General features: G+C 33.8%; 58 protein-coding genes and 1 rRNA gene. 24 read left to right on the top strand and 35 right to left on the bottom strand.

Annotation, left to right across the window (positions count from 1 at the left end):
• Nucleotides 1-288: 288 nt before the first annotated feature.
• Nucleotides 289-1167, bottom strand: coding sequence for a cation diffusion facilitator family transporter (locus tag H611_RS0104865; protein ID WP_027137297.1), 879 nt, complete (start codon nt 1165-1167; stop codon nt 289-291).
• Between the two features lie 210 nt (nt 1168-1377).
• Between H611_RS0104865 and H611_RS0104860 the strand changes: the two genes are divergently transcribed.
• Nucleotides 1378-1653: a hypothetical protein gene (locus tag H611_RS0104860; RefSeq protein ID WP_027137296.1), complete on the top strand. Its 276-nt coding sequence runs from the start codon at nt 1378-1380 to the stop codon at nt 1651-1653.
• Between the two features lie 146 nt (nt 1654-1799).
• Here H611_RS0104860 and H611_RS0104855 read toward each other — a convergent pair whose 3' ends face one another.
• The 7 genes from H611_RS0104855 to H611_RS0104825 form a co-directional block, all read right to left on the bottom strand.
• Nucleotides 1800-2192, bottom strand: a complete 393-nt coding sequence (locus H611_RS0104855) for a RidA family protein (RefSeq protein WP_035483507.1) — start codon at nt 2190-2192, stop codon at nt 1800-1802.
• A gap of 177 nt (nt 2193-2369) precedes the next feature.
• Nucleotides 2370-3197, bottom strand: coding sequence for a PAS domain-containing protein (locus tag H611_RS0104850; protein ID WP_027137294.1), 828 nt, complete (start codon nt 3195-3197; stop codon nt 2370-2372).
• 51 nt (nt 3198-3248) lie between these two features.
• A complete protein-coding gene (locus H611_RS0104845) occupies nt 3249-4220 on the bottom strand; it encodes a hypothetical protein (protein WP_027137293.1) in 972 nt (323 codons plus the stop codon).
• Between the two features lie 313 nt (nt 4221-4533).
• Nucleotides 4534-5451 (bottom strand): mechanosensitive ion channel family protein, encoded by a 918-nt coding sequence (locus H611_RS0104840; protein WP_051238739.1) that lies wholly within the window; start codon nt 5449-5451, stop codon nt 4534-4536.
• Nucleotides 5452-5774: 323 nt separating this feature from the next.
• On the bottom strand, nt 5775-6236 hold the full coding sequence (locus H611_RS0104835; RefSeq protein WP_027137291.1) for a hypothetical protein: 462 nt from the start codon (nt 6234-6236) through the stop codon (nt 5775-5777).
• A gap of 167 nt (nt 6237-6403) precedes the next feature.
• Nucleotides 6404-7231, bottom strand: coding sequence for a hypothetical protein (locus tag H611_RS0104830; protein WP_157515048.1), 828 nt, complete (start codon nt 7229-7231; stop codon nt 6404-6406).
• A 575-nt stretch (nt 7232-7806) separates the two neighbouring features.
• A complete protein-coding gene (locus H611_RS0104825) occupies nt 7807-9702 on the bottom strand; it encodes a M61 family metallopeptidase (protein WP_027137289.1) in 1896 nt (631 codons plus the stop codon).
• Between the two features lie 103 nt (nt 9703-9805).
• On the opposite strand from H611_RS0104825, the gene H611_RS0104820 reads away from it, so the two are divergent.
• The 5 genes from H611_RS0104820 (at nt 9806) to H611_RS0104800 (ending at nt 15132) form a co-directional block, all read left to right on the top strand.
• Nucleotides 9806-10813, top strand: a complete 1008-nt coding sequence (locus tag H611_RS0104820) for a glycosyltransferase family 2 protein (RefSeq protein WP_027137288.1) — start codon at nt 9806-9808, stop codon at nt 10811-10813.
• A gap of 146 nt (nt 10814-10959) precedes the next feature.
• A complete protein-coding gene (locus H611_RS0104815; protein WP_027137287.1) occupies nt 10960-12885 on the top strand; it encodes a BatA domain-containing protein in 1926 nt (641 codons plus the stop codon).
• Nucleotides 12882-14138, top strand: coding sequence for a dihydroorotase (locus tag H611_RS0104810; RefSeq protein WP_027137286.1), 1257 nt, complete (start codon nt 12882-12884; stop codon nt 14136-14138). The genes H611_RS0104815 and H611_RS0104810 overlap by 4 nt, the downstream gene beginning before the upstream one ends.
• Before the next feature lie 2 nt (nt 14139-14140).
• Nucleotides 14141-14473 carry a hypothetical protein gene (locus tag H611_RS0104805; protein WP_027137285.1) on the top strand — a complete coding sequence of 111 codons (333 nt, stop codon included), beginning with the start codon at nt 14141-14143 and terminating at the stop codon, nt 14471-14473.
• A gap of 2 nt (nt 14474-14475) precedes the next feature.
• Complete coding sequence (locus H611_RS0104800; RefSeq protein ID WP_027137284.1) at nt 14476-15132, top strand: alpha/beta hydrolase; 657 nt, start codon at nt 14476-14478, stop codon at nt 15130-15132.
• A 65-nt stretch (nt 15133-15197) separates the two neighbouring features.
• Here H611_RS0104800 and H611_RS0104795 read toward each other — a convergent pair whose 3' ends face one another.
• The 13 genes from H611_RS0104795 to H611_RS0104735 form a co-directional block, all read right to left on the bottom strand.
• Nucleotides 15198-15902, bottom strand: coding sequence for a response regulator transcription factor (locus H611_RS0104795; protein WP_027137283.1), 705 nt, complete (start codon nt 15900-15902; stop codon nt 15198-15200).
• A gap of 4 nt (nt 15903-15906) precedes the next feature.
• A complete protein-coding gene (locus H611_RS0104790; RefSeq protein ID WP_027137282.1) occupies nt 15907-17481 on the bottom strand; it encodes a sensor histidine kinase in 1575 nt (524 codons plus the stop codon).
• A gap of 77 nt (nt 17482-17558) precedes the next feature.
• A complete protein-coding gene (coaE, locus tag H611_RS0104785) occupies nt 17559-18146 on the bottom strand; it encodes a dephospho-CoA kinase (protein WP_027137281.1) in 588 nt (195 codons plus the stop codon).
• Nucleotides 18143-19102, bottom strand: a complete 960-nt coding sequence (locus H611_RS0104780) for a YbbR-like domain-containing protein (protein ID WP_245574768.1) — start codon at nt 19100-19102, stop codon at nt 18143-18145. Before H611_RS0104780 ends, coaE begins: the two co-directional genes overlap by 4 nt.
• The gene (locus tag H611_RS0104775) at nt 19099-20106 is read right to left on the bottom strand and encodes a glycosyltransferase (protein ID WP_027137279.1); all 1008 of its coding nucleotides are present in this window, start codon (nt 20104-20106) and stop codon (nt 19099-19101) included. The genes H611_RS0104780 and H611_RS0104775 overlap by 4 nt, the downstream gene beginning before the upstream one ends.
• Nucleotides 20107-20179: 73 nt before the next feature.
• Complete coding sequence (locus H611_RS0104770; RefSeq protein WP_027137278.1) at nt 20180-21001, bottom strand: enoyl-ACP reductase FabI; 822 nt, start codon at nt 20999-21001, stop codon at nt 20180-20182.
• Nucleotides 21002-21055: 54 nt separating this feature from the next.
• Nucleotides 21056-22708 (bottom strand): DNA repair protein RecN, encoded by a 1653-nt coding sequence (gene recN, locus H611_RS0104765; protein WP_027137277.1) that lies wholly within the window; start codon nt 22706-22708, stop codon nt 21056-21058.
• A gap of 63 nt (nt 22709-22771) precedes the next feature.
• Entirely contained in the window at nt 22772-23659 is an 888-nt protein-coding gene (porD, locus tag H611_RS0104760) for a type IX secretion system protein PorD (protein WP_027137276.1), read from the bottom strand.
• Nucleotides 23652-24863, bottom strand: coding sequence for a bifunctional phosphopantothenoylcysteine decarboxylase/phosphopantothenate--cysteine ligase CoaBC (gene coaBC, locus H611_RS0104755; protein WP_027137275.1), 1212 nt, complete (start codon nt 24861-24863; stop codon nt 23652-23654). Before coaBC ends, porD begins: the two co-directional genes overlap by 8 nt.
• A 12-nt stretch (nt 24864-24875) precedes the next feature.
• The gene (locus H611_RS0104750) at nt 24876-25202 is read right to left on the bottom strand and encodes a DNA-directed RNA polymerase subunit omega (RefSeq protein WP_027137274.1); all 327 of its coding nucleotides are present in this window, start codon (nt 25200-25202) and stop codon (nt 24876-24878) included.
• An 18-nt stretch (nt 25203-25220) separates the two neighbouring features.
• A complete protein-coding gene (locus H611_RS0104745; protein WP_027137273.1) occupies nt 25221-26015 on the bottom strand; it encodes an outer membrane protein assembly factor BamD in 795 nt (264 codons plus the stop codon).
• 116 nt (nt 26016-26131) lie between these two features.
• Nucleotides 26132-27010 (bottom strand): 4-hydroxy-tetrahydrodipicolinate synthase, encoded by an 879-nt coding sequence (gene dapA, locus H611_RS0104740; RefSeq protein WP_027137272.1) that lies wholly within the window; start codon nt 27008-27010, stop codon nt 26132-26134.
• Nucleotides 27010-27531, bottom strand: coding sequence for a DUF6913 domain-containing protein (locus tag H611_RS0104735; protein ID WP_027137271.1), 522 nt, complete (start codon nt 27529-27531; stop codon nt 27010-27012). The genes dapA and H611_RS0104735 overlap by 1 nt, the downstream gene beginning before the upstream one ends.
• 72 nt (nt 27532-27603) lie before the next feature.
• Between H611_RS0104735 and H611_RS0104730 the strand changes: the two genes are divergently transcribed.
• On the top strand, nt 27604-28365 hold the full coding sequence (locus tag H611_RS0104730; RefSeq protein WP_027137270.1) for a 5'-nucleotidase C-terminal domain-containing protein: 762 nt from the start codon (nt 27604-27606) through the stop codon (nt 28363-28365).
• A 4-nt stretch (nt 28366-28369) separates the two neighbouring features.
• Nucleotides 28370-29287: a bifunctional metallophosphatase/5'-nucleotidase gene (locus tag H611_RS0104725; RefSeq protein ID WP_027137269.1), complete on the top strand. Its 918-nt coding sequence runs from the start codon at nt 28370-28372 to the stop codon at nt 29285-29287.
• Here H611_RS0104725 and H611_RS0104720 read toward each other — a convergent pair.
• From H611_RS0104720 to H611_RS0104700, 5 genes are all read right to left on the bottom strand, one after another.
• A complete protein-coding gene (locus H611_RS0104720) occupies nt 29277-30026 on the bottom strand; it encodes a hypothetical protein (RefSeq protein ID WP_027137268.1) in 750 nt (249 codons plus the stop codon). The genes H611_RS0104725 and H611_RS0104720 overlap by 11 nt on opposite strands.
• A 200-nt stretch (nt 30027-30226) precedes the next feature.
• Nucleotides 30227-30943: a hypothetical protein gene (locus H611_RS0104715; RefSeq protein WP_035483460.1), complete on the bottom strand. Its 717-nt coding sequence runs from the start codon at nt 30941-30943 to the stop codon at nt 30227-30229.
• 84 nt (nt 30944-31027) lie between these two features.
• Complete coding sequence (gene ligA / locus H611_RS0104710; protein WP_027137266.1) at nt 31028-33025, bottom strand: NAD-dependent DNA ligase LigA; 1998 nt, start codon at nt 33023-33025, stop codon at nt 31028-31030.
• 9 nt (nt 33026-33034) lie between these two features.
• Entirely contained in the window at nt 33035-33895 is an 861-nt protein-coding gene (gene prmC, locus H611_RS0104705) for a peptide chain release factor N(5)-glutamine methyltransferase (protein ID WP_027137265.1), read from the bottom strand.
• On the bottom strand, nt 33892-34383 hold the full coding sequence (locus tag H611_RS0104700) for a GNAT family N-acetyltransferase (protein ID WP_027137264.1): 492 nt from the start codon (nt 34381-34383) through the stop codon (nt 33892-33894). The genes prmC and H611_RS0104700 overlap by 4 nt, the downstream gene beginning before the upstream one ends.
• A gap of 53 nt (nt 34384-34436) precedes the next feature.
• Between H611_RS0104700 and H611_RS0104695 the strand changes: the two genes are divergently transcribed.
• From H611_RS0104695 to H611_RS0104680, 4 genes are read left to right on the top strand one after another with little or no spacing between them, the layout of a single operon-like run.
• Nucleotides 34437-34889 carry an LEA type 2 family protein gene (locus tag H611_RS0104695; RefSeq protein WP_027137263.1) on the top strand — a complete coding sequence of 151 codons (453 nt, stop codon included), beginning with the start codon at nt 34437-34439 and terminating at the stop codon, nt 34887-34889.
• A gap of 6 nt (nt 34890-34895) precedes the next feature.
• Entirely contained in the window at nt 34896-35900 is a 1005-nt protein-coding gene (ribD, locus tag H611_RS0104690) for a bifunctional diaminohydroxyphosphoribosylaminopyrimidine deaminase/5-amino-6-(5-phosphoribosylamino)uracil reductase RibD (RefSeq protein WP_027137262.1), read from the top strand.
• Nucleotides 35893-36504, top strand: coding sequence for an HAD family hydrolase (locus tag H611_RS0104685; RefSeq protein WP_027137261.1), 612 nt, complete (start codon nt 35893-35895; stop codon nt 36502-36504). The genes ribD and H611_RS0104685 overlap by 8 nt, the downstream gene beginning before the upstream one ends.
• Before the next feature lie 6 nt (nt 36505-36510).
• Nucleotides 36511-37119 carry an IMPACT family protein gene (locus tag H611_RS0104680; protein ID WP_035483457.1) on the top strand — a complete coding sequence of 203 codons (609 nt, stop codon included), beginning with the start codon at nt 36511-36513 and terminating at the stop codon, nt 37117-37119.
• A 1-nt stretch (nt 37120) separates the two neighbouring features.
• Here H611_RS0104680 and H611_RS0104675 read toward each other — a convergent pair whose 3' ends face one another.
• Nucleotides 37121-37519 carry an acyl-CoA thioesterase gene (locus H611_RS0104675; protein ID WP_027137259.1) on the bottom strand — a complete coding sequence of 133 codons (399 nt, stop codon included), beginning with the start codon at nt 37517-37519 and terminating at the stop codon, nt 37121-37123.
• 189 nt (nt 37520-37708) lie between these two features.
• On the opposite strand from H611_RS0104675, the gene dnaA reads away from it, so the two are divergent.
• Genes dnaA through H611_RS0104660 form a run of 3 tightly spaced genes read left to right on the top strand, consistent with a single transcriptional unit; the run spans nt 37709 to nt 40328 of the window.
• The gene (dnaA, locus tag H611_RS0104670; RefSeq protein WP_027137258.1) at nt 37709-39136 is read left to right on the top strand and encodes a chromosomal replication initiator protein DnaA; all 1428 of its coding nucleotides are present in this window, start codon (nt 37709-37711) and stop codon (nt 39134-39136) included.
• Between the two features lie 12 nt (nt 39137-39148).
• Nucleotides 39149-39601, top strand: a complete 453-nt coding sequence (locus tag H611_RS0104665) for a low molecular weight protein-tyrosine-phosphatase (protein ID WP_245574767.1) — start codon at nt 39149-39151, stop codon at nt 39599-39601.
• Between the two features lie 10 nt (nt 39602-39611).
• A complete protein-coding gene (locus tag H611_RS0104660) occupies nt 39612-40328 on the top strand; it encodes an SAM-dependent methyltransferase (protein ID WP_027137256.1) in 717 nt (238 codons plus the stop codon).
• Nucleotides 40329-40338: 10 nt separating this feature from the next.
• On the opposite strand, the gene H611_RS0104655 is transcribed toward H611_RS0104660, so the two are convergent.
• The 5 genes from H611_RS0104655 to dapF form a co-directional block, all read right to left on the bottom strand.
• Nucleotides 40339-40998 (bottom strand): lysozyme family protein, encoded by a 660-nt coding sequence (locus H611_RS0104655; protein ID WP_027137255.1) that lies wholly within the window; start codon nt 40996-40998, stop codon nt 40339-40341.
• Nucleotides 40999-41108: 110 nt separating this feature from the next.
• Nucleotides 41109-42020, bottom strand: coding sequence for a DUF2279 domain-containing protein (locus H611_RS0104650; protein ID WP_035483455.1), 912 nt, complete (start codon nt 42018-42020; stop codon nt 41109-41111).
• Nucleotides 42020-43063: an endolytic transglycosylase MltG gene (mltG, locus tag H611_RS0104645; RefSeq protein WP_027137253.1), complete on the bottom strand. Its 1044-nt coding sequence runs from the start codon at nt 43061-43063 to the stop codon at nt 42020-42022. Before mltG ends, H611_RS0104650 begins: the two co-directional genes overlap by 1 nt.
• Nucleotides 43064-43588 (bottom strand): GNAT family N-acetyltransferase, encoded by a 525-nt coding sequence (locus H611_RS0104640; RefSeq protein ID WP_027137252.1) that lies wholly within the window; start codon nt 43586-43588, stop codon nt 43064-43066.
• Nucleotides 43585-44358, bottom strand: a complete 774-nt coding sequence (dapF, locus tag H611_RS0104635) for a diaminopimelate epimerase (protein ID WP_027137251.1) — start codon at nt 44356-44358, stop codon at nt 43585-43587. The genes H611_RS0104640 and dapF overlap by 4 nt, the downstream gene beginning before the upstream one ends.
• Before the next feature lie 209 nt (nt 44359-44567).
• Here dapF and H611_RS0104630 point away from each other — a divergent pair, with 209 nt between their 5' ends.
• The 9 genes from H611_RS0104630 to H611_RS0104590 all read left to right on the top strand — a co-directional run bounded on the left by H611_RS0104630 (nt 44568) and on the right by H611_RS0104590 (nt 54283).
• Entirely contained in the window at nt 44568-45977 is a 1410-nt protein-coding gene (locus H611_RS0104630; RefSeq protein WP_027137250.1) for a trypsin-like peptidase domain-containing protein, read from the top strand.
• A 144-nt stretch (nt 45978-46121) separates the two neighbouring features.
• On the top strand, nt 46122-47570 hold the full coding sequence (locus tag H611_RS0104625; protein WP_027137249.1) for a glyceraldehyde-3-phosphate dehydrogenase: 1449 nt from the start codon (nt 46122-46124) through the stop codon (nt 47568-47570).
• Between the two features lie 125 nt (nt 47571-47695).
• Complete coding sequence (locus H611_RS0104620; protein WP_245574766.1) at nt 47696-48313, top strand: tRNA (guanine-N1)-methyltransferase; 618 nt, start codon at nt 47696-47698, stop codon at nt 48311-48313.
• 99 nt (nt 48314-48412) lie between these two features.
• Nucleotides 48413-48595, top strand: coding sequence for a hypothetical protein (locus H611_RS0104615; protein WP_027137247.1), 183 nt, complete (start codon nt 48413-48415; stop codon nt 48593-48595).
• Nucleotides 48596-48726: 131 nt separating this feature from the next.
• A complete protein-coding gene (trmD, locus tag H611_RS0104610) occupies nt 48727-49407 on the top strand; it encodes a tRNA (guanosine(37)-N1)-methyltransferase TrmD (RefSeq protein WP_027137246.1) in 681 nt (226 codons plus the stop codon).
• 221 nt (nt 49408-49628) lie between these two features.
• Nucleotides 49629-49979 carry a 50S ribosomal protein L19 gene (gene rplS, locus H611_RS0104605; RefSeq protein WP_027137245.1) on the top strand — a complete coding sequence of 117 codons (351 nt, stop codon included), beginning with the start codon at nt 49629-49631 and terminating at the stop codon, nt 49977-49979.
• 856 nt (nt 49980-50835) lie between these two features.
• Nucleotides 50836-53046, top strand: coding sequence for an NADP-dependent isocitrate dehydrogenase (locus H611_RS0104600; RefSeq protein ID WP_027137244.1), 2211 nt, complete (start codon nt 50836-50838; stop codon nt 53044-53046).
• 198 nt (nt 53047-53244) lie between these two features.
• The gene (murQ, locus tag H611_RS0104595) at nt 53245-54066 is read left to right on the top strand and encodes an N-acetylmuramic acid 6-phosphate etherase (protein ID WP_027137243.1); all 822 of its coding nucleotides are present in this window, start codon (nt 53245-53247) and stop codon (nt 54064-54066) included.
• Nucleotides 54053-54283 carry a DUF6095 family protein gene (locus tag H611_RS0104590; protein WP_027137242.1) on the top strand — a complete coding sequence of 77 codons (231 nt, stop codon included), beginning with the start codon at nt 54053-54055 and terminating at the stop codon, nt 54281-54283. Before murQ ends, H611_RS0104590 begins: the two co-directional genes overlap by 14 nt.
• Here H611_RS0104590 and H611_RS0104585 read toward each other — a convergent pair.
• From H611_RS0104585 to rrf, 3 genes are all read right to left on the bottom strand, one after another.
• On the bottom strand, nt 54280-54780 hold the full coding sequence (locus H611_RS0104585; RefSeq protein WP_027137241.1) for a DinB family protein: 501 nt from the start codon (nt 54778-54780) through the stop codon (nt 54280-54282). The two genes, H611_RS0104590 and H611_RS0104585, sit on opposite strands and share 4 nt — an antisense overlap.
• A 79-nt stretch (nt 54781-54859) precedes the next feature.
• The gene (locus H611_RS0104580) at nt 54860-57295 is read right to left on the bottom strand and encodes a helix-turn-helix domain-containing protein (RefSeq protein WP_027137240.1); all 2436 of its coding nucleotides are present in this window, start codon (nt 57293-57295) and stop codon (nt 54860-54862) included.
• A gap of 195 nt (nt 57296-57490) precedes the next feature.
• Nucleotides 57491-57598 (bottom strand): 5S ribosomal RNA (rrf, locus tag H611_RS0104575).
• Between the last annotated feature and the right edge of the window lie 73 nt (nt 57599-57671).

The raw sequence follows: 57671 nt of genomic DNA, 5'->3' as shown, positions 1-57671 counted from the left end.
TGGTATTATTAACTTCATCAAGCAATTGTCTGCTTAGAATAACCTACGCGCCCCTATTAAAAATACTTTAGAAAATAAATAGTACTTAATAGGCAAAGGCAAAAAACCATCCTAATAACCAATACTTTTTAAGTATAAAAAATTGATTTTTCATTAAATAGTTATCGAACGAATACTTCAAAAAAATACTCTAGGAAATAATCAGTACCTTAAAATTAACAATTCAGGCATCCTTTAAAAAAGCTCTTACCTCTTACTTTCAAATGATACACTTACAGATTAAACTATCTATTTTTCATATTTATCGGGCTCAATATGAATTAATACATGTCCTAGATTTGGTATTTTAGATCTCAAATAGTCCTTAAGATGATGAGAAATATCATGCCCTTCCTTTACCGAAATTTCACCATCTACAATGGCATGTAAATCTACATGATATTTCATTCCCGCTTTGCGAATAAAACATTTTTCTGTTCCCAATACTCCGGGAACCTTCATAGATTCCTCTCTAATTTCAGACAGCAAATCATCATATCTGTGCTCATCCATGATCTCCCCTAAAGCAGGTCTGAATATTAAATAGCTATTGTAAAGAATAAAAAAAGAGGCTAACAAAGCTGCCCAATCATCGGCTGTTTCATAGCCCTTTCCAAATATTAATGCCACCGAAATCCCAATAAAAGCCATAATAGAAGTGATAGCATCGCTTCTGTGATGCCAGGCATCCGCTTTAAGTGAAGAACTATTGGTCTCTTTACTTCTTTTTATAACAATTCTAAATGAAATTTCTTTCCATAAAATAATTCCAAATAGAACAATCAATGTCCAGGGTTCTGGAACTTTATGCGGGGTTTGTATGTTTTCTATACTTTTAAATGCAATTACCGACGCCGATATAACCAAAAAAGCGACAACTAAAAATGTAATTAATGGCTCTATTTTTCCATGTCCGTAAGGATGATTATCGTCTGCCGGTCGTTTCGCATATTTTAAACCAAATAAAACTAAAAGCGAAGCGAAGATATCTGTAATAGACTCAATAGCATCTGCGATTAAAGCATAAGAATGACCTAAGACTCCTGTAAGCCCTTTAATTATTGCCAAACTGGTATTTCCTATGATACTAAAGTAAGTCGCTCTTATAGCTTTTTCTTCGTTCTTCATTGAAAGGTATACATTATACGCGGTGGTTGGAATTACAGTAATAACCGACTTCATAGAAGTATGGGAGCAACTTACAAAATATTTACATTGTAAAAGATATAAGTGATTAAAAACTTACTTAACTTTTAATTGCCTTAAAAATCACTAACTTTATAAAACTTTATAGCTACCCTATCTGTTTACCATATACGTTTAATCTAAAAAAAGTATATGATGAAAAATCCATTTTTAAAAACACCCCTATCTTTCAATATAGCTATTCTTGTACTTTCAGGAATTATAAGTTGGTTTTGCTTATTAATGGGATTCGCGCATTTATTTGAAGGCATCCATCAAATTATTGAAGGTCGCGGTCCCGACATACCACTTATAGAATCCATTCTGGGCTCCATAATTGTATTTTATCTATGCCTTGTAGGTATTGCCGCTTTTATAATGGCCATAGCCTCTATAAAAGGGATCCTAAACAACTTACAGAAACACTAGACCCCAACTTAATCTTTTACAACCAATTCTACTATTCAGAATAACCTTTTACAGAGGCGCATAAGATACCATTCCTTTAATAGTCTCCATACTATTTTGCAGTAATAAGAATATACCTATAGATTATGACTTCAGGCTTGATTTTATTATTCAGACTGAACTATAGCATCTACCTCTATTTCTATCAACCACTCAGGATTGATAAATCGGGTAACTTGCATAACGGTATCTACTGGTTTTATTTTCTTAAAATATTCGGCTCTAACTTTAACAACCTTTTCCCAATCCTCAATTCTGGTAAGCATCATTCGTGTTCTTGTAACATCTTCTAAGCCTGAACCCGCTTTTTCCAATGCCTCCTTAATTATTTCTAAACATCTACGGGTTTGCATGGCTACATCTCCTATACCGATGGTTTTTCCATCGTCACCTACCGGCGCCGTGCCCCCGACAGAAATATATGGACCAACTTGTACGGCTCTACTAAACCCAATAACGTCTTCAAGGGGGTTTCCATTTGATATGAGCTTTCTTTTCATTTTCATAGCTGTTTTTAGTGTCATAAATTCAATTCTATTCTCAAAGACATGGAAAGATTTGAAAATGAATCATGTCTTCAATATAGCCAGAGCCTTTAATACAGATGCAACATCATTCAGCGTTTTAGTCCAATTCTTACGATACTTGTCTAAAAAATAAACTTCTTCCCTCTTATTTTAGAAATCCCGAAAATGACGTTTTCCTTGAAGTGCCAACTCATATTCGCTTTTACTCAAAATATTTTCATCCAACACCATATCGGTTTTGCACAAGGCATCTAAAAATTTATCTATTAATTCCGGATTATTTCTTACTTCTTCATTTAAATAATGGTAATCTACATTTATACATATAGCTCCAACAATACCCATATCGTCTTTATAAATGGGTATCGTGGTACATTTAAATTTTCTGGCACCTATATTCAGTTCGTAATTGAGTTTATCTTCCTTATTAGAGTTTCTTCGTTTTAAATCCATGACCAGATTGGTGGCCGGTGCTTCCACATTTCTTCCGGTAACATTATTTTTTATATGATACAAAGCTTTCGATGGATTGCTAAGATTATGCAATAAAATTTCAATGCCGCAATCCGGAAAACTATCTCCTATAAGTCTGACGATACGCTTATAATTTTCCAGAAACTGCAAAGAATCATCCAGTACTTTGTTGCCATTATAAAGCTTATAAAGTTTTTCATAATTATCTAAAGATGATGCATTTAATATTTGCCGAACATTATTTTGTTCTCCTATTAACACCAACTGCTTCCCCGCCTTATAATCCTTTGACTTAATTAAAAATGATACTGCCATGTTAAACTTATCGAAATCGAACTGAAGCATTTTCTTAGCATCTAAGGAGAAAGGATAAAACGGATAATTTTCCAAGGGGCTCCCCTGATTTTTCTTTCGTTCCTTATACCTACCATATAAAAAACCGATACCCACAAATACGGCCGAAGCAATTAAACCATATATAATATTTAAAAGTCCTTCAATCATAATATGAAATTGCGATAGGTTACCTCATCTCAAAGTCCCACAGAAAACAATCTATTCTGTAATCTCAAATATTTTCAGCATGTTTTTACTTGCAGGCTTTGGCACTTCCGATATAAGCGCATATTTCCCAGGCGTTAAAGTTATTTTAAAATACCCCTTATTACCAGCAGGCATATCGTTAACACCTCCCAGAAATGTAAATCCTTTTGGCGCCGGATCTATGAGTCCTTTAAGCTCTAACCAGTTCATCCAAACCTCAAGACTATCCATATCGGCAGGTTCGTCTATTTTTACAAGATTTACATCGTGCCCCTGAAAGTGTTCATGTTTTATCTGATCGATATAGTTTACCGAAAACACATAAGTGCCTGCCTTTGTTGGCGGATTAAAAACAATCCCCTGCTCACTGGATATATCGACCGCAATATCCCCAACGGGCTCTTTGAGGGTGGATGGCTCTTCTGAAACTATAAGCGGTTTAAACATTCCCATATTGGTATGAAACATACCATTACTCATTTTTACGTAACATTCTATAATATAGTAACCAGGGTCTAGTTTTAAGGTCGTTTCTGCCGTATGCCCGGGTGAAATTAACCCGACACCACCAGGCCATTCGGTACCACCAAACCATTCCGGAATTTTACCAAATGCAGCAAAGGCTTCTTCATTCTTACCTTCGTAAAGTTTAGTGATGCCTTCTCCAAAAGGCGGTAATAATTCTTCTTCAAACTCTTTTACCGTAATACTATCGACAGGATGGTCTATTAATATAAAATGTGGTTGCACCGATTTATTAATGTAGCGCCAGGTATTCCATCCGGAGGGTATGGTATCCGGTGCCTGAAATTCCATATTTTCTGTCACAATTTCAATAACCGGGTTTGGTTCTGCCACAGGGACTTCAGACTGTTTTTCTTTTTTATTTTGCCTACAGGATTGTACAAGCAATAAACTCATAGCTATACCCATATACAGAACTTTTAGTACAGCTTTGCCAAGGCTATTCTTAGAATTTCTCATGATGATTATTTTTGGTTAATGGTTGTTTTTGCCAGCAGTTTGTAAACGGCCATGTTATCTGAAAATCCATTAAGACCCTCAGAATAAGTATACAATATAATGAAAATGAAAGGATTAACCTATATGTATATCAGAAGAAATAGTCCCAAGACACCCCTTTTATGCTCACACCCCAATTTTGAATTACCCCATAAATTCCAACAAAGTGCCTGATTTTAATCAATAACTAAAAATTTAAAACACCTAAACTATTGCTCGGAAGATACTAAAGCGGACTGTTAGTATTTTAATTTGTGGATTAAGGATCATGCGTTTAAGTTTTCTTTTGTCTTGCTTTTTCCTCTTTAAATTTTACTATTGGAATGTTAACAATTTCAAATGTCGCAGATGCCAGTATTACTTTGCCATTGGTTTGCTCTATTCGTTTTCCAATTTCCTCATTTAAAAGATGCTTGGTGATTCTTCTTTTTTTGTAGTCAACGATATATCTTAAGTTAAACTGAATCCAGTTATCTGTCATAGTAATGGCAAGGGCAGGATCAACCTGAGCGTCTTCTATATAGTATTTTTCTACAACATCCTTCCAATCTGAAATGGAAGCTTTAACATATTCCGACAAATATTCCTGAGCCACAGAAATAACAATACTTTTAGCCATTTCGATATCGGAACCATAACGAATAGGCAAATTGAATTCATCCCAAACAAAAGGAAAGTCCTGCGAGTAGTTATACACCGGACCCTTAAAAACGAAGGCATTGCTGAGTTTTACAATGCGTCCGCTATAATTATCACTAGAAACCCATTGACCTATTTCCATCATTGTAGTGTAAATGCTATCCACATCAATCACATCACCTTTAATGCCGTTTATTTCAATTCGATCACCTGGCTTATACACACGAACAAAGAAAATATAAAACGAACCTGCTATACTTAAAATTAACTCCTGCAAGGTTATTGTTATACCAGCTGTTAGCAATCCAATAGCAAGACCAAAATCTTTAATGTTTCCCGTGAAATAAGAGATGGTAATAAGCAGTGCAAAAAAGTAACCGATAATTTCAATACCTTTCTGAGATTTATATCTCAATGAATTGTCTGGAAGACGCCTTTTTAAAATGCGTCTCATCCATGCAATAGCCAGGAATATTAAAATAATCCAGATTAAATATTTGATAATCTTTGTAAGAACCGGATATTCAGTAAACCAATATTTTATTTGCTCTATCAATTTAGTTTATTTTAATGAAGCCCAATACCCTCTCTAAGTTACTGATTTTATATGTATTATTTTTTAAATATCATTTATTTTAAATAGCGCATTACTTTTATAATACTAATAATACTAAAAGAAAAGGTATTCCTATTACTAAATTTAGAAACAGGAAGGTAACAATAGTAAATATGAATACTATATGGTATTATTTATGGAGGTCATAATTCTTTTGAATAGGCTGTAATAGCAGATAAAATTAAAATGAGCTAGTTGAAATATTAACTTTGAGAAACTGGGCTAGTGCTATTCATAGGATTCTTTGTTGGCAAACGTTTTTATTTGTCCGATTCGTTTTGTTCGTCAATTAATTTCTGATTTAATCGTTTCTCCTGAAAAAAAATGGACTGTTCTAACATACTATTTAATTTTATAGTATTCTCTTTTAATAGTCTATTCTGCTCTTTTTGTTCTAAAAACATTTTTTGGTTATAATTTTCACTAAACATGGATATAATATTAGGAACGCCTAAAACAATAGTTATTAAAATTGTTAGTATAGTTAATCGAGAATTTAAACTGCTTAATTTTCCATTTTCAATATGTTGGTTGTTTAATGTATTTAAAAGCTGTTCATTATTTTCTCGAAGTTGGTTGTTTTGTTCTTTTAATTTGTTAAATACATCTTCTAAACCAACATCAGATAAGCTACTGTGTATAGCTTCCCAGTTGGGCTCTGGAGCTTTATACAATGATGTATTTAAAGAGCCAAAGTTTATATTTTTAAAGGGGGTTTTCATTAATTATATCGGTTTTTTTAATGTTTGCCAACGGTTTCGGCTATGAGTAGTTGCGTGGGTTAGCACTAAACTTTGCAAGCACACACAAGATTGGAAATCCACTAGGATTTTCAAATGTAGGCGAGAACAAGCAATTACTTATAGGCATTGTTGTGCAACGTATTTTTTTATTCGTAATATTCTATTTGTCTTTCCCAAACCATTCCTAATTCTCCATTGGAACTTCTCCTTTTAGAAATCCAATTTCCATTTTCGTCATATATATATTCGAAAGAAGTTTGGTGTGTTTGTTCTTCTTTTTCATTGAACCAATTTTGAACAATCATATTATTCATTTCGTCATATTCGGAAACGAACTTCATAAAACTCCCATCAGGATTGAATTTAAATTGTAAATTTTCATTTCCGTCTTTATCGTATGAGTATGTTCGTCTGTCTTTTAGACTGCCATCAGGTTTATATCTGAACTGCTCAATTTTTTTGTTGTCAAAATTGTATTTGTAAATATATTTCCAACCGCTTTCATTTCCTGGTCTTTTAAGAAGCATCTCAATGTTATTTCCGCTATCATCATATTTATTCGATTGGATATTTGTCAGACTGTTGTCTGAATCATAAGTTTTAACAGCAATCATATTGTCGTTGGAATCGTACTCATAAGTCCAATAGCTTTTTAATTCATCTGATGAATTTTTCTTCATAGCTTTTCGAGCAACTCCATCTTCATTTCTTTCGTAAATAGTTTTCTCGTAAAGCGAACCGTCTCTTTCATATTGTCCATTTTCTACCACTTTCTCATTTTTATCAAAAATCATATATGAACTTATGTTTGAGTCAAACAGATTTTCTCGACTTTTTAATTCGCCATTCTCTGGTTTGTAGATGACTTCTTTAACCATTTTCATTTTTGGTTTCAGGCTGTCAGAAGTCGATTGAGCGATAAGATTTGTTCCAGAAAATGAAATTAGAATTCCGAGTAATAATATGTATTTCATAGGTTTGTTCATATGTTGCACAACAATAGAATAAACACCATGGCGTTTATCTACATGCTATTTACTTCAAATATAATAACATTCTTAACAACTAGTAAGACAAGTTATACAGAGTTTTTAACAAAAAGGAGGTCCTATTTATTTAAATTTTAGTACTATTCAGGTTTTATCCAGCTAAACCCGCATCCCGACAAAAGCCACCCGAAGCAGAGACGAACAAAACCCGAACAAGACTCGAACAAAACCCCTCTTTTTTTGGTCTCAGTCTCAAATTGTGTCAAATCGTGTCATTTTGTGTCAAATGGTGTCAAATGGTTTCACACATTTGGAGTTAAGATATATTCGTAGTATTTTGTTAAGTTGGTTTTTATCTTAATATTAGGAGTACAGCAATAAACAAGTAAGTATTCCCCTAATTTTAATGAAATGCTTCACTGTGTTTTACATGACAGCATTATTACAATTCAACTATTACAGCTAAAAAGGCTCCTGTTTTTTCTAAAAACAAGACATAAAAAAAACGACCGGTAAATCACATTACCAGTCGTTAGTTCATTTAATACTGTCTTTAAAACTTAGCCTTTAAGCCAGGCTTGTTTTAAGTCTTTTTGTGCTTGCGTAGCATCTGCCTTTTCTAAAATACCCGATCCGGTAGTATAACTCTTAGTCGTTATGGTTTTTAAAACAACCTCTTCTCCTGCTCTGTTTAATACCACCTGAACATCCATTCCTGGCTCCCACATAAAAACACCTTGTAGTAACTGGTCGGCATTGTTTACGGTTAAAGGTGTCCCGTTAATAGACTTTATAATATCGTTTGGTAATACCCCGTTGTCGCTCCAGAAACTGTTATCTTTTACTAAATCACTAAAGAATATGTCGCCCGTTTTTGGGTTACCCGCCAAGATAATTTCGTTACCATTCATGACATAATTGGTCTCTACACGCCCCACGCCTATTTCTAATCCTACCTTGTTTAAATAGGTATTATAGTTTATTGGTAAATCGCCAATAACATGGGTTTTGAAAAACTTACCTAAGGATGGGTAGGTCATAGCTACAATTTCATCTATTAGTTTATCGTCTTCAAACGGTTTATTTTTTCCATATTTATTCGATAATTCTTTCATCAGGGATAATATACCACGCTGTCCGTTGCTTTCTTCTCGCATCATAATATCGATACACATCCCGATTAAAGCTCCTTTCTGGTACACGTTTAAGTACTCACTTTTATAAGGCTCTTTCAGTACGTTTTCGCTCATTATGGTAAAACTCATGGCATCATTCATAGTTTGAGACATCATTATTTTAACCATTAGCTTATAATAAAAATCGTCGGTATCAACTAATCCTTGATTCACCTGAAAATGCGTTGCGAAATACTCGGTAACTCCTTCATACATCCATAAGTGTTTAGAGAATGTAGGGGTATTATAATCGAAATAATGCACATCTTCAGAATGTACACTTAAAGGTGTTACAATATGAAAAAACTCGTGAGACACCACATCGGTCATACTTTCAGCCAAGGCCTCAGGACTCATATCCTCTTGCAATACCACGACCGTAGAGGTATGATGCTCTAAGGCTCCGAATCCTTTAGGTGACTCCGCTTTGTTCTCCGCCAGGTACAAATAAATATCGTAACGTGGTGTAGAGTTAATATCGCCTAAATAGGTTTTCTGCGCCTGCATCATTTTATATACCGTTTCCTTAAGCGAACTTGCCGAATGTACTTTGTTAGGCGAATACACACTTAATACAATCTTAATGTCTCCAACCATAAATTCTTCAACATCTAAATCACCATAAAACATTGGGTTATCGGTAATATCAAAATATCGGGTCGCGTAATAGCTGGTAGTGGTGGTTTTTCCATCGTCGCTGATTTTAGTATCAACCGTCTGCAAAGCTGACGAACGCACCAAGTCGCTAGGCGCTACCACATCTAATTTATACTGAGAGTTTTTTAACGAATCGAAATACCCGATAAATCCATGTAAATTAAGCACATAGTTTTTAGGTGGGTCGATATTAGTTCCTGATGGCGAAAATGGCTGTTCCTGCCCTATGCCGCCTACTTCTTCAATATCGAAAGTATCGTTTACCCAATAGGTTATTTTATCTAATTTTTTTGCACCAGTAATAGTCCAAGTATTTTTATCTGTTCTTTCAACCGGCATTTCATTCCCCTTGTAATCGTAGGCTTTAAAATCGTCTATATAATTTCCAAAATTACTTACCGAGTAGGTACCCTGCACTACTCTTGGCAGACGGTAGGTTACTGTTTCCTGGGTAAACCGTCCGGGGTTAATGGTTACGGGAGCCTTATCGTTAGTAACTTGAGTTAAATTAATAGAGGTTTCAATGGGGTTACTCACAGCAAGATCGTTGCCGGATTGTTTTGTGCTATTACAGCCAACCAATAAAAGGCCGACAAACATAACAGATAAAATGTTAGATCTCATTTAATTAGTTTTATGGTTTTCTTATTGACGTCAAAACTACAACTGTGTTACACGTCGCATTACTAAGGTTTTGTTAAAATGAGTATTTATGTATATTCGCAGGATGCAAGCACCTTTAATAAGCATTTTAACACCGTTTAAAAATACAGAAATTTATTTAGCAGAGTGCCTAGAGTCGATAATAAATCAAACCTACAGCAATTGGGAACTTTTAATTATTGATGATGGCTCTACCGATGGCAGTTATAATCTGGTAAAATCTTATGCCGATAAGGACCAACGCATTAAACTTTATAAAAATCCGGGACAGGGTATAATTCAGGCGTTAAGGCATGCCTTTAGCGAAAGTTCGGGCGATTATATTACGCGTATGGACAGTGATGATATTATGCCAAAACAAAAGCTACAGTTATTACTGAATGATTTACTCGAGGCTGGAAAGCAACACGTAGCCACCGGACAGGTTAAATACTTTTCGAAACGCGGGATTAGTGATGGGTATCAGAAATATGAAAACTGGCTAAACCTACTTACAAAAACCGGAACTAACTATTCTGAAATTTACAAAGAATGTGTTATTGCTTCACCTTGCTGGATGATACACCGCGATGATTTACTAACTGTTGATGCCTTTAATCCGAATCGTTATCCGGAAGATTACGACTTAACCTTTCGGTTTTACGAGCATCAATTTAAAATCATTCCATCGGAACATGTACTACACTACTGGCGTGATTACCAGACCCGCACATCACGGACCCACGACCATTATGCAGAAAACACCTTCTTAGAAATAAAACTGCATTACTTTTTAAAACTCGATTACGATGCGTCGCGACCACTGGTTATCTGGGGTGCCGGATGGAAGGGAAAAACCATTGCCAAAATGCTGCTAGAAAACAACATTCCTTTTGAATGGATTTGTAATAATCCCAAAAAAATTGGGAAGGACATCTACGATCAGCCTCTGAAACCTTTCCAATATTTAGAACAGATTGAGCAGCCTCAAAGTATCATTACCGTTGCTAACCCTAAGGCTCAAAAACAAATTAAAACGTATTTTGAAAGTCAGCAAATGCTTCCTATGACCGATTATTTTTTCTTTTGCTAACGTAACGACTCCTCGCTTCGATTACAGGTTACATCAACCCCCTAAAGCTGAATAAAACTTTTTACAGATTGTAGATGGTAAAGTTTTCAATTTGTTTTATATTCATTTTATTAAAAAATATGTAGGTTTGAATAATTAAAAACGATATGCAGTTTAAACACCCCGAACTTCTTTACGCCTTATTCTTACTGCTTATTCCTATTATCATTCATCTTTTTCAGTTACGTAAATTTAAAAAAGTACCTTTTACCAATGTGGCCTTTTTAAAGAAAGTAACTTTACAAACCCGTAAAAGTTCACAAATTAAAAAATGGCTTATCCTGGCCACCCGCCTATTCTTACTTACTGCTATTATTTTGGCCTTTGCACAGCCATTTACATCGAATTACGACAGCTTTAAAACAAAAAAAGAAACGGTTATCTATCTGGATAATTCCTATAGCATGCAGGCAAAAGGCAGTCACGGAGAACTCTTAAAACGAGCTGTTCAGGATTTAATTAAAGAGGTACCACAAGGTGAAAACGTATCTATATTTACCAATAATGAAACATACAAAAACACTACTATTGGCCGTATAGCTAACGAGCTTATAGAAATAAATTACAGCTCGACACCACTTTCGTTAAACAATGCATATTTAAAAAGCCAGAGACTTTTCAGCACGAATCGTGATGTGTTAAAACAATTGGTTTTTATTTCAGACTTTCAAAATACAAAAGAAGATTTTAACATCACCCCTGACTCCTTAACGCAGGTGCATCTGGTAAAATTAACACCACAAAATCGTAATAACGTGAGTATAGATAGTGCCTATATTTCAGAAAAGAATGCTGCTAACACGACCCTTACGGTTTTGCTTAATAACAATGGGACGACCATTGATAATTTACCGATATCACTTTACAATAATGATACGCTTATCGCAAAAACTTCAGTGAGTATTAAAGAAAGTGCGGAAACCAGTTTTACCCTACCGAGTAATCAAATTATAAACGGAAAAATAAGCATTAACGATAACCAACTACAATTTGATAACACCCTATTCTTTAATATCAACGCACCCGATAAAATCAAGGTGCTTAGCATTAATGAAACTGACGATGCCTTTTTAAAGCGTCTCTATAGCGAAAATGAATTCAACTATATAAGTTCTAAAATCAAAGAACTAGACTACAACCTGATTTCCCAACAACATCTAATAGTCCTTAATGAATTAGAAACTATCCCAGTTGCACTAATAGCAGCATTAAAATCATTTATTCAGGATGGAGGCACGCTGATTATGATTCCTTCTGAAAAAGGAAACAAAGAATCTTACAATGTCTTAACACAAGGGTTTGGGGTTTCGTTTGGCAATTTAATAACTACCGGAAAAAATATTACCAGTATTAATTACAGTCATCCCTTGTACCGTAACGGGGTTTTTGAAAAGCAGGTTAATAACTTTCAATATCCAAAGGTAAATAGTTACTATAATGTGCAAAACAGTCATGCATCGGCCGTTTTAAGTTTTGAAGACAACAAAGCCTTTATAAGTGCTTCCAATGGAGTTTATATTTTTTCAGCCCCTATAAACAGTGATAACTCTAACTTTAAAAATTCCCCCTTAATTGTTCCTACTTTTTACAATATGGGACGCTATAGCTTAAAGAGCCCGGAACTGTATTACACTATTGGAAACGAAAACAACTACGCTATTGAAACCAGCTTGCAACCAGACAATATATTATCTTTAGAAAACGGCGACATTCATATAATTCCCCGACAGCGTTATTATAACAACAAAGTACTTATTAACACTTCCGACAATCCAGAAAGCGCTGGTGTTTACTCCATTAAAAATAAAGACACAACCTTAAAAAATGTGAGCTACAACTATAATCGTGACGAAAGTATCCTTAGTTATTTAAATCTCAGCGACGCGAAACAAATAACGGTCAGCAATTCGGTTTCAGAAAGTTTCGAAGCTATAAAAAGTGATACAAAAATTAATGCCCTATGGAAATGGTTTGTTATTTTTGCACTAGCGTTATTGATTACAGAAATGCTCATATTAAAATACTTTAAATGAACATACTTATAAAATCTGCCACTATTATAGATCCTAACAGTGATTATAATAATACTACTCAGGATATTTTAATTGAAAATGGTGTCATTACAAAGATTGAAAGCAACCTATCAAACCCTAACAACTACGAAGAAATAACACTTGAAAATCTGCATATTTCAGAAGGCTGGTTTGATAGTAGTGTATGCTTTGGAGAACCAGGTTTTGAAGACCGCGAAACTATTGAAAATGGTTTAAAAACTGCCGCATATTCCGGATTTACTGCAGTTGCAATGAATGCCAACACCAATCCGGTAATTGATAGTAATTCGGATATTATCTTTACCAAATCGAAAGCCTCTAACCACGCGGTAAACCTGTTACCTATAGGCGCACTTACCGTAGGAAGTAAAACAGTAGATCTTGCCGAACTGTACGATATGCATAATGCAGGAGCCGTAGCGTTTTACGATTACCAGAAACCTATTAGCAATCCGAACCTATTGAAAATTGCTTTACAATATGCTAGTAATTTCGACGGTCTGGTATGCTCATTTCCCCAAGAAAATAAAATCTCCGGAAACGGGGTTATGCACGAACATATTACCAGTACACGTTTGGGCTTGAAAGGAAACCCGGCATTGGCTGAAGAATTGCAAGTAGCCCGTGATTTATTTCTATTAGAATATACCGGAGGAAAATTACATATACCTACCATTTCAACACCTAAATCGGTAGCGCTTATCAGAGAAGCCAAGAAGAAAAAATTAGACGTGAGTTGTAGTGTAGCAATTCATAATTTAGCTTTAACAGATGCCACTTTAACAGAATTCAACACCCATTTCAAAGTGTTACCTCCACTGCGTACCAAAGAAGATGCAGAAGCTCTAATTGAAGCCGTAAACGACGGTACCATCGATATGGTAACGAGTGACCACAACCCTATTGATGTGGAACATAAGAAGGTAGAATTTGACCATGCCGCTTATGGTACTATTGGATTAGAAAGTAGCTTTGGAGCTTTACAAAGTTTGTTCTCAACCGAAAAAGCTGTAGAGATCTTAACCAAAGGAAAAAGTCGCTTTGGGGTAGCGCCTGTAAGCATCAAAGTAGGGAATAAAGCCAATTTATCACTTTTCAACCCGAGCACCAGTTACACCTTTACAAAAAATAATATCGTATCAAAATCTAAAAATGCCATTTTTGAAGATGCGAACTTAAAAGGTAAGGTTTATGGCATCGTGGCAAACAATAAAATAGTATTAAATTCATAATCATGACTGAAGCAGACATTGAAAAAGGTCGTAAGAATGCCATAATAAGCTATATTACCATCTTCGGAACCATTATAGCCTATTACCTTAATAACGAAAATAAAAGCGCTTATGCAACTTTCCATATTAGACAAGCCTTAGGTTTATGGTTAACATTCTTTGCCTTGGGATATATTGTTGGAAATTTTAACAGCTGGATGATTACGTTCGGATTTTATATGTTTTTTGGCGTTCTGTTTTTTTACGGATTTGTAAATGCCATAGGTAGAAAAGCACAAACTGTTCCGTTATTAGGAAACCTATATCAAAAACTTTTTTCAAACTTAGGAAGCTAATCATGACCAAAACCGATTTATCATTATATCATCTTACTCGAAAGTCAACACTAACAGAAAATGCACCATTACTTATTATGATGCACGGTTATGGTAGCGACGAAAACGATTTGTTTTCTTTTGCCTCAGAATTACCTGAAGAACTTTTTATCATATCGGTTCGAGCACCATTCTCCATGCAACCTTATGGTAATGCCTGGTATACTATAAATTTTGATGCCGATCGTGGAAAATGGAACGACCAGAAAGAAGCCGCTGCTTCTAGAGATCTCATTGCAAAATTTATAGATGAAGTGGTCTCAACCTACCCGGTTAACAAAGATAACGTAACCTTATTAGGATTTAGTCAGGGCAGTATATTAAGCTATGGTGTAGCCTTTAACTACCCGGAAAAAGTAAAGAACATTATCGCACTTAGTGGCTATATATATAAAGATATCTTACCAGATGACTTAAAGGCATTAGATTATTCTAATCTGAACTTTTACTGTTCTCATGGCAGTGTAGATCAGGTTATCCCTGTAGAATGGGCTAGACAAACCGGTCCGTTTTTAGATGCCTTGAATATAAATTATCAATATTCAGAATTTCCTGTAGGACATGGTGTAGCGCCTCAAAACTTTTTTGAGTTTAAAGACTGGCTCACTAAGCGTATTTAATAGATAAAATAAAAAATCCAGCGAATTGCTGGATTTTTTTATGTGTAGGTATGGATGATATCTAATTATTCATTCACAACTAATCTAAAACCTTCACCATGAATATTTAGTATTTCTACTTTTTCATCTTGTTTTAAATATTTACGAAGCTTCGCAATGTAAACATCCATACTACGCGAGGTAAAATAGTTATCATCTCTCCAAATTTTAGTTAAGGCCAATTCACGTGGCATTAAATCATTTTCATGAAGCGCTAATAAACGTAATAATTCATTTTCTTTTGGTGATAGTTTTACCGGATCTCCGCCGTCAAAACGCAAGAAACGTAACTTTGAATTTAAATCAAATCTTCCAATCTTAAACTCAAATTGTTTACTATCAGAAATGGTTTCGGTAGCTTTACGTTGCATGATCGCCTTAATCTTCATCAATAAGACCTCACTATCAAAGGGCTTATTCAAATAATCATCTGCTCCTACCTTATAACCTTTCAGCACATCCTCTTTCATGGTTTTAGCAGTTAAAAAAACGATTGGTACATCCGAATTTTTCTCACGTATTTCTTTAGCCAATGTAAAGCCATCTTTATAAGGCATCATAACATCTAAAATACATAAGTCGAAATCGTCTTTTTTAAACTTTTCGAAACCTTCCATACCATTTTTAGCATGTGTAACGTCGTAATCGTTCATCACTAAATAGTCCTTTAGGATCGTTCCGAAATTCGGGTCGTCTTCTACTAATAAAATTCGTTTTTTAATTTCATCCATGTTTTTATGATATTAGTGGAAGCTTTATAGTGAATGTGCTTCCCTTTTCTTTCTCACTTTCTACAGAAATATATCCTTGATGATCATCTACAATACGTTTCACATAGGCCAAACCTAATCCATGTCCTTTTACATTATGTATATTTCCTGTGTGTTCTCTATAAAATTTTTCGAACACTCGTTTCGCGGCAGCTTTACTCATTCCACTACCGTGATCTTTTACTTTTAATAAAATATTGGTACCAACATTCTCGGTATACACTTCTATTTCCGGTGCATTTGGCGAGTATTTAATGGCATTATCCAATATGTTAACTATAACATTAGTAAAGTGCGATTCGTTAGCCAAAACCGATGTTTTATCTGCTTCCAGGAAGGTTTTTATATACCCCTTTCTGTCCTCAACAATCAGTTCCACATGCGTGATAGCATCTTCTACTAACTCATGTAAATTTAAACGTTCTTTACTAATATTTAGTTCGTTTTTTTCAAGTTTAGATATTCTTAATACGTTTTCTACCTGAGCATGCATTCGTTTGTTCTCCTCGCGAATCATTTCCAGATAACGTTTCACCTTATCCTTATCATCAATAATTTTAGGATTCTTAATAGAATCTAGAGCCAAGTTAATTGTTGCTATCGGAGTTTTAAACTCATGCGTCATATTATTTATAAAATCCGTCTTAATTTCTGAAATTTGACGTTGTTTTACTAATTGATATAAGGCACTTCCGTAAGCGATAATAATGATGGACGTAAAAATGATTGATAAGGTAATCATACCAATTACGGTAGAAAGAATAAATCGCCTGTCGTCTGGAAAAGTAACTAATAACTTAAATAGACTTCGGTTATTTTCATCGTAAAAAATTGGTACGCTATACATTGATTTTTTATCATATTCAAAACCTTCACTACGAACAGCTGTTGCTAGATCGTGACTGTATATAGCAAATTCAAAATCAATATTAATACTATCTTTCTTTAATTTTTCAGATAACAACTCTCTTATTTCTTCTTCTGAAACACGTTGATGTATCGGAGTTCTTTTTGAAATTTCCTTAAAACTTTTTTCAAAGGCCATACGCTGAGCATCAGACACAACACCACTTCGTATAATCTTGGTTATAGGACTTTCGTTAATATCTTTCTCTGATAACTCTATATTCTTATAACTTTCAAAAGATGAAGCACCAATAATATTTTTAATATCTATACTATCTAAACCTATGTCAAAGAGCGAAGAAGATAATTTATAATTTTCTTCTAAAACATTACTTCTAAATATAAGGGTTTCTTTTGTCCTGTTGTTTTGCTGATAAATTAACAGTTGCGAAACCGCTGTTGAATCTACGTCTTTTTGTTTGCTAATGAGGTTTTGAAATTTCTCGTAATACGTTGTTATTTCATTCTCTTCAATAGTGTTCGAAACATAATTTAGTGCTTTATTCACATTAAACCTAAATCGCGCTTTCTCATTCTGAACACTATCGTTGATGTAATATGCCTGAACAAAAATGATACCTATTAGAGATAGACTCATTAAAATGATTAACAGGACAAAGATTCTTTTACTCATTAGTCAAATTTAACATTTTAACATTTAATTAAAAGACCATTTAACCTTACATTAACAAATATGTTAAAATAGTTAATTTATTTGATAGCATCTATAATTTTGAAGTGAATTTTTTTAATATTTTCCTTCATAGTCGCTAAATCCACATTTTCTATTACAAAGTCAGACAGTGCTATACGCTCTTCATCCTGCCATTGGTTATTCATAATAGCTTCTATTTTTTCGGGGTTACTATCATCGCGTTTTAATAACCTTTCTACCCTTAAATGTTTGGGTGCGGTTACCGTAATAACAAAATCGCAAGCCTTATACCCCCCTGTTTCAAAAAGAATGGCTACTTCTTTAATAACATAAGGTGCCTTTTGCTTTTCTACCCATTGCGTAAAATGCTTAGCTACTTCCGGATGCACAACGGCATTCATCTTTTCAAGATACGCTTTATCATGGAAAATAACATCTGCTATAAAAGGTCTATTTAACCCGCTTTCGGTATATGCATTGGGCCCAAATAAATCTATAAGCTTTTCTTTAATAGATTCCGAGGTCGCCATTAACTTCTTAGCCTCTACATCGGCAATATATACCGGAACACCTAAGTTCTCAAACTCTTTCGCAGCGGTAGTTTTTCCACTGCCAATACCCCCTGTAAGCCCTACTAATATCATTTGGTAATTATAAATTCAACATGTTGCTGCCCTATTTTTATGTTTCGGACTAAAGAAGGCGATTTCACTACTTTAGGGACTAAAAATGATTGATTTACTTTAGAATCATTAAAATCGCAGACTACTTTAAAATCTTCAACTACTATCGAATTAAAGTTGGTTAAGCTCACATAATATGATACATTTAACTTCTTTGGAAAATACTTTACAGTAATACCTTCTGGAACATTTATAAGCTCGACAGGAACACTTAAGGTTCCTTCTGTAAACTTTTCTACCTGTGTAATTAATTTAACCTGCTTCGTAGAATACTTTAAATCCAGTTCCTTCTTAGGTAAATTTAAAGCGACCTCTTTATTAATATCACTTTTAACGTTATCAAGTTCTAAGCGTTCGGTTTCAACAAACATAACATGTGACACTTTTACTTTTGGTCCGATAACACGTATTGAATCTGGTATTAATTGTAATCCATCGGCACTATCGTAACCCAGGCTGAATTTCACATCTGCATTTAATTTTACCGGCACATATTTCACCATGTTTACATCATAATAAAAATACAACGTATCAGGTGTCACACTAAACAACTCTACCTGTTTGTCAAATTGTGTATTCGCTAAATAAGGACTTGATTGGTGCCAAACAAATACAGAATCGGTTTTATGAACATCCTTTGAAAAATCGATTTTAATTTTTGGCTCATTTAGATACAAATCTAACCACTTAAAACCATGAGTCTTTAAGGTTATATTTAATTTAAGCGTATCGTTTAAAATAACATCGGCTTCTGGCACATTTAATTTCTCGATACCAAAGGCAATAGTATTCGTATAGGTTTTTGAAAGCTTTGAAAAAATAAGTATCACAAAAGACAGTAATAAGAACAACAAAAACACATTGATTCTTTTGTTTCGTATCGATGTTAATATCTGAAGCCTTATTTTTTTTATCATGAGGTCTTGAAAAATAATTTTGGGAAATATGTTTCCGGATTCTTACGCAAAACCTGTACTGCGATTGTCGATTTCAAAAAGCCATAACCATAACCAAAAAACTGTATTACTATAGCTACCAGCGACAACATACTTACAGCAATACTTTTAGTTTTTATTAAAGCCATTATAAATGCCAAAACGAAATACAAGACATATAAATTTAAGAAGAAATTTATATTGGTCATCCATAATATAATTGAAAACACGGCTCCTAGACTAAATAAGGTCGGGAACCAATAGGTTATTTTTTTTGTGGCAGGATGCCATGCATTCAATATAGGTCTTACCATACCAAATTTATTTACCTGAATATAGAATGTCTTCCACGATATACGACGTTTATGATATACATACGCTTCGGGTATCAATGTGGTATTAAAACCTAGATTCCAAAGTCGAATTGATAAATCCGGATCTTCACCAGGATGAATAGAACCAAAACCACCGGATGCTTCAAACGCCTTTTCAGAAAGTCCCATATTAAAACTGCGGGGCTGAAATTTATCGACACTTTTTTTATCCCCTCTAATACCTCCTGTTGTAATAAAAGAAGTCATCGCAAAATTAATAGCCTTCTGCAAATTAGAAAAAGATTCATGCGCCGCATCAGGACCACCAAAACAATCCACATAATTGTTCTTCAAACTTTTATGGACTTCAGATAAGTATTCTGGAGGCAAAATACAATCTGAATCCAGAATGATAAAATAATTTCCTTTTGCCTTGCGCATACCATAATTTCTGGAATCGCCTGGTCCGGAATTCTCTTTAAAATAATAGGATATATTCAGTTTATTCTGAAATGTTCTAACGACCGATTCAGAGGATATACTCGAACCATCTTCAATAATTACAATTTCAAAAGGCAATGAAGTCTCTAGGGCTTCAAAACTTCTTAAAAGCTCATCAATTTCATCGGGACGATTATAAACAGGAATGATAAAAGAATATTCTAATTGCATAACACAAATGTAACGAATAGAAATAGAAAAGCCACCCTATTCAAGGTGGCTCTCAATGGATATTTATGAAATATTATTCTTGTTCTCCTACAAAAGTAGACATTACCGCATCACTAACTCCCATGTTACTGAAGCCTCCATCATTATAAAGGTTTTGTAGTGTTACCCGTTTGGTTAAATCACTAAATAAACTTACAGTATAGTTAGCACAATCTAAGGCTGTTGCATTTCCAAGAGGCGACATTTTATCGGCATAAGCTATAAAACCATCGAAACCTTTTACTCCACTACCTGCTGTTGTTGGTGTTGGCGACTGTGAAATGGTATTCACACGTACTTTTTTATCACGACCAAAGAAATACCCAAAGCTACGAGCGATACTTTCTAAGTACGCTTTGTTATCGGCCATATCATTATAATCCGGGAATACACGCTGAGCAGCCATATAAGATAAAGCTACAATACTTCCCCACTCGTTCATCGCATCTGCTTTATAAAGCGTTTGCATTACTTTATGAAAAGACATTGCAGATACATCGGTACCTTTCTGAGTCCAATCGTAATTTTGGTCTGTGTAATGTTTTCCTTTGCGCACATTAATAGACATTCCAATTGAATGTAAAACGAAATCGATTTTACCTCCAAGAATCTCCATAGATTGCTCTACCAAATTTTGTAAATCTTCTAATGAAGTTGCATCGGCAGGGATTATTTGAGAACCCGTTTTCTCTGCAAGTTCATTAATTTGCCCCATACGCATTGCTACAGGTGCATTAGTTAAAACAAATTGCCCACCTTCTTCATGAACACGTTCTGCTGTTTTCCAAGCAATGGAATTTGAGTCTAATGCCCCAAAAATGATTCCTCTTTTACCTTTTAATAAATTATATGACATACTTTTTTATTTATATGTTGGTCTTTATATGTAATTAGCGGTCAAAGATACTAATTAATTCAACAATTCTTTAGCATGAGCTATAGCAGATGACGACATTTCTACACCTCCTAGCATTTGCGCTATCTCAACAATACGTTCGTCGTGATTTAATTTCACCAAATTGGTTCTAGTAACCTCATCGACATCCTCTTTATACACTTTGAAATGCGAATGTCCTTTCGCTGCAATTTGCGGTAAATGGGTAATAGAAAATACCTGCATGGTTTTACTCATTTCAAGCATTATATCGCCCATTTTATTAGATATTTCTCCAGAAACCCCCGTATCAATCTCATCAAACATAATAGTTGGTAACTGAATATATTTAGCTAAAATAGATTTTATAGCCAGCATAATTCTTGAAAGTTCTCCTCCCGAGGCTGCCTTTTTTAATTCGTTGTAACTCCCTCCCTTATTCGCAGAAAATAAGAACGACAGACTATCTTTTCCATTAACATAAAATGCTTCTTCTAAAATAAGTTCAATTTGAAATTGAGCATTAGGCATTCCTAAACCAGTTAGAATGTCTTCCAACTGCAATTTCAATTCAGGCACTACCTTAATTCGTTTTTTATGAATTTTTTCTGCAATGGCATTTAATTGGGCTTCCTTCGCCTCAATTTCCTGCTGCTTCTTCTGAATAGAATCATCCAGGTTTTCTGTAACCGAGACCTTTTCTTCCAGTTGTGTTTTAATTTCAATCAAGTCGGCCACATTATCAACAACATGCTTTTGCATAAGGTTATGCAGCACTCGCAATTTAGCATCGACCGTTTCTAAACGTGCCGGATCGGCCTCTAAATTACCTTGCAGTTCATCAACCTCAGAAAACACATCGTCCAATTCTATTAAACTGCTATTAACCCGATTATAAAGCTCTTCGTAGGCTGGAGAAAAAGAGGCTAATTTACTCAAGCTGCTTTTTAAAGAGGTCATGATGGTTAACACGCCTATTTGCTCTTCTCCCAACAACTGATAAGCCTCAGACAAAGTATCCTTGATGCTTTCCACATTATTCAGACTTTCGTACTCTATTTCCAGTTGTTCCAGTTCGCCATCTACCAAATTAGCTTCGACCAATTCATTCAACAAAAAAGCATTATAGTCATGTTCCTTTATTGCTTCAGCCTGAAATTCTAAAAGCGATTTTAATTCTTTCTTTAAAACCTTATGTGCCTTAAGTTCCTGCTGGTATTCTTCCAATTCAGACGTATTTCCTGCTAAAGCATCTATTACCTGAAATTGAAATTCATCACTAGTAAGTTCTAATGTTTGGTGCTGCGAATGAATATCTATTAGTCGGATACCTAATAATTGTAAACTAGAAAGTTTAACAGGAGAATCGTTAACAAAGGCTCTAGATTTACCTGATGGCAATATTTCCCGTCTAATGATTGTTTGGGCTTCATAGTCGAAATCTTCTGCTTCAAAAAAATCTTTTAAATCATAATTAGCTACGTTGAATACCGCTTCAATAATACATTTCTTTGAAGTGTCTTTTAAACTACTTAAGTCGGCACGTTTACCTAAAATTAAAGACAAACCACCCAACAAAATAGATTTTCCTGCTCCGGTTTCACCTGTAATAATTGAAAAACCATCATTAAATTCGACTTGAAGCTCATCAATTAGAGCGTAATTTTTAATTGAAAGTGCTGTTAACAAAGCGTATTATAGATTTATTAATTCAGAATTAAATATAATGAAAGGTATTAAATTGTTTCCAATTTAAAAGGTAATATTTTGCCACTTGCTACTATGCATAGGTGCCACTTTTTGAAGCAGATCTTTAAGGGTAACGACATTCACATTTGGTCCGTCTGAGTAGATCTGCTCAATTTCATCGGCCTTCGCATCGAAAAAAGTACGAAGTAAAAATGAATTTGGTCGGCGTGAATTCATCGCTTGAAACTTCCTTAACGCAATAGCAATTTGTTCTTTTCCCATTTTAGCATTATCGCTCATCTCATCTAATCCCAGACGATGGTAATGATACATGACCTCTCTGTATTCCTTAAATGTAGGAGATAATACGTTATCGATTAACGCAAACCGGCTTTGCAAACCATCTTCTAACTTCCAACCCTTAAAATTTCCTTGCTGTGAATAATTGGTTATGATTTGTGCTTGTTTATAATAAGGATCACCTCCATTTAACGCAAAAGTATCAGCATCTAAAGCTAATACCATATAGATATGAAACGCTAACACAGAAACTAAATTAGATTCAAACTGTGTAGGACTAAAGTTTAAATTCTGATATTCTAAATATTGAAAATTAAAATCCTGATCATTAAAATTATAAACTGGTGTACTGTAAGTCGATCCGTAAACCGGTCTGGAAGATTGTACCTGTAAAGTTGCCTGAAACGATTCGCCACTGTAATTGGACACATTAATTACCATACTACAGTCTATACGTTCTTGATAGGCGACTGTTTTATTAGTCCATTTGGTGTTATTTACGAATTCGTTTAGTTGCTTTTCTAGAGTTTTAAATATCGGGAAGTTCTCATTTCCTGTTTGCTGGGCATTAACCACAACGTTACAATTTATTTCTTGTGAAAACGACACAAAACCTAAACTTAACATTAAAACTAAAAGAATACTACGCATTTATTTGTTTCAGAATTTTATTCATTAAATCTTCGGCAACTTGGATCTTGGTTTTTAATTGATGTTCGGTAATATGTTCCTTATCATCAATAAAAGTCACCTTATTGGTTTCACTTTTAAAACCAGCACCTTTATCATTTAACGAATTTAAAACAATTAAATTTAAATTCTTTCTTTTTAGTTTGTCTTTTGCGTTTTCTAACTCATTATTAGTTTCTAACGCAAACCCCACTAAAAATTGATGTTCTTTTATAGAGCCAAGCGATGCCAGAATGTCTTTCGTTTTCTCTAACTCTAATACTAACGTATCGCTTTTCTTTTTTATTTTCTCTTTGGCAACTTCTTTTGGTCGATAATCTGCAACCGCTGCCGACAAAATTGCCACATCCATAACTTTAAAGTGTGCATGCACGGCGTCATACATTTCCTTATTACTAACCACAGGAATTACTTTAATATTTGAATGCTTTACCTTTTCGTGAGTAGGCCCTGCGACTAAAATAACCTCGGCACCCAATCGAGCAGCCGCTTTGGCAATTTCAAAGCCCATTTTACCACTGGAATGGTTACCAATAAATCGAACCGGATCAATAGCTTCATAGGTAGGACCAGCAGTTATAAGCACTTTTTTACCTCGCATTGGTAATTTATCTAAAATATCATCCTCGATAAAAGATACAATATCTTCAGGTTCAGCCATCCGACCTTCACCAACCAAACCGCTTGCTAATTCTCCACTCGTAGCCGGAATCATAATATTTCCATAGCTAGCTAACACCTTAAAAGAACGTACCGTTGACGGGTGCTTATACATATCTAAATCCATTGCAGGAGCAAAATACACTGGGCATTTAGCCGACAAATAGGTAGCCATAAGTAAATTATCACATACGCCATTAGCCATTTTAGCCAAAGTATTAGCTGTAGCCGGAGCGACAACAAAAAGGTCGGCCCATAACCCTAATTCGACATGATTATTCCAAACGGAATTCTCATCATCTTCATTAGTAAACGAGGAATAAACTGGATTTTTTGAAAGTGTAGATAAGGTTAAGGGAGTTATAAATTCTTTGGAAGACGGTGTCATAACCACTTTTACATGGGCTCCCGATTTCACAAACAACCTTACTAACGATGCCGTTTTATAAGCGGCAATACCACCACTAATTCCTAATAGTATGTTTTTGCCGCTTAATATTGACATTTTAAAAAAGTATTACTGAGCGTCTTCCTCAGTATTTCTAAAATAAACTTTATCTGTTAACCACTCTTGTACTGCTAAAGCATGTGGTTTAGGTAATTTTTCGTAAAACTTAGAAACCTCGATTTGCTCCTTATTTTCAAAGATTTCTTCAAGACTATCATTATACGTAGCAAATTCTTCTAACTTATCGATAAGCTCTTTCTTTATCTCAGTATTAATTTGCTCTGCACGTCTTGCGATAATAGAAATTGCCTCATAGATATTATCGGTCGGCTCATCTATCTGGTTTCTGTCGTACGTAATAGTATTAACAGGTGCATTGGTTTTCTTTAAATCCATTGTCTTTGTTATTTAACTTTAAATGCTATAATTTTTCATGGCTTCATCCAAATCTTCAGCCATGTTATCTATTTCTTCAATATGCTCGGAATTCGCATAACTCTTTTTAAAAGATTCATAATAATCTTTAGCGATTTTTAATCTAGCGGGTTTTTTATACTCAACACTATTAATTGCTAATTTATAAGCCGAATCAAATCGATAAAATAACGCTTCTTCTTTTAATTTTGAACCAGGAAATTCAAATATAAAATTATCAAACGACTTAATAGACGCCTGATAATCTGACACTGTATTGTATTGTTTTGCTATGGCAAAAGCCTTCTGCTCAAGTTTAAAATCTAATTCTTTAACTAACTTGTTTGCCTCTGCTAGATATTCAGAATTTGGAAACTGATTAATAAACTCCTGCAATTTCTCAATGGCATTAACAGTTTCCTTTTGGTCTTTAGTATACACTGGAGATAACATATAATAACTCTTGGCAGCTAAAAATGAAGCCTCCTCTAATTTCTCACTTTTTGGGTAACTTGAAGCAAAACGTTCGAACTGATATCCAGATGTGTAATAATCATGCATTTTATAAAACGAATTCGAGTATAAATACATTAATTTCTCCGCCTGAGGTTTCCCTCTGTAATTTGGAACTATTTGCGCAAAAAGTCGATTTGCTTTCGCATACTTTTCTTGGTTATATAGTTCTTCACCCATTTTAAACTTTGAGGCAATATCTTCACTCTTAAGCACTTTCTGGTATTCGCTACAAGCGTTTAGTAATGTGACTGTTAATAATAAATAAAGAAATTTTCTCATAGTTTTAAAACAAGATGCAAAATTAAGTTAATAAAATGACTTTTAAAAATATATTTTGAAGCTAAAATAAAGGCTTAAACTTAGTAAATCCAAGGATTAAGTTTAATTTAACAGAACTAAAACTTAGCTATAAAACCTTTTATTTTATCCTTTAATTCGTTCGACGCAGGCACTAATGGTAAGCGCACCGTATCCTGACATAAATTTAAAGCTTCAAATACTCCTTTAATTCCAGCCGGGTTATTTTCTTCAAATATATATCCAATAACATCCATTAGTCTGAAATGTAAATCGTATGCAGCTTTATTATCACCATTTAGACCTAAACGAATCATTTCTGAAAACTCCTTTGGAAACCCTTGACCTATTACCGAAATAACTCCGGATCCACCAGCTAATACAACACCAAGAGCCAAATCATCATCACCAGAAATAATGGCAAAATTATCTGGTTTGTTTTTAAGAAGTTCCAAATACTGAGACACATTATTACCAGCTTCTTTTATCCCAACAATATTATCAAAATCACTTGCTAATCGGATGGTCGTTGCCGATTCCATATTTTTTGCTGTACGTCCAGGAACATTATAAAGAATAATATCAATTGGACATACTTCTGAAATTGCTTTAAAATGCTGATAAAAACCTTCCTGAGTTGGTTTACTGTAATAAGGACATACCGATAAAATCGCATCCATACTACTTAAATCTGTAGACTTAATCTCTTCAATTACTGCAGCAGTATTATTACCTCCAATACCCAAAACCATAGGTACCCGACCGTTATTAGCTGTAGAAATTGTAGCTACAACCTCTTTCTTTTCTTGTTTAGTCAGCGTAGCGCTTTCTCCTGTTGTACCACATATAACAAGATATTCTACACCATTATCTATATTGAAATTCACGATGTTTGTTAATGCATCATGATCTACACTAAAATCAGATTTAAAAGGTGTAACTAATGCAACTCCAGTTCCTAAAAACTTATTATTCATTATGTAATTTTATTTAATATAGTTAAGTATTTAAACATTTCGCTTTTAAATACATTAAAATCCTTCACTCCTGTTTGTATTATTAAATCATTTACTCGCATATCGTTATTACTAATACCAATTTTAAATTGGGCTTTCGAAAGAGCGGTAATTAATTTCAATTCTAAAACATCAACCTTATAATAACTTATCAAAACATCAAACTCTTGCTCTATAAAAGTTTGCAATTCCATGTTTTTAACGCTTCCTTTCCATCCAAAATCCTTTAGATTAAAAACAGGCTCACCTACATGATAATTTTCGTCAATATAAGTTGAAAAAGTTATGATTTTCAAGCTGTTTGCTCGTATACTTAATTCGCTTGCGAGTATCTTAAACTGCTCTAAATCTTTAAACTCATCTATATTAACAAGAACTCCAAGACTTTGCGTTTTATTATCGGAGACATTTACATGACGTTCTGATAACAATCTGTTTAAGTACTTTATTTTAGATTTTTCACTAAAACCTTTAAAAATCATTTACTTTTATACTTTGCGCAAAGGTAACAAAAGTACATTCAAAAAAATCATCAAATTATATAAGTTTATTTCATGACTTTTAAATATTATTTTTTAATAATCGCTGCTGTTTTTTCTATTAGCTCTTGCAAAGATTCGCAACCTCATTTAACTCAAATTAAAGGTTATAGAATTGCTATTACCGATAGTTTAAAAACTGATTTTGAAATTGATGATTTCATTACACCCTTCCGGGAACATATCAATGACGACTTAAATGAAGTGTTGGCATATGCACCGGAAACTTACAGCAAGGACGATGGACAACTTAATAGTTCATTAGGGAATTTTATGGCAGATGCAGTATACAACCGAGCAAACCCCATTTTTAAAAGCAGAACAGGAAACAACATCGATATGGTGATTTTAAACCATGGTAGCATTAGAGGCGTTATTTCTAAAGGCGACATAACAAAACGTACCGCTTATAATGTGATGCCATTTGAAAACAGTCTGGTCGTAGTGGCTTTAAAAAAACAACAGTTAGATAAATTAGTAACATATTTAGCCAAATTAAAGAAGGCGCATCCCATTTCTAAGCTTAAAATTTTAATAGATGATAACTACGAAGTCGTTAAGGTTACTATAAACAACAATAAAATTTTGGCTGACAAAATCTATTATGTTTGCACAAATGACTTCTTATATAATGGAGGAGATGATATGACCTTTTTCCAACCAAACAACGGTCTTTATGTCTTAAATTACAAAGTTAGAAACGCACTAATTGATACATTTACAGATCAAGACACTATTAACTCTATGGTAGACGATAGATTTATTCAAATTAAATAACATCATGAATCGCAGAAAATTTATCCAGCAAAGTATCGCGACATCTACCTTAATCTCTTTAGGCGGTCTTGGTTTTCAATCTTTTAATTCTAAACCCAACACTACTCATATTACTATTTTACACACCAACGATGTCCATAGCCACATCGATCCGTTTGGACCCGAAGATAGCAGAAATGCTAATAAAGGTGGTATTGCTCGCCGCGCCAGTTTAATTGAATTTATTAGACAAGAAAACCCAAACACCATATTACTTGATGCCGGTGATATATTTCAAGGCACTCCTTATTTCAATTATTATGGCGGTGAATTAGAGTTTAAACTTATGAGTAAACTAAAATATGATCTCGCCACAATTGGTAACCATGATTTTGACAATGGAATTGATGGCTTATATGCTCAACTACCTAACGCCGATTTTGAATTTGTTTCTGCTAATTATGATTTTAGAAACACCCTACTAGACAGCCATGTTAAACCATATAAAATATTAAACAAATCTGGGATTAAAATTGGAATTTTCGGTTTAGGCATTAAACTTAAAGGACTTGTGGACCCGGTGAATTTTAAAGAAACCCAATATCTTGATCCTGTAGAAATAGCTCAGGATATAACTCGCATATTAAAACAAGAACACAAATGTAATATTGTGATTTGCCTATCCCATCTTGGTTATGCGTACAATAATGAGCCAAATAAAATTTCAGACACAAAACTCGCAACCCAGACCAAAGACATCGATTTAATAATAGGCGGACATACACACACCTTCTTACCTAAACCCACGATTCATAAAAATATTGAAAATCGAGATGTTATAATTAATCAAGTGGGATGCTACGGACTGTATCTAGGAAGAATCGATTTTTACTTTGATACTAACAAAACCAAATCAACCGAAGGCATTTCTATTACAGTTTAGCAAGTATATTTTTTGAAGTGTAGGTTTTAGTTACGATTAACTTATGATAAGTATCTTCTAGATATACATATTTAAAAACTAAGAATAATCCTGATACGTATAATATACGCTCAACGATTAAAAAATTAAAATCATACAAATAATACATTTCAATGTAATTAATTACAGCTGAGAATCCGAAACACATTACTGCCAACAACAAATATATTGACTGTTTTGTTTCTGTACTTAGGTATATCCCCAAAGCAACAAATGAAAGTAAAACAATACCTAGACTTTTTATGGCGAATAATAGCGATTCAAGATCGTCTGCAATAACAACTTTAAGCAAACTAAAAACTGAATATAAAAAGTACAATGAAATGCAAAATACCGCTAATAAATAAGCCATTATTAATCGGTCGAAGTTTTTCAATTTGAATTTAGGCAGCACCATAACTATGAGGTACAGGTATGCCAACATATATAACACATGTGCAATTTTAGTCCCAGATTCTCCTTGCACAAAAACCATAAAAGCATGGCCTCCTAATGAAAAGATAAGGAAAGAAACAAAACTGACACTTAAGGAATTTTGTTTTCTCAAACAATACAATAAAAATAAAGGGGTTACAATTAAAAAAGTGTATTCCAAGGTTAATTTACCAAAACCAACTGCTGAGGTAACAATTAAAACTAATACAATGAAAAATAGAAATTGAACACTTCTATCTCTAGAGATTTTAAGTAGGCTATTCATACTAATTAATTAATAGGGGGCTGCCTACAAAAATAGAAAATATTCAAAATAAACTATGCTAAACACACATAAATTCGATGAAGTGTAATTTTTAGATAAAAATCACTATATCAAATAGCCTAAACAAAAGGTATAAACAAAGAAACATTCCAACAATAAACAGAGAAGGACTTTTTGTTAAAAAACATGCAACCAACAATCTAATGAGACTGAACAGTGACCTCTACAGTCTCTTCTTCATCTTCCAGCTTAGCTTGACGAAAATATAATAAGAAGCCTAATAAATGTAATGTTATTGCCAAGAAAATAAGTAGATTTCTTTCTGAAATATAAGCATAAGCTATCCAAATAACCTCCGCAAAAACAATAGCTAATGAACCAAAGAATAGATACAGCGACTTAACATTATCGTGATAAAAGTAATTTAACAAGGCTACAGATAGCAAAAGAAATAAAACGATATTATAAACTAATTCTACATAATATTTATAACTCATCTCCACATAGGGATCAACAATCTCTTGCAACACATACACCAAATAAACACTGAGAACCGATAAAATAATAAGATGTAAAAAATAACTTTTTATAACTTTAATTAAGTTCATGGAACTGAAAATCTCGACCAATAAAAAGATATAAGCCAGAATATAAAGTGAATTCCCAAACAAATAATTAAAATCGAAAGGAATAAAGTCCTCCAAAAAAACTAAGATATCCGAAACCGTTGTTGACAATAAAAACAGACTAAAGAACAAGGTTCGTTTCTTAACACTAATAAAATAAAGTACTGTAATTACTGGCATTATTAAAGAACTCAAATAATAACTCCAAACATCGTATCCAATAAATTGACACAATACTGACGCAATATAAATAAGTAGCACTAAACTTATCATGATTTTAGATTTATCCATGATTAAATTATATGGTTAAGCCACAAATATAAATAAATATCGCATATAAACGACAAAAAATTACATTTAATCGAATATTTTGTGTTAATTATCGATTTTAAGTAGGAATTCAGCCTCGCTAATTATAGGAATTTTCAAATCGTCTGCTTTTTTCTTCTTGCTTGGTCCCATCTTATCTCCGGCAACAATAAAAGTGGTTTTAGAAGATATTGAACTACCTACCTTACCGCCATTATCTTCGATTAATTTCTTCAGATCGTTACGTGAAATTGTTTCAAATACACCAGTTACCACAATAGCCTGTCCTGCCAATAAATTAGTTTGCCCTTCCAATTGCTCAGCAGACATTTCTAACTGAACACCAAATTGCTTCAACCTTTCAATTATCACTTTATTTTCTTGAGACTGAAAGAATGCCAATACGCTTTCGGCTATTTTTTTTCCAATTTCATCTACATTCACCAACGCTTCTTCAGAAGCAACTGCGATTGCCTCGATACTTTTATAATGTTTAGCTAATTTTTTAGCTACTGTTTCCCCTACATAACGAATTCCTAACGCATATAATACCCGTTCAAATGGTATCGATTTAGACTGTTCGATTCCTTTTATTAAATTATCAGCACTTTTTTCTGCCATACGCTCCAATGGCAATACCTGCTCTTTGGTTAATTCATATAAATCGGAATAATTAGATATTAACCCTTCATTAACCAAAAGCGCAACAGTTTCTCCTCCCAACCCTTCAATATCCATAGCCTTGCGAGATATAAAATGCTGTATACGCCCAATAACCTGAGGCTTACACCCATTATAATTAGGGCAATAATGCTGAGCTTCACCTTCCTGACGAACTAATTCTGTGTTACACTCCGGACAATTATTAATATATTCTGTTGGCATTGAATCTGAAGTACGCTGAGACAAATCAACCCCTAAAATTTTTGGTATAATTTCACCCCCTTTTTCAACGTACACCATATCACCAACACGAATATCTAATTTCGCAATCTGATCGGCATTATGCAAAGATGCACGTTTTACTGTTGTACCAGCTAATTCAACTGGCTCCAGATTAGCAACAGGTGTAATAGCCCCCGTGCGTCCAACCTGATAGGAAATGCTTTCTAATTTAGTAGACACCTGCTCTGCTTTAAACTTATAAGCAATAGCCCATCGTGGCGCTTTAGCCGTATAACCTAATTCATCCTGTTGTTGTAAACTATTTACTTTAACAACTACACCATCGGTTTCGTATGGCAAGCTATGACGGTGTTCATCCCAATAAGCAATAAACTCTATAACCTCATCAATACTATTAACCAACTTAGCAACGTTTGGAACTTTAAACCCCCAATCTCGGGCTTTCTCTAAACTTTCAAACTGTGAACTAACTCCTAAGCTTGTACCTGTTAAGTTATAAAGCAAACATTCTAGAGGACGCTTAGCAACCTCGGCACTATCTTGTAATTTTAAACTTCCCGAAGCCGTATTTCTAGGATTCCGATAGGGTTCTTCTCCTATTTCAATGCGCTCTTCATTTAATTTATTAAAACCTTCAAAAGGCAAAACAATTTCACCTCGAATATCAAATTTAGAAGGAAAATCTCCTCTAAGTTTTAAGGGAACGGATTTAATGGTTTTCACATTAGCAGTCACATTATCACCTTGAAAACCATCACCACGTGTAACCGCTTTCACGAAATTACCTTCTTCATAAGTTAAACTTATCGAAGCACCATCATATTTTAACTCGCAGGTATATTTGATTTCACCTTCAATAATTTTTTTAATACGATTTTCCCAATCTAAAAGATCTTCTTTCGAATACGAATTATCTAATGAATACATACGGTACTCATGCTGAATAGTCTCAAAGCTCTTGGTGATTTCTCCTCCAACACGTTGTGTAGGAGAACTGGCATCGAAAAATTCAGGATGTTTCGCCTCCAACTCCTGAAGCTGTTTTAACTTCAAATCGAACTCATAATCTGATATTATAGGCGTATCTAACACATAATAATTATAATTGTGCTGATTTAATTCCTCACGAAGTTTATAGATTTCTTGCTCTGCAGTCATGATCTTCAACTAATTCTTTTCTCCTTTAATCATTCTATCCTTTTTAAACATATCTTGTTTTAATAGAATGTTTTTAAATTTATTTTCGGTAAGCAAATGTATCATTTCATTACCTAAGTACTCATTAATTTCAAAAAACAATGCTCCTTTATCGGTTAACTTTTTAGTAGCAAACTGAGTAATAGCCTTATAAAACACTAAAGGGTCTTCATCCTTTACAAATAAGGCTAAATGAGGTTCGTGATCTAGGACATTGGCTTTCATTAGCGATTTTTCAAGCTCGCGAACATATGGCGGATTCGACACAATAACATCGAATTCCATTTGAAATAACACATCCGGCCAAGTTGTCGAATCTAAAATATTAGCCTCCATAAAATGAACATTTACCTTGTTTAAATCAGCATTCTGTCTGGCTATTTTTAAAGCATCTGCACTCACATCTAACCCAAACACCTCAGCATTCGGGATATTTTTCGCTAAAGAAATAGCAATACAACCACTTCCAGTTCCAATATCAATAATTCGCATTTTTTTATTGAATTCCCCTTGATGATTAACAATCCATTCTACCAACTCTTCTGTTTCTGGTCTCGGAATCAACGTAAATTCAGTTACTTTAAAAGGTAAACCAAAAAATTCGGTTTCCCCCAAGATATATTGTATCGGTTGCTGTTTTTTCAGTCGATCTAAAGCCTTAAACATTTTAGAATCATCTTCAAGAATTAAATTGGGCTCTAGTGCTAATTTAATCCTTTCAATATGATACCAATAAGATAACAGCATAAAGAAAAAGCTATCAACCTCTTCCTTATCATAATGTACATCTAATTCCTGATGAAATGTATGTTGTAATTCTTTTACTTTCATAAGTCCTTTATCATCCAGACACCACAAGAAAAATGTCCGGTATTCCCTAAAGCCTTTTGCAAATGTTTAAACCCATAAGCTTCATAAATATGGATTGCTGCTTTTAATTGTGGCGCTGATTCTAAATAACATTGTTTATAACCTAAATTTTTAGCTGCCTTTAAACACATTTCAAACATTTGTTTACCAAAACCTTTACCTCTAATTTCTGGTGAAAAATACATTTTTTGAATTTCACATACCTCACCATTATAATCCTTCAAAGGTTTTACACCCGCCCCTCCTAAAATGGAGCTGCCATTGGTAATAACAAAATAAACATCATCATCATTTTGATACGATTCATACATGCAGGGTGTTTCGGAATCACTATAAGCGGTTCCTTCTAAAGGAATATCGAATTCATGAAAACATGCCCGAATAACTTTTTCAAGTTGGGTATTATCTTCCGGAAGAATTTCTCTAATAACAATCGTATCTTTAGTCAATTTAAATGTATAATTTTGCGCAAGTGAATATACTTATTTTTGAAAAAATTGAAATGAAAAGACTCATAATATTATTAACAACACTTCTCTGTATAACAAGCTGCAAGATTAGTGAAAAACCTGAATTTTTAAGAGTTGAACACATTGAAGTTACCGAATCTAATTCTAAAACCTTCACTATAAGCGCCCATGCTGTTTTTATGAATCCTAATATTATTGGAGGTAAACTAAAAACAGACGAAATAAAAGTATTTGTTAATGATAACGAAATGGCTTCGGTTTCCACAAAAACATTCGATATACCTTCAGAAAAGGAATTTTCCATTCCCCTTACAGCACACATTCCAAAAGACAGTATTTTTAGTGACAAAAACCTAGGGAGCTTACTTGGAAGTTTATTTAGTAAAAAAATAAAAGTCCAGTATCGTGGCGATATTAAATACAAAGTTTTTGGTTATTCAGACACTTATACCATTGATAAAACCGAAACTATAAAAATAAAATAAGCTATTTTGAATCTGCACGAAACATATATAAAACGCTGCATAGAAATTGCTAAAAATGGATTAGGAAGCACCAGACCCAATCCGATGGTTGGCAGCGTGATTGTACACGACAACAAAATTATTGGTGAAGGCTACACCAGCCCCTACGGAGGGAATCATGCAGAAGTTAACGCTATAAATTCGGTAAAGAAAAAAAAACTTCTAAAAGAAGCTACTATTTATGTTACGCTAGAACCCTGTTCACATTACGGCAAAACACCCCCATGTAGTGACTTGATTATAAAACATCAAATTCCCAATATTGTTATTGGATGTTTAGACGACAATATATTAGTAGCAGGCAAAGGCGTTGCTAAATTAAAAAACGCTGGATGCAATGTCACTGTAGGCGTTTTGGAAAACGAATGCAAAGCACACCATAAACGCTTTTTTACCTTTCACAATAAGAAGCGCCCTTATATTATTTTAAAATGGGCAGAAAGCACCGATGGGTTTATTGCTCCAAAATCTAAAGACACTAAAACACCGGTTTGGATTACCAATACCTACTCCAGACAACTCGTACACAAGTGGCGTGGGGAAGAGCAAGCTATACTGATAGGTACCAATACAGTTATTGATGACAACCCTAGTCTTACAACTCGAGATTGGATGGGGCAAAACCCTATTCGCGTTGTATTGGATAACCATCTGAAATTACCAAAAAGCTATAGTGTTTTTAATAAGGACGCACAAACTATTATCATAAGTAACAAAGATATAGACAACAAAATAAATGTAGCCAAGCAAATATGTGACACCCTTTATAAACAAAATATTAATTCTATAATTATTGAAGGTGGTGCAAAAACAATTCAAACCTTTATAAATGAAAATTTATGGGATGAAGCTCGGATTTTCTATGGAACTATTAAATTTACCGCTGGTATCCTAGCACCGACATTCTCAGGAAAGTTAATTTCAGAACAGAACATATTAAATGACCGCCTTAAAATCTATACGAATGATTAAAACTTTAATTTTTGATTTTGGCAATGTATTTATCAACCTAGATATAGAAGGAGCCATTGCACACACAATGAAATCGTTCAAGATAGAATCGTTTCCGGAAGAAATGATTGCCTTTAACAGCTTATATGAACAAGGCTTGATTAGCACAAATGAATTTATAGAATTCTATCAGGCGAACTTTCCTAACACCCAACCAGAAGAACTCATATCTATCTGGAATTATATGCTAAAGGATTTCCCGGAACACCGACTGGATTTTCTAAAAAAACTAAAATCTGAAGGCAAATACAAACTCATCTTATTAAGTAACACCAACGAACTACATATAGACTGGATTAAAAATAACATACCACTCTATGACGAGTTTAAACAATGTTTCGACGCGTTTTATTTATCGCATGAAATTCAACTAAGAAAACCAAATCAGGATATTTTTAAATTCGTTTTAAAGGAAAATAATATCATCCCTCAAGAATGTTTATTTATAGATGATAATGCCGACAATATACAAACCGCTAAATCACTAGACATTAACACATGGCATATCACTCCTAACACTGATGATGTAACTACATTATTTGAAACCAAACTTCATTTATTTTAATACGTTTTGACTATTAAAGACACTTACAATACCATTTATAAACCTGTTGAAGCCATTTTATTTAAAGACAAAAACAGTAAATTCTTTGGTTACGCCTACCCGGTTTCTAACGAAAATGAAATAAAACAACATTTAGAAGATTTAAAAAAAGAACATCATTCTGCAAGACATTGGTGTTACGCCTATCAATTAGGCACTGAAAGCATCACTTATCGCGCAAATGACGACGGCGAGCCAAACAATTCAGCAGGCATGCCCATATATGGCCAAATACAATCTTTCGATGTTACTAACATCTTAATTGTTGTGGTTCGCTATTTTGGAGGTGTCAAACTTGGTGTTGGAGGTTTAATTAACGCCTACAAAACAACCGCTCAACTTACATTAGAAGCATCCAGTATTATTGAAAAAACAATAAACATAGAATACTTGATTAAATTCGAATACAAAAACATGAACACCGTTATGCGGATTGTTAAGGAAAAAAATCTGAATATCGTAGACCAAAAATTAGAATTAGATTGCCAAATAAAAATTTCTGTTCGAAAAAAACATGCTAACACTATTTTTAATCTGTTCAATCATTTATATGAAATAACCATTTCAGAAATTTAGATTAATTCTGAATTGCATCTAAAATGTAATCCGGAGCACGCATAGGTCTATTGGTTTTCATATCAACAAACACCAAAGTCGTTGTCGCGGTCACTAAAAGTTCTCCCTTTTCATTAGTAATTTCATACTCAAATTCAATCTTAGCCGTAGGCACACCTTTCACTTGAGTTTTTACATTAATTACATCATCATAAACAGCTGATTTCTTATAATTTATATTCAAAGAAATTACCGGTAACATCACACCACTTTCTTCCATACTCTTATATGAAATTCCTTGTTTTCTTAACCACTCAATGCGGCCCATTTCAAGATATAATGCGTAATTTCCATGATATACAACCCCCATTTGGTCGGTTTCACCATATCTAACTCTTATTTGTATTTCATCGAATTTCATAAGGATTATTAAATATTTTTTTGTAGTTTCGGTCAGGGCTTAAACATGTGTTTTTTTTTGCAAAAAATCAATAGTAAATGATTTTTTTTTTAAAAAATTTGTTCACATATTTGCCCCACAACAACAACCAAGAGAAATTACATTTTTCTCTCGACATTAACACTAAATAACAAAACCACTTTAGCAAGAATGAGTAGAACTGCGCAATCGGTATGGAATAATTGTCTACAATTTATAAAAGATAACATTCAACCGCAAGCATACAAAACATGGTTTGAACCGATTCAAGCAGTTAAACTTACTGACAACGCTTTAAGCATACAAGTGCCGAGCAAATTCTTTTATGAATGGCTTGAAGAACACTATGTAAAAATCCTTAAAGTATCCCTCACAAAGGAATTAGGTAAAGATGCTAAACTTGTTTACATTATCAAAATGGAAAACACTTATGGCAATAAACAACCATTTACCGAAAAAATTCCAAGCGCGAACAGAACTGCTGTAAAGTCTCAAGAAATTGACATTCCATTAAAAAACAAAAATCCGGAATTAAAAAACCCTTTTGTTATACCTGGAATTCGCAATGTAAAGATAGAATCTCAGTTAAATCCTAATTATACGTTTGATAATTTTCTTGAGGGTGACGCCAACCGTCTTGCTAGAAGTGCTGGATTAGCGGTTGCTGCAAAACCAGGAGGCACATCCTTTAACCCTTTATTAGTATTTGGAGGGGTTGGCCTGGGAAAAACACACCTAGTACACGCCATTGGCGTTGAAATAAAAGATAAGTACCCCGAAAAGACAGTACTTTATATTTCTGCTGAAAAATTTACGCAACAATATATAGATGCCGTAAAAAAGAATAATAGAAACGACTTTATTCACTTTTACCAGATTATTGACGTCTTAATTATTGACGACGTTCAGTTCTTATCTGGTAAAACAGGAACACAAGACGTGTTCTTCCATATATTTAACCACTTACACCAAAATGGTAAGCAGGTCATTTTAACAAGTGACAAGGCCCCTGTTGATATGCAGGATATTGAACAACGCTTATTATCTCGTTTTAAATGGGGATTATCAGCAGAGTTACAAACACCAAATTTTGAAACAAGAGTTTCAATATTAAACAACAAGTTATATCGTGATGGTGTAGAAATGCCAGATGATATTATTGAATATGTTGCCAAAAACATTAATTCAAACGTTCGTGAATTAGAAGGTGCTATTATTTCTTTAATTGCACAGTCGTCTTTCAATAAAAAGGACATAACTATAGATCTTGCGCAACTTATTGTTGAGAAATTTGTGAAGAACACCAAACGTGAAGTATCTATAGACTTTATACAAAAAGTAGTGTCAGATTATTTCCAGATGGACATTGACACTTTACAGTCTAAAACTCGTAAACGTCACATTGTTCAAGCAAGGCAATTAGCCATGTTTTTTGCGAAAAAATTCACCAAAGCCTCACTGGCAAGTATTGGTTCTCAAATTGGAAAACGCGATCACGCCACGGTATTACATGCCTGCAAGACCGTCGACAACTTAACTTCAACCGATAAGCAATTCAAAAAATACGTTGAAGATATCAGCAAGAAGCTTACAGTTTAAAATTTCAGAATAATGACTAAAATTCTAATGGTATGCTTAGGCAATATTTGTCGTTCGCCATTAGCGGAAGGTATTTTAAAGTCCAAATTACCTCAAGATGAATTTATTGTAGATTCGGCAGGGACGGCGAATTATCACGTAGGCAGTCCACCCGATAAACGCTCCGTTGCAGTTGCTAATAAATATGGTATAAATATAAATAATCTTAGAGGTCGCCAATTTGAGGCATCTGATTTTGATCGTTTCGATTACATTTACGTTATGGATAGTTCCAACTTAAGCAATGTATTAAGCTTAGCACGAAATGAAGCAGACATAGCCAAAGTAAACATGATATTAAACGAAATTTATCCAGGCGAAAATTTTGATGTTCCCGACCCCTATTACAGCGGTAATCAAGGTTTCGAAAATGTGTATAATATGCTCAATGAAGCCTGTGATATAATTGTAAAAAAGTTAATTTAAAACCATCTCCATGAACACAAAACAAGGCGTATTATATTTAATACCAACTACTTTAGGAGATAATGAACCGTTAGAAGTTTTACCTGCAACCGTAAAAACGGTAATCGAAAACACAAACACTTTTATTGTTGAAAACGACAAAACAGCCAGACGTTTCATAAAACGTATTACTCCAGATAAATCGCAACCGGCTTTAAATATGTTTCACCTCAATAAATTTACTGACCCAAGTGATCTACCAAGTTTTTTAGAACCATGTCTAAACGGTGAAAATGTTGGTTTATTATCTGAAGCAGGATGCCCGGGTGTTGCCGATCCTGGGGCTGATATTGTTAGTATAGCCCATCAAAAGAACATTAAAGTAGTTCCTTTAGTAGGCCCATCCTCGATATTAATGGCCATTATGAGCTCCGGAATGAACGGACAAAGTTTTGCATTTAATGGCTACCTCCCTATTGACAAACATGAACGCAAAAATGAAATTAAACGTCTAGAGCGTCTATCTTTTGAACACAATCAATCACAGTTATTTATAGAAACGCCTTATAGAAACAATAAAATGCTGGAAGATTTATCAAACTACTTAGAACAAAACACCAATGTTTGTGTGGCTTGTGACATTACTTTAGCTTCAGAATTTATAAAAACCTTACCAGCTAAGGCTTGGAAAAAAAATATCGTAGACCTTCATAAAAGACCTACGATATTTATTATTCATAAAAGCTAATTACTAATTTTTAAATAGCTTTAGCTTTTCTATTGGGTTGGATTGCCGAAGTGTCGTAGCCTGAAAATCGTTTCATATAATACTCGATCGTTGTACCGTAACCATCCTCGAAGTTATCTAACCCAAAACTTCTTAAATACTTTTTTACATTCCCTGGTCCTGCTAAATGCGCAGCTGCAAGAATTCCAGATTCTGTAATTAAAATTCCGTTTACTCGCTTACCAACGAAATTTTTAATATCTCTTCGCAAAATCCACTTATTACGCTGTGAATTTGCCATAAACGCACGCTCTTGAAGTTCTGGATCCTTTAAAAATTGTTCCGGATTTTTTACCCCGATCAATTTTAAAGTGCTGGCCCCAAATTGATATTTTCCTAAATACCCGAAAGTATTTACTGTAAAATAATCGCCTCCAGACTCTTTAAAAGCTAATGCTTCTTTAAAACCTACAAAAGATTTTCCTAAATAAGGAGAAAATGTTTTGTTCACATCATTCGACGCTATAACATTATCTTTAATGCCTTCGTCTTGACTTACCGTATAATTTAACGTTAAGCCTTCTGTTGAGTATTTACTTAAATCTATCGTTTCATCAGATGAAAACGAAACAAACAATAAGAAACTTACTGTAAGCGTTAGAGTTAAGTAGGTTGCAATACTTTTTCTCATAACTTTAAATTTCTTCGGCATATTTACTAGTATAATATGCGTGAAAATTTGAGCGTGCAAAATTAGATATTTTTTTAATATTATCAAAATTAATCGTCTATCTACTTTTTTTAGTAGTAGAATAGATGAAATGCACCACCTTTTTTATTAAATTCTAAAGCAGGAAAAGGTATTTTTATCATATCAAAAACGTCTAAAAAAACGTTCAATATTTTAGATTTTGAATGTATCGATTTTAAGTTTAAATCTAAACTTAAGAAGAATTGCCTATAGCGAGTTGTTTCATTTAATGATATCAAATCGGAATCAATTCGACCAGAAATCATGCCTGTTGCTCCATATCCAAAAGCTACATTTAACCATTTAGGAAGACCACCTTCCTTAAAAAAAGAATGAAGATTAACACTTAGCCAATAGGTTTGTCCATTATAATCTTTTAATAATTCCTCAAAAAAACCATGACCCAATATTTCAGGTCGCTGGTTTGCATATTGTGTTTGATGATAAGAAAACTTTAAAGCAATACGCTGTTCTTGCCATAGTAATTCCTGACCAACATACAGCCCCGTACCTGCGGCATTGGCTGCCATGTCACCCCAAGAAAAACCCCACTCTTTTGAAAACCCGTCGAATAATTCAACCGCTGTTAAAAATGTAAAACCTAAAGTCGCGCCATAAAGTAGTTGATCTTTTTTTTGTACACCACTCCAGTTTAATAACTGGGCACCATGTTTTCCTATTTGATAAGCGGTAAAAGCATGGCCAATTTTATCCATCTGATACCATTGATTATTATCATATGTAGTGTGAAATTTTGATTGCTTGTAATTCGCATACCACAACTGATTCAATCCAATTAAAGAAATACTAGCTAATGAAGCCTCTGAAATAATCACAGCATTTCTTCTAGACTTAATTAAGGTGTCACTTGGTGTTAAAAAACTATCTAAATTAGATTGTGCGAAGAATAAATAAGGAATAAAAACAAAAAATAACAGGTATATTCCCGAGCTCTGCTTCATTACTTATTAATTCCTTGAGCCGTTAAATAACGTTGATACTCTCTGGCATTAGCATTATGCTGTGATAAGGTCTTGGCAAATTTATGATATCCTAATTTTTGGGCATTTGCAGCAAAATACAGATACTTATGTTTTTCATGATTTAAAACAGCATCTATAGCCGATATATCCGGCATAGCAATTAAACCTGGTGGTAAACCCCGATACTTATAGGTGTTATAAGGAGAATCTATTTCTTTGTGAACATTTAAAACACGTTTAATAACTGTATTCTGATACTTTGGCAATTGATACGCAGCAAATTTCAATGTCGGATCAGCTTGTAAAGGCATGCCTATTTTCAATCTATTCATATAAACACCAGCTATACGTGGTTGCTCCGAAGCTTGTTTAGACTCTTCATAAACAATGGAAGCTAAAGTAATAACCTCCTTTTGCGACAATCCTATAGATTTGGCTTTTGCTTTTCTATTATCAGTCCAAAATCGCTTGTATTCTTTTAGCATTCTATCCCTAAAAGCTTCGGCATCGGTATTCCAGAAAAACTCATAACTATTAGGTAAATACATTCCTAAGGCTGTAGCCTCATTAAAATTGTTCTCTTTTAAAAATTCAGAGTCTGTCATGGCTTTTATCAAATCTAAACTATCAGCTTCAATTTGCAAACTAATACGACCAGCCAACTTCTCAAGTACGGATTGATTATTAAAAGACACTGTAACAGGCAGATTCTTACTTCTAATCGAATTAATAATGTCATTATTATTCATGCCTTTACTAATGGCATATTTCCCTGCTTTAATATTTGAGACATACTTTTTCTGTTCTGCTAAAACATCAAAAGTCCTCATGTCTATTAACAACGGCTCTAACTGACTTCTCACCTCTGCGTACGTTGCATTTGTTGATACATATATATAAGCCGTTTCATTATTAAACGCTGTATTAGGCTTTAACATGGTTTTATACACGAAATTCGCGAAAAAAGCAGCTGCAACAAGCCCCGTTAGTGCTATTGCAACAAGTATTTTTTTAATATACATTTATTTATTAATAAGTTGAAATGAATATTCACTTTTAAATGAACCATTTACATGATTCCAGTCTCTTTTTAATCCGATTTGTTCAAATCCCTGTTTGGTAAACAATTTAACGCTTTGGATATTATCTTCCGAGATATTACAATACAATTGATGCAATCCTAAACGATTGAAACTATAATCAATCAATAATTTCAGAGCCTCAGAACCGTAGCCCTTGCCTCTATTTTCAATGTTCTGCACTAAAATACCAACGCCTGCACGCCGGTTTTTAAAATCAAAATCAAACAAATCAATTAAACCTAAGGGTAGATTATTATAATCTGAAATTACCAAACGTAACTGCTTAGCTTCATAAATATCTTTATGCGATTGCTCCAGATACTGTTTAATAATATATTTAGAAAAAGGTGTTTGCGTATGACTTAACTCCCAGATAGATTCGTCGTTCTCAACCTTATGGACAAACTCCAAATCCTCAGGTTCTAAGGCACGCAAAAAAACACTATCTCCTTTTAACGTTATCATATCTCTCCTTTAAACACAAAAGTTGCCGGACCTATTAACCAAACGTTCTTATAAGTACCATTGTTCTCTTCAAACTGCACTTTTAAATCTCCTCCTCTAACCTGCAGAGCAACTTGATTTTCAGTTGTTTTTTTTAAGGAATGCATTGCTATAGCCACTGCTGTAACGCCTGTTCCGCATGACAAAGTTTCATCCTCAACCCCTCGTTCATAGGTTCTTACAACAAAATTTTCATTATCTAACTGCTTCACGAAATTCACATTGGTGCCAGCTTCGTTGTATGGCTCACCATAACGTATATCTGCCCCTTTGATTTTTATATCGAAGTTTTCAATATCTTCCTCAAATTGCACATGGTGTGGCGATCCGGTATTTAAAAACACATGATTTGGATATTGCTCCACAACGTCCACATCCTGCATTTGCAGGTTTACAATGCCATTTTCAATAGTTGCATGATGCAAACCATCAATTGCTTCAAAGACGGCTTTACCGGAAATGACTCCCAAATCCTGTGCAAACGCAACCAAGCAACGCCCTCCGTTTCCACACATAGAACTTTCATTCCCATCAGAATTATAATAAACCATTCGGAAATCATATTCTGGATGATTTTCCAAAAGAATTAAACCATCTGCTCCTATGCCAAATCGTCGGTCGCATAAAAATGCAATATGTTTGGTATCTTTTTTGTTGAACGTTTGTTGACGATTATCAATCATCACAAAATCGTTTCCTGTTCCTTGATATTTGTAAAATGTTTGCTGCATAATAGAGCACAAAGATATAAATATTAAACCGTTTTTTATGGTGTTAAATAGTCGTTAAAGTTGAAAAGCTCTTTCAATAATTAACTAATTTTAATCGTTGGTTTGATTGAAAATTAACTAGATACTTTCTTAAAATAAGAGAAATAAATAAATTTTTTAAGAGGATTTAAACACAACATTAATCAGAATAATTAAAATAATACAGAATTATGAAAAAGATTTTATCATTAGTTTTAGTTTCTGCTTTAGGTGGCGTTATTGCCTTAAGTACCTATAAACTTTTTTTAGAACCCGAAAATAAAGTAGTTACTACATCTGCGATAAACAATCCGGCCTTTTTACCTGCAACGAATGTAGCAACCTTACCAAATCTAGAAGACGCTCCAAATTTCACCATTGCAGCAGAAAATGCTGTAAATGCAGTTGTTCACGTAAAAAATGTAACTATTAATAAAGGACAAATGACATTTGAAGATTTATTTTTCGGACGGAGTACCCCACGTGCTCAAATGGGTACAGGGTCTGGAGTTATAGTTAATGCAGATGGTTACATTATTACTAATAATCACGTTATTAACGATTCCGATGAGTTATCGGTAACGCTTAACAATAATAAAACTTACAAAGCGGAAATTGTAGGATCGGACCCTAAGACAGATATTGCTTTATTAAAAATAGAAGCTGATGAGGATTTACCTTTTATCACTTTTGCTGATTCCGATCAAACCAAAATTGGGGAATGGGTATTAGCTGTTGGAAATCCGTTTAACTTAACTTCTACGGTAACGGCAGGTATTATAAGTGCTAAATCAAGAAATCTGGATCCTACTGGTAAATACTCACAATCGTTCATTCAGACCGATGCGGCAGTTAACCCAGGAAATTCAGGAGGCGCCTTAGTAAATACAAACGGCGAACTCATTGGGATAAACACAGCCATTTCTTCTCAAACAGGTTCTTATATTGGATACTCCTTTGCGGTACCAAGTAATATTGCACGTCGCGTTATTGAAGATATCATGGAATATGGAAACGTTCAAAATGGTATTTTAGGAATTCAAGGGGCTCCTCTAAATAGTGACATAGCAGAAGAATTAGGTATTAATGATACTGAAGGTATTTATATTGATAGCGTTGTTGAAGATTCAGGTGCCGATAAAGCTGGTTTAGAAAAGGGTGACATTATTAAAGAAATAGATAATATTAAAATTTCAAAATTTGCGGATTTAACTGGACATATAAGCGCTAGACGCGCTGGAGATGTTGTAACCATAAAAGTTTCTAAAAATGGAAAATTAAAAACTCTCCCAGTAACCTTAACTCGTAACGAAACTTACACCATGCCGCTTGTTGGTCGTGTTAAGAACGCGAAAAAAGAAGACTTAAAAGCTGTTAATGCAACAAATGGTGTAAAAATAATAGACCTAAATGGAGAATATGCTTCGTACTGGAAAAACAATGGTATTGAAGAAGGCGCTATTATCACCGCTATAAACGGAACCAAAATACATTCAGTTGATGATGTTCAGGAAGCCATAAAAAGTAGAGCACAATACGAAGCTCTGCGCTTAGAAATAATAAGCACCAACGGCGAAAAAGAACGTTTTAATTTTAGGTAAAAATTAAACAAAAACAAGTATCATTTAACCTCTTAAAAATTGTTTTTTTTAAGAGGTTATTTTTTTGTTAAAATGTCTTACGAAAACGTTTGAAATATGATACTTTTGCAAAAAAAATATCATCTTAAATTAAACTATTAAGACATGTCTTTTAATAAAACTTATGAAAATGAATTGGCTTTTCAGGCAGACCGCAGAAGGGCAACTGTTGAATTCATTAAAACGGTAAGTGATCTTTGGTACGATAATTCTATAGAATTAGTGATTTTTCGAAACCAGTTAATTGATCGCAACGTTAGTCAGATAATTAATTTGCATGAATATGCAGCCAAGTTTGTTCAGAAACCAATTTCTATTTTCGACACAGTTGAAATAGCCCAAGCCATTAAAACCCTGGATATTCCACCTGCTAAACTAGATATTGGTAAATTAACTTACGAATACCATACCGAAGGTAACAAACACAATAATGCCACCGCATTTGTTGCTTCGAAATTAAAAGACAAAGTAAAAAACACCGATCTAAAGCCCAAAGATGTTATTTTATATGGTTTTGGACGCATTGGACGTTTGGTTGCCCGAGAAATTATGGCTCGTACAGGTAAAGGCAGCCAACTTCGTCTTAGAGCTATAGTTACACGTGGCGTTGTTGATGCCGATGTATTAGAAAAACGAGCGTCTTTGTTACGCAGTGATTCTGTTCATGGTGAATTCTCAGGAACAGTAGATATTGATGTTAAAAACAAAGCCCTAAAAATTAACGGTACTACTGTACATGTTATTTCTGCCAATGCACCCGAAGAAATTGATTATACCAAGTATAAAATTAATCATGCTTTGGTTATTGACAACACAGGAGCTTTTAGAGACAAAAAAGCTTTAAGTCGTCATTTAAAATCTCGTGGTGTAGATAAAGTATTATTAACCGCACCTGGTAAAGAAGTCCCTAATATTGTACATGGTGTTAACCATTTAGACCACAACCCAGATACCGTTGATATTTTCTCTGCGGCTTCTTGTACCACAAACGCTATTACCCCTGTATTAAAGGCTATTGACGATTCTTTTGGCGTTAAAAGCGGCCATATTGAAACCATTCATGCTTACACTAACGACCAGAATTTAGTTGATAATTTTCACAACAAATACCGTCGTGGTCGTGCAGCAGGACTTAATATGGTTATAACCGAAACAGGTGCAGGTAGTGCGGTAGCTAAAGCTTTACCTGAATTGGCAGGCAAACTTACTTCAAACGCTATTCGAGTACCAGTTCCTAACGGATCTTTAGCCATTTTAAACTTAGAATTGAAAAATAAAACATCGGTAGATGGGATAAATACTATTCTAAAAAAATATGCTTTAGAAGGTAATTTAGTTGAACAAATTAAATTTGAATTAAACGACGAGTTAGTTTCGAGTGATATTATAGGTTGTTCGGCACCTTCAATTTTCGACAGTAAAGCCACTATTGTTCGTCCTGATGGAAAAAACGCCGTTTTATATGTTTGGTACGATAATGAGTATGGTTATAGCCATCAAGTCATTAGACTTGCTAAATACATAGCAAAAGTTAGACGATTTACATATTATTAGAGTTAAAAAATCTAAATAGAATTTTTAGACGTATATAAGAAAGCCTCACCATGTGGGGCTTTTTGTTAATTTTATCGCAGTAAATAAACATTATTTTATACATTAGTAAATTAAACAACCTTTAAATGAATCCTAGCATGAACCCTTTTAAGTGTTTAACCTTTTTTATTTTCCTTTTTACATTTACAACATTTGCTCAAACTGATACTCAAGAAGATGATAAACTATCTTTAAACAGTGGCACCATTGACAATCAGTTTGAATATGTTATAAGGAAATCTAATAATTACCAGGATTATAAGGTAATTAAAAAAACTTGGTTATATGCACTAAAAGCTCATACTATTGATACATTAAATGCTGTCCATAAAAATTTAGCCGATACCCAGGCTGTTGTAACCAATCAATCTAATGAAATATCTGAATTAAAACAAAAGCTTGATGCTACTCAAAACACCTTAGACGAAACAAATTTAGAAAAAGACAGTATGGCGCTTTTTGGGATGCAAATGAGTAAAGGTAATTATAATATGCTCATGTGGCTAATTATAGCTTCCTTGTTAGGCTTACTTTTATTCTTTATATATAAATTTAAGAACAGTAATATTATTACAAAAGAAGCTAAAAAAGCACTTGCTGAAATTGAAGAAGAATTTGATGAACACCGAAAAATAGCTTTGGAGCGTGAGCAAAAAGTAAGACGTCAGCTTCAAGATGAAATTAATAAGCAGAAAAAAGCCTAACTGACAACTTTTCGTATTTTATACGAATGTTTGTTTGGAACAAATATTGCTTTCTAATAGGAAAAAGTATTTATAGTTTAATTTTTAAAATTTTAAATTATGGAGAAACAACCTGTAAAAATTCAATTAGTTGGTAAAGAAAAAGACTTCTACTTGATTAAATTTCCTTACTTAAAAATTCCAGTCAAAGTAAATCAGAATTTATATTCTAAAATGATTCATAGTCAAGAATACGAACTCTATAGGCAGGACAAAAAACGATTACGGTCACATTCAGCATAGCAAAAACATTACAAAAGGTTGAGAATTTAATAAGTCTCAACCTTTTTTTTGTCTCCAATTAAAAACATAAGAAAAGGGATTAAGCAAAATTATTAACAATTCAATTATCTTTGCACTCTTAAACAGACAGCATGCGCATCGATATAATTACCGTATTACCTGAATTATTAAAAAGTCCTTTTGAGGCATCTATATTAAAACGAGCTATTGAAGCCAAATTGGTAGAAGTGCATTTTCATAACCTGCGTGATTATGCAACCGACAATTACAAAAGTATAGATGACTATCAGTTTGGAGGTGGTGCAGGCATGGTTATGATGATTGAACCTATAGATAAGTGCATTAATGAATTGAAGTCTCAACGTGATTATGACGAGGTTATATATATGACCCCTGATGGTGAAACCTTAAAACAAGGAATTGCCAATCAATTATCACTTAAAGAAAATATTATTATTCTTTGCGGACATTATAAAGGTGTGGATCAGCGGGTGCGTGACCATTTCATTACCCGTGAAATTTCTATTGGCGATTATGTTTTATCTGGAGGGGAATTAGGAGCCGCTGTTTTGTGTGATGCTGTCATTAGATTAATCCCCGGAGTTTTAGGAAATGAAACTTCTGCCCTAACCGATTCGTTTCAGGATAATTTACTAGCTCCTCCTATTTATACCAAACCACGTGAGTATAAAGGTTGGAAAGTTCCAGAATTGCTTTTCAGTGGTAACTTCCCTAAAATTGAAAAATGGCGCGAGGAACAAGCTTATGAACGCACCAAAGCACGCCGACCAGATTTACTTGACGAAAACTAACATACTGATAATATCCATGTTAAATAATAACCATTAGATTGAATTCAGCAAACCAAGTGATAGCAAACAGTGACCCTCTAATCACATAAAAACACTTCAAAAAACACAAAATAAATATTGGATATTACTAATAAATAAGTATTTTTGCACCCAATTTCGGGTTAACCTCTGGCGAAAATCGTGAATGTTATTCTGAATAAAACTATTTAAATTTTAAAGATATGGAATCTTTAGTAAAATTTGTACAAGACGAATTTGTAGCAAAAAAAGACTTACCAGAATTTGGAGCTGGTGATACAATTACTGTTTATTACGAAATTAAAGAAGGTAACAAAACACGTACTCAGTTTTTTAGAGGTGTTGTAATTCAAAGAAGAGGATCTGGTGCTTCTGAAACTTTTACTATCAGAAAAATGTCTGGTACTATTGGTGTAGAGCGTATTTTCCCTGTAAACTTACCTGCTTTACAAAAAATAGAAGTTAACAAACGTGGTAAAGTACGTAGAGCTAGAATTTACTACTTTAGAGGACTTACTGGTAAAAAAGCGCGTATTAAAGAGCGTAGACACTAGTCGTTTCTTAACAAAAAATTTAAAAAGCCTTGAGATTACTCAAGGCTTTTTTGTTATGAACAAAAGTTAATAACTTGTGTTAATAAATCGTTGAAAATTAAATAGTTAAAATTTTTGCAGAAACTGTAAATATGTCGTATCTTAGAAGACGTTATAATAACAATCTTAATTTGATTGGTTTCATCGCAACAATGAATTTATATTATATACTAAATAAGGTAACGTTCTTATAAAAATTGTTTTTTTGAGGTTATATTACAGCAAGTGTAAGCTTGTATAAGTAATAAACCATGACATTATAAACCGTGGAAGTTATTAATTTAATATTTGGTTATAATGGAAAGCCTAAATAAAGCAACAAATCATTAGAGTTTTTGAGTTGCATAAAACAAGGCAATGTTATTAAAGTGCTAACATTAAAATGAAAAGCACCAATTAATAGCATCAAGAAAAAACAATTTACAGAAACATTTTAGTAATAGGTTCAATACATTTTGAAAATTACAACAAAAATGTTTCCTTGAAATAACAGAACTTAAATTGAAAAGGTTTATTGAAAATTTAAACCGAAGTAGTTGTAAAACTAATTAGATTACGTTATGTTATTTCGAAAAAGCCATGTCAGAGCAGATTAATTTCGGCAGTGATATGGCTTTTGTTTTTTAAGCAGTTTAAAATTTTCATTACTAAATTCGTATTACGAACATTCATTTTTATAATTCTCTCAATTCTTATTCTCTTTACTTCTATTCATCTCCATTTTAACCCGTTTTAATGGTCTAATTTTGTATATTCGCAACTGCAAAAAAAGTCACCCTTTTTGCAGATTATTAAACCAAAATAAAACACTCAAGTAATGTCCAAAATTATTTATACAAAAACCGATGAGGCGCCTGCTTTAGCGACACGTTCATTTTTACCTATTGTTAAAGCTTTTGTTAAATCGTCAGGTATTAATATTGAAACTAAAGATATTTCATTAGCAGCTCGTATATTGGCTGTTTTTCCAGATTATTTAAACGAAAATCAACGCGTTTCAGATGATTTAGCAATACTTGGTGAACTTGCTAAAAAACCAGAAGCTAATATTATTAAATTACCTAATATTAGTGCTTCTATCCCGCAGCTAACAGCTGCTATTAAAGAATTACAAGCAGAAGGTTTTGCCATTCCAGATTATCCTAATGACCCTAAAGATGCCTCTGAAGAAGAAATTAGGGCTCGTTACGACAAAGTTAAAGGTAGTGCTGTAAATCCTGTTTTACGTGAAGGTAACTCAGACAGACGTGCACCTAAAGCTGTTAAGAATTTTGCACGTAAGCACCCGCACTCAATGGGAGCTTGGAGTAAAGATTCTAAAACACATGTAGCAACTATGGAAGCTGGCGATTTTGCTCATAACGAAAAATCGGTAACCCTTGCAGATGTAACAAACATCAAGATTATTCATACTAATGCAAATGGAACCCAAACCATATTAAAAGATAGCTTACCTTTATTAAAAGGAGAAATTATCGACGCAACCGTTATGAGTAAAAAAGCATTGGTAAACTTCTTTGAAGCGCAAATTGCTGATGCTAAGGAAAAAGGGATATTATTCTCTTTACATATGAAAGGCACCATGATGAAAGTGAGTGACCCAATCATCTTTGGATACGCAGTAAAAACATATTTCAAAGATGTATTTGTAAAATATGCCGATTTATTTGAAGAAATAGGTGTCAATGTAAATAACGGATTTGGGAACTTATTAGAAAAAATTCAATCATTACCAGAAGCTAAACGTCAAGAAGTTCAAGCAGATATTGATGCTGCTTTAGCCAACGGCCCGTCTATTGCCATGGTAAACAGCGATAAAGGTATTACTAACTTACACGTACCAAGTGATGTTATTATCGATGCCTCAATGCCAGCAATGATTCGTACTTCCGGACAGATGTGGAATGCGGAAGGAAAATTACAAGATACAAAAGCCATTATTCCAGACAGTAGTTATGCCGGTGTATATGCTGCAACTATAGATTTCTGTAAAGAAAATGGGGCTTTCGACCCAACTACTATGGGGACTGTACCTAATGTTGGATTAATGGCACAAAAAGCTGAAGAATATGGATCTCACGATAAAACATTCGAAATTCCTTCAGATGGTAAAGTTACTGTTGTTGATGCTTCGGGAGTAACCTTATTGGAGCATTTAGTTGAAGAAGGTGATATCTGGAGAATGTGTCAAACTAAAGATGCCCCTATCCAAGATTGGGTAAAATTAGCTGTTACTCGTGCAAGAGCATCAGAAACTCCAGCAGTTTTTTGGTTGGATGAAAACCGAGCGCACGATGCCGAATTAATTAAAAAAGTAAATACCTATTTAAAGGATCACGATACTACTGGGTTAGATTTAAGAATATTATCGCCTGTTGAGGCTACCTTATTTACATGTGAAAGACTAAAAAATGGTGAAGACACTATTTCTGTTTCAGGTAATGTATTACGTGATTACTTAACCGACTTATTTCCAATATTAGAGGTTGGAACCAGCGCCAAAATGCTATCAATTGTACCTTTAATGAATGGTGGTGGATTATTTGAAACAGGTGCCGGTGGATCTGCTCCAAAACACGTACAACAGTTATTAGAAGAAAATCATTTACGTTGGGACTCTTTAGGAGAGTTCTTAGCCTTAGCCGTATCGTTAGAGCATTTCAGTCAGGTAAACGATAATGCAAAAGCTAAAATTTTAAGTGAAACTTTAGATGATGCAACAAGTACCTTATTAGAAAACCAAAAAGGACCTTCTCGAAAGGCAGGTGAATTAGATAATAGAGGTAGCCACTTCTATTTAGCTCTTTATTGGGCACAGGAATTAGCAAAACAAACAGCTGATACCGATTTAAAAGCTGAGTTCGAAACAATTGCTAAACAGCTAGCAGAGAACGAAGCAGCCATCGTTAAAGAATTAACAGATATTCAAGGTTCTCCGGTAAATATTGGTGGTTATTACGAACCTAATGAAGCATTAACAAATAAGGTTATGCGCCCAAGTAATACATTTAACAGTATTCTAAGTTAGAAAATCGTATAAATTATTTGAAAAAGCCCCTATATAGGGGCTTTTTTTATGAGCGGTCATCCAATATTATGGAATTCTGACCAAACGTAATTTGCTATCGAGCTTTCATCAATCACATTTTACTACTCAAAGAGACAAAAGCCTTCAAACATTACAATTATCACTAATGTCAATCAAAAAAAAGTGTATTTTTGAAACATGAGTTTCACAAAAACTACCGAACAAGATTCCAATTACAATCATTTGGAAAACATGAGTGTCGCCGAACTATTAAGGAATATTAATAGCGAAGATAAGACCGTTCCTTTAGCAGTCGAAAAAGCCTTACCTCAAATTGAAAAATTGGTTAATCAAATTGTAGATCAACTAAAAAAAGGTGGCCGATTATTTTATATAGGGGCTGGAACAAGTGGTCGATTAGGAATTTTAGACGCTTCGGAATGTCCTCCTACTTTTGGTGTATCACCTAATTTAGTAATCGGGTTAATTGCTGGAGGGGATACTGCTATTAGAAATGCTGTTGAATTTGCCGAAGACTCTACCTCGCAAGGTTGGGAAGATTTACAATCTTATAATATTAGTTCTAACGATGTGGTTGTAGGGATTGCGGCTTCAGGAACCACTCCTTATGTTATTGCTGCCTTAGAAGCCTGTAATAATCATAATATTTTAACGGGCTGCATAACATGTAACCATAAAAGCCCATTATCATTAACAGCTAAATTTCCTATTGAAGTAATTGTAGGTCCCGAATTTGTTACAGGCAGCTCGAGAATGAAAGCTGGTACCGCTCAAAAATTGGTTCTTAATATGATCACGACATCTACCATGATTCAGTTAGGGCATATTAAAGGAAACAAAATGGTCGATATGCAGTTAAGCAATGACAAACTTGTAAATCGTGGTATAAAAATGATTATGGATGAATTAAACATTTCGGAAAATGAGGCTTCAAAACTATTAAAAGAACATAAAAACGTAAGACTAGCAATAAAAAACTTTACCAATGGAAAACAATAGAACCGATAAAAAAATATTATTCAAAGGTATTAAAACCTTGGTGTTTTCGTTATTAAGTATGTTCATGGGGCCTATTTTAATGTCTTTAGCACTCGCTAATAAAGAGAAACCGCTTTACATTCCACTTTTAATAGTAGCGTGCCTAATTTGTGCCATGGCGGTATTCTTATTATTTAAAGGCATAAAAACCATCTTGGCCAGCATGTTCAAAAATTAACTCGACGGTACTTGCTTAGGAGTTGTTGGATTATATCCAAAATGTGTGTCTTGAATTGAAATATTCAATCCGCTAAGAATATAATTAATTATAGCGTAATGATGAATAGTATGACTATTTGCCTGAGTTAACAAGGCTCCGTAAGTATATGGGATAACAGTTTTTCCTAATCCTAAATCATCAATTACTAAAACCTGCTCTTCTATTTTATAAAGAGTCGATTCCATTTGTGATATAATTTCATTTAAATAGTTCTTAGCCTTTTTACAATTTGTTTCCACCTCAGTGTTTCTTGGTCTGGCTGTTAAATCGATTGTAGTAGCCATATTCGATTTAAAAATACAATGATAAAAATCTAGAATATGCCTTAAATGACTACCTATACTAGAATAGTAAGGACCGATAGTAGCGTTGGCAAGTTGTGTATCATCTAAAGAATCTATTAGAACTATAGATTTCCTTAAGGTTTCAAGGGTAGATTTTACAATGATATCCATGATTACTAAAATAGGAAAATAAATTAATTTAATTAGTCCCTATACAATTAGTAATTGTTTCGCTCATAAAAGAAATTTTCTAATCGGTCTTCAAGGTACCTAAAACCAAACGAATAGTTGCATAACTATATTTATCATCCAGTTGAAGTTTCAATTCAGATAAATTTCCGAATGTCTTCTTTGGAATAATTTCCTTCAATTCTGTATATTCTTGCTCACCTATTAAATCGGTGACTTGTACTTCGCCTGTAGGTATAAAATTTGCTAAATGGCCAAAAATAGTATTTTCATTAAGAGCTCTAATTTCTGCTATTTGTTCTATGGAATGACCTTTTTTAAATAATTCTAAAGATTGTTTCTTGGTATCTCCTTTTTGTCGCTTTTGATTTTCTTCAATAATTGCTTCTTCCGGTTGAAACACTTCAATATCATTGTCCTCACAATACTCTAAAATACAATCGATAATTGCCTGACCATATTTCTCAATCCGAACTTTCCCCATACCATTAATCGATTTCAAATCTCTTTTATTTACTGGTAGTACTTCACACATTTCATATAAGGCCTTTTGTGTGAACACCTGATAATGAATCAAATCATTCTCTTGAGCAATCTCATTTCTTAGAATTCGTAATTTTTCAAACAATTCAATATTGGTTGTACCATCTATAACATCTTTACGTTTCTTCTTTGTTTTCGATTTTAATTCAAACACAGCTTTAACCCGTAACTCTAAAAATTCTTGAGTTCTAAACTCTATTGGTAAATTATTAAAATATAACTGCTTCGTATCTAGAAGTTCTTCTAATTTGTCAAGATGCTTGGTCAAATCAGACTGTATAGCTTTGTTATCTGTTGTAAAAGAAAATGATTTTAATGATGTTACAACATGTGTTTCTAATTCCGATTTAAAATAGGCTATCGCTTTTTTATAACGTTCCTGTAACTGCTTGTTTTCTTCGGGTAATACATCATCAAGTAAAGCAATCTCTTTTAACTGAACTTTAAAAGCATTACTAACTTTTAACAAATTAGTAATTGATTCTTTTATTACTAACATAGGCGCTTCAATAGATCCTTCCAGAATATTTCTGCTTTTATAAAAAATATCAAGCACGCGATTAACAGGATGTAAAAATTCATAAAACTCAAAAACTTCAGAAATTAAGTCTAATTGAAAGGTTTTGCGAGATTCATTTAAAATCGATTCATCGGGTTTATAGACTTCGGTATTTGCATTAAAAGCCAATACATGGCTATCATTTATAATTTGATTTGGACTAATTTTACTTTTCAACACCAACCCTTCTAACGATTTACATCGGCTTAAAGCGACATATGTTTGTCCGTGGGCAAAAGCCGCCTCTGCATCGATAATGGCATTTTCAAAAGTCAATCCCTGGCTTTTATGTATAGTTATCGACCAGGCTAACCTTAAGGGTATTTGGGTATAAGCTCCCTTTCTTTCTTCAGTTATCTCTTTCGTTTCAGAATCAACTTTATAATCAATACTTTCCCAAATTTCAGGTTTTGTAATAATGTTGAACTCATCATCAGGGCAATGCACTACAACTTCATCTCGATCTAAATGAATAACCTTACCTATTTTCCCATTAAAATAGCGCTTCTCAGGATTACTATCATTTTTAATAAACATTACTTGGGCTCCAACCTTCAATTCTAAATTATCACTATTTGGATAAGCATACTCAGGAAACTTCCCCTCTACTTTAGCCTTATAAGTAACAGTTTTACCCTCTAGCTTATTTAGTTCTTTATTATTAATCGCTTCAGCTCTCCTGTTGTGAGTAGTAAGAAATATGTACCCCGGTTCAGGATTAAAATCCGGTTTGTAACGTTTATTAAGTTCTTCACTACCACCCTCACTAAGTGCATTATTCCGTATTTCATTTAAAATTTCAATAAACTTCGGATTTTCTTGTCTATATATATGTTTTAATTCTATTGTTAAGGCATGGCAGGCTTTAAAGGCATGACTACTAAAAAAGAATGCATTGTCATAATAATGCTTTAACAAGTCCCACTCGTTTTCCTTTACCACTGGTGACAGTTGCTGCAGATCACCAATCATTAGAACCTGAACACCTCCAAATACTTTATTTCGATTACGATACTGTCTCAACGTTTTATCTATCCCATCCAGTAAATCGGCCCGGACCATACTAATTTCATCGATAACCAACAAATCCATAGACTTAATAATATTGATTTTCGTCTTATTAAATTTTCTATTAAAACCACTAACCTTATTTAAATCTGCATCTGGTAATATAGGCCCGAAAGGCATCTGAAAAAAAGAATGAATGGTTACACCCTTTGCGTTTATAGCGGCTACACCCGTAGGTGCAACAACAACCATACGCTTATTGGAATTCATCTTTAATCGATGTAAAAACGTTGTTTTACCGGTACCTGCCTTTCCCGTTAAAAAAACACTCCTATTAGTACTGTTTACGAATTCCCAAGCTAATTCTAATTCTTTATTTTCGGTCATACTCCTTTTGAAAATTAAAGTTTGAAGATAATAATTCTCCGTTGTTCTAAAGGATTAAGGGCTTATAAAAATGTGAGTGCATTGTTTTTGTTGGTTGTGATGCTGTAAGCAATTTAAATTCTAATGTCTGCCTGTTCGGGTTTTCAGTTTAGGGCAAAAAAAAATCCTCATCAAATAAATGATGAGGATTCTAAAACAAGGCGATGACCTACTCTCCCACAATCGTAGTACCATCGGCGCTAACGGGCTTAACTTCTCTGTTCGGAATGGTAAGAGGTGAGCCCCGTTGCTATAACCACCTTAAATCGTCGTCTTGACTAATCAAGAACTAATATTGTAACATATTGAAAAAAGGACTCTATAAGTCGCTATACAT

This window comes from Gaetbulibacter saemankumensis DSM 17032 (assembly GCF_000425645.1).
GTDB classification, from domain to species: domain Bacteria; phylum Bacteroidota; class Bacteroidia; order Flavobacteriales; family Flavobacteriaceae; genus Gaetbulibacter; species Gaetbulibacter saemankumensis.
This window is presented reverse-complemented; position numbering and strand designations above follow the sequence as displayed.

Coding starts and splice junctions, on each gene's coding strand:
- H611_RS0104745 (WP_027137273.1), bottom strand. CDS start 26,015: ATGAGAAAATTTCTTTATTTATTATTAACAGTCACATTACTAAACGCT.
- H611_RS0104810 (WP_027137286.1), top strand. CDS start 12,882: ATGAACATACTTATAAAATCTGCCACTATTATAGATCCTAACAGTGAT.
- H611_RS0104640 (WP_027137252.1), bottom strand. CDS start 43,588: ATGATAACGTTAAAAGGAGATAGTGTTTTTTTGCGTGCCTTAGAACCT.
- murQ (WP_027137243.1), top strand. CDS start 53,245: ATGAGTTTCACAAAAACTACCGAACAAGATTCCAATTACAATCATTTG.
- rplS (WP_027137245.1), top strand. CDS start 49,629: ATGGAATCTTTAGTAAAATTTGTACAAGACGAATTTGTAGCAAAAAAA.
- H611_RS0104770 (WP_027137278.1), bottom strand. CDS start 21,001: ATGTCATATAATTTATTAAAAGGTAAAAGAGGAATCATTTTTGGGGCA.
- H611_RS0104650 (WP_035483455.1), bottom strand. CDS start 42,020: ATGAAGCAGAGCTCGGGAATATACCTGTTATTTTTTGTTTTTATTCCT.
- porD (WP_027137276.1), bottom strand. CDS start 23,659: ATGCGTAGTATTCTTTTAGTTTTAATGTTAAGTTTAGGTTTTGTGTCG.
- H611_RS0104625 (WP_027137249.1), top strand. CDS start 46,122: ATGTCTTTTAATAAAACTTATGAAAATGAATTGGCTTTTCAGGCAGAC.
- H611_RS0104775 (WP_027137279.1), bottom strand. CDS start 20,106: ATGCAATTAGAATATTCTTTTATCATTCCTGTTTATAATCGTCCCGAT.
- H611_RS0104795 (WP_027137283.1), bottom strand. CDS start 15,902: ATGGATGAAATTAAAAAACGAATTTTATTAGTAGAAGACGACCCGAAT.
- H611_RS0104845 (WP_027137293.1), bottom strand. CDS start 4,220: ATGAGAAATTCTAAGAATAGCCTTGGCAAAGCTGTACTAAAAGTTCTG.
- H611_RS0104860 (WP_027137296.1), top strand. CDS start 1,378: ATGATGAAAAATCCATTTTTAAAAACACCCCTATCTTTCAATATAGCT.
- prmC (WP_027137265.1), bottom strand. CDS start 33,895: ATGAAAGTAAAAGAATTACAACATACATTTCATCAGGAATTAGATGTA.
- H611_RS0104675 (WP_027137259.1), bottom strand. CDS start 37,519: ATGAAATTCGATGAAATACAAATAAGAGTTAGATATGGTGAAACCGAC.
- ligA (WP_027137266.1), bottom strand. CDS start 33,025: ATGACTGCAGAGCAAGAAATCTATAAACTTCGTGAGGAATTAAATCAG.
- coaE (WP_027137281.1), bottom strand. CDS start 18,146: ATGATATTAGTAGGGCTTACAGGGGGTATTGGCAGTGGAAAAACTACC.
- H611_RS0104835 (WP_027137291.1), bottom strand. CDS start 6,236: ATGAAAACCCCCTTTAAAAATATAAACTTTGGCTCTTTAAATACATCA.
- H611_RS0104830 (WP_157515048.1), bottom strand. CDS start 7,231: ATGAAATACATATTATTACTCGGAATTCTAATTTCATTTTCTGGAACA.
- H611_RS0104815 (WP_027137287.1), top strand. CDS start 10,960: ATGCAGTTTAAACACCCCGAACTTCTTTACGCCTTATTCTTACTGCTT.
- H611_RS0104660 (WP_027137256.1), top strand. CDS start 39,612: ATGAACACAAAACAAGGCGTATTATATTTAATACCAACTACTTTAGGA.
- coaBC (WP_027137275.1), bottom strand. CDS start 24,863: ATGTCAATATTAAGCGGCAAAAACATACTATTAGGAATTAGTGGTGGT.
- H611_RS0104790 (WP_027137282.1), bottom strand. CDS start 17,481: ATGAGTAAAAGAATCTTTGTCCTGTTAATCATTTTAATGAGTCTATCT.
- H611_RS0104735 (WP_027137271.1), bottom strand. CDS start 27,531: ATGATTTTTAAAGGTTTTAGTGAAAAATCTAAAATAAAGTACTTAAAC.
- dapF (WP_027137251.1), bottom strand. CDS start 44,358: ATGCAGCAAACATTTTACAAATATCAAGGAACAGGAAACGATTTTGTG.
- H611_RS0104820 (WP_027137288.1), top strand. CDS start 9,806: ATGCAAGCACCTTTAATAAGCATTTTAACACCGTTTAAAAATACAGAA.
- H611_RS0104850 (WP_027137294.1), bottom strand. CDS start 3,197: ATGATTGAAGGACTTTTAAATATTATATATGGTTTAATTGCTTCGGCC.
- H611_RS0104590 (WP_027137242.1), top strand. CDS start 54,053: ATGGAAAACAATAGAACCGATAAAAAAATATTATTCAAAGGTATTAAA.
- H611_RS0104695 (WP_027137263.1), top strand. CDS start 34,437: ATGAAAAGACTCATAATATTATTAACAACACTTCTCTGTATAACAAGC.
- H611_RS0104855 (WP_035483507.1), bottom strand. CDS start 2,192: ATGAAAAGAAAGCTCATATCAAATGGAAACCCCCTTGAAGACGTTATT.
- dnaA (WP_027137258.1), top strand. CDS start 37,709: ATGAGTAGAACTGCGCAATCGGTATGGAATAATTGTCTACAATTTATA.
- trmD (WP_027137246.1), top strand. CDS start 48,727: ATGCGCATCGATATAATTACCGTATTACCTGAATTATTAAAAAGTCCT.
- H611_RS0104665 (WP_245574767.1), top strand. CDS start 39,149: ATGACTAAAATTCTAATGGTATGCTTAGGCAATATTTGTCGTTCGCCA.
- mltG (WP_027137253.1), bottom strand. CDS start 43,063: ATGTATATTAAAAAAATACTTGTTGCAATAGCACTAACGGGGCTTGTT.
- H611_RS0104620 (WP_245574766.1), top strand. CDS start 47,696: ATGAATCCTAGCATGAACCCTTTTAAGTGTTTAACCTTTTTTATTTTC.
- H611_RS0104800 (WP_027137284.1), top strand. CDS start 14,476: ATGACCAAAACCGATTTATCATTATATCATCTTACTCGAAAGTCAACA.
- H611_RS0104585 (WP_027137241.1), bottom strand. CDS start 54,780: ATGGATATCATTGTAAAATCTACCCTTGAAACCTTAAGGAAATCTATA.
- H611_RS0104780 (WP_245574768.1), bottom strand. CDS start 19,102: ATGATAAAAAAAATAAGGCTTCAGATATTAACATCGATACGAAACAAA.
- H611_RS0104600 (WP_027137244.1), top strand. CDS start 50,836: ATGTCCAAAATTATTTATACAAAAACCGATGAGGCGCCTGCTTTAGCG.
- dapA (WP_027137272.1), bottom strand. CDS start 27,010: ATGAATAATAAGTTTTTAGGAACTGGAGTTGCATTAGTTACACCTTTT.
- H611_RS0104725 (WP_027137269.1), top strand. CDS start 28,370: ATGAATCGCAGAAAATTTATCCAGCAAAGTATCGCGACATCTACCTTA.
- H611_RS0104825 (WP_027137289.1), bottom strand. CDS start 9,702: ATGAGATCTAACATTTTATCTGTTATGTTTGTCGGCCTTTTATTGGTT.
- H611_RS0104805 (WP_027137285.1), top strand. CDS start 14,141: ATGACTGAAGCAGACATTGAAAAAGGTCGTAAGAATGCCATAATAAGC.
- H611_RS0104685 (WP_027137261.1), top strand. CDS start 35,893: ATGATTAAAACTTTAATTTTTGATTTTGGCAATGTATTTATCAACCTA.
- H611_RS0104865 (WP_027137297.1), bottom strand. CDS start 1,167: ATGAAGAACGAAGAAAAAGCTATAAGAGCGACTTACTTTAGTATCATA.
- H611_RS0104615 (WP_027137247.1), top strand. CDS start 48,413: ATGGAGAAACAACCTGTAAAAATTCAATTAGTTGGTAAAGAAAAAGAC.
- H611_RS0104580 (WP_027137240.1), bottom strand. CDS start 57,295: ATGACCGAAAATAAAGAATTAGAATTAGCTTGGGAATTCGTAAACAGT.
- H611_RS0104720 (WP_027137268.1), bottom strand. CDS start 30,026: ATGAATAGCCTACTTAAAATCTCTAGAGATAGAAGTGTTCAATTTCTA.
- H611_RS0104715 (WP_035483460.1), bottom strand. CDS start 30,943: ATGGATAAATCTAAAATCATGATAAGTTTAGTGCTACTTATTTATATT.
- H611_RS0104750 (WP_027137274.1), bottom strand. CDS start 25,202: ATGGATTTAAAGAAAACCAATGCACCTGTTAATACTATTACGTACGAC.
- H611_RS0104655 (WP_027137255.1), bottom strand. CDS start 40,998: ATGAGAAAAAGTATTGCAACCTACTTAACTCTAACGCTTACAGTAAGT.
- H611_RS0104630 (WP_027137250.1), top strand. CDS start 44,568: ATGAAAAAGATTTTATCATTAGTTTTAGTTTCTGCTTTAGGTGGCGTT.
- H611_RS0104730 (WP_027137270.1), top strand. CDS start 27,604: ATGACTTTTAAATATTATTTTTTAATAATCGCTGCTGTTTTTTCTATT.